The 57,671-nt window shown below is 44.7% G+C and carries 43 protein-coding genes, 2 pseudogenes and 2 riboswitches; of the genes and pseudogenes, 11 read left to right on the top strand and 34 right to left on the bottom strand.

Going from position 1 to position 57,671, the window contains the following annotated elements:
* Nucleotides 1-13 precede the first annotated feature (13 nt).
* Together ACBP55_RS02795 and ACBP55_RS02790 are read right to left on the bottom strand one after the other, a co-directional pair.
* Nucleotides 14-1,282, bottom strand: coding sequence for an IS110 family RNA-guided transposase (locus ACBP55_RS02795; protein ID WP_464649606.1), 1,269 nt, complete (start codon nucleotides 1,280-1,282; stop codon nucleotides 14-16).
* A 315-nt stretch (nucleotides 1,283-1,597) separates the two neighbouring features.
* Nucleotides 1,598-2,167: a helix-turn-helix transcriptional regulator gene (locus tag ACBP55_RS02790; protein ID WP_464649604.1), complete on the bottom strand. Its 570-nt coding sequence runs from the start codon at nucleotides 2,165-2,167 to the stop codon at nucleotides 1,598-1,600.
* A 154-nt stretch (nucleotides 2,168-2,321) separates the two neighbouring features.
* Between ACBP55_RS02790 and ACBP55_RS02785 the strand changes: the two genes are divergently transcribed.
* Nucleotides 2,322-3,296 (top strand): hypothetical protein, encoded by a 975-nt coding sequence (locus ACBP55_RS02785; protein WP_464649602.1) that lies wholly within the window; start codon nucleotides 2,322-2,324, stop codon nucleotides 3,294-3,296.
* Nucleotides 3,297-3,700: 404 nt separating this feature from the next.
* Here the strand turns inward: ACBP55_RS02785 and ACBP55_RS02780 are convergent, their stop codons facing one another.
* The 10 genes and pseudogenes from ACBP55_RS02780 to ACBP55_RS02735 all read right to left on the bottom strand — a co-directional run bounded on the left by ACBP55_RS02780 (nucleotide 3,701) and on the right by ACBP55_RS02735 (nucleotide 15,167).
* Complete coding sequence (locus tag ACBP55_RS02780) at nucleotides 3,701-4,243, bottom strand: site-specific integrase (RefSeq protein ID WP_464649600.1); 543 nt, start codon at nucleotides 4,241-4,243, stop codon at nucleotides 3,701-3,703.
* Nucleotides 4,244-4,867: 624 nt separating this feature from the next.
* Nucleotides 4,868-5,317 (bottom strand): hypothetical protein, encoded by a 450-nt coding sequence (locus ACBP55_RS02775; RefSeq protein ID WP_464649598.1) that lies wholly within the window; start codon nucleotides 5,315-5,317, stop codon nucleotides 4,868-4,870.
* A gap of 8 nt (nucleotides 5,318-5,325) precedes the next feature.
* Nucleotides 5,326-9,339 (bottom strand): RHS repeat-associated core domain-containing protein, encoded by a 4,014-nt coding sequence (locus ACBP55_RS02770; RefSeq protein ID WP_464649596.1) that lies wholly within the window; start codon nucleotides 9,337-9,339, stop codon nucleotides 5,326-5,328.
* A complete protein-coding gene (locus ACBP55_RS02765) occupies nucleotides 9,269-9,952 on the bottom strand; it encodes a hypothetical protein (RefSeq protein ID WP_464649594.1) in 684 nt (227 codons plus the stop codon). The genes ACBP55_RS02770 and ACBP55_RS02765 overlap by 71 nt, the downstream gene beginning before the upstream one ends.
* Nucleotides 9,953-10,240: 288 nt before the next feature.
* On the bottom strand, nucleotides 10,241-10,615 hold the full coding sequence (locus ACBP55_RS02760; protein ID WP_464649593.1) for a hypothetical protein: 375 nt from the start codon (nucleotides 10,613-10,615) through the stop codon (nucleotides 10,241-10,243).
* A 971-nt stretch (nucleotides 10,616-11,586) separates the two neighbouring features.
* Nucleotides 11,587-11,994: a barstar family protein gene (locus tag ACBP55_RS02755; protein ID WP_464649591.1), complete on the bottom strand. Its 408-nt coding sequence runs from the start codon at nucleotides 11,992-11,994 to the stop codon at nucleotides 11,587-11,589.
* Nucleotides 11,995-12,006: 12 nt separating this feature from the next.
* Nucleotides 12,007-12,702, bottom strand: a complete 696-nt coding sequence (locus ACBP55_RS02750) for a polymorphic toxin-type HINT domain-containing protein (protein ID WP_464653213.1) — start codon at nucleotides 12,700-12,702, stop codon at nucleotides 12,007-12,009.
* A 58-nt stretch (nucleotides 12,703-12,760) separates the two neighbouring features.
* A pseudogene (locus ACBP55_RS02745) lies at nucleotides 12,761-14,000 on the bottom strand (IS110 family RNA-guided transposase).
* A gap of 121 nt (nucleotides 14,001-14,121) precedes the next feature.
* A complete protein-coding gene (locus ACBP55_RS02740) occupies nucleotides 14,122-14,901 on the bottom strand; it encodes a recombinase family protein (protein WP_464653212.1) in 780 nt (259 codons plus the stop codon).
* The gene (locus ACBP55_RS02735; protein ID WP_464649589.1) at nucleotides 14,901-15,167 is read right to left on the bottom strand and encodes a hypothetical protein; all 267 of its coding nucleotides are present in this window, start codon (nucleotides 15,165-15,167) and stop codon (nucleotides 14,901-14,903) included. The genes ACBP55_RS02740 and ACBP55_RS02735 overlap by 1 nt, the downstream gene beginning before the upstream one ends.
* Before the next feature lie 169 nt (nucleotides 15,168-15,336).
* Here ACBP55_RS02735 and ACBP55_RS02730 point away from each other — a divergent pair, with 169 nt between their 5' ends.
* Nucleotides 15,337-15,537, top strand: a complete 201-nt coding sequence (locus tag ACBP55_RS02730; RefSeq protein ID WP_464649587.1) for a helix-turn-helix domain-containing protein — start codon at nucleotides 15,337-15,339, stop codon at nucleotides 15,535-15,537.
* A gap of 455 nt (nucleotides 15,538-15,992) precedes the next feature.
* On the opposite strand, the gene ACBP55_RS02725 is transcribed toward ACBP55_RS02730, so the two are convergent.
* The 7 genes from ACBP55_RS02725 to ACBP55_RS02695 all read right to left on the bottom strand — a co-directional run bounded on the left by ACBP55_RS02725 (nucleotide 15,993) and on the right by ACBP55_RS02695 (nucleotide 30,359).
* Nucleotides 15,993-16,226, bottom strand: coding sequence for a hypothetical protein (locus ACBP55_RS02725; RefSeq protein ID WP_464649585.1), 234 nt, complete (start codon nucleotides 16,224-16,226; stop codon nucleotides 15,993-15,995).
* Nucleotides 16,227-16,230: 4 nt separating this feature from the next.
* The gene (locus ACBP55_RS02720) at nucleotides 16,231-16,524 is read right to left on the bottom strand and encodes a helix-turn-helix domain-containing protein (protein WP_464649584.1); all 294 of its coding nucleotides are present in this window, start codon (nucleotides 16,522-16,524) and stop codon (nucleotides 16,231-16,233) included.
* 559 nt (nucleotides 16,525-17,083) lie between these two features.
* Nucleotides 17,084-17,623 (bottom strand): hypothetical protein, encoded by a 540-nt coding sequence (locus tag ACBP55_RS02715; RefSeq protein WP_464649582.1) that lies wholly within the window; start codon nucleotides 17,621-17,623, stop codon nucleotides 17,084-17,086.
* Complete coding sequence (locus ACBP55_RS02710) at nucleotides 17,616-24,356, bottom strand: polymorphic toxin-type HINT domain-containing protein (protein ID WP_464649580.1); 6,741 nt, start codon at nucleotides 24,354-24,356, stop codon at nucleotides 17,616-17,618. The genes ACBP55_RS02715 and ACBP55_RS02710 overlap by 8 nt, the downstream gene beginning before the upstream one ends.
* A gap of 32 nt (nucleotides 24,357-24,388) precedes the next feature.
* On the bottom strand, nucleotides 24,389-26,428 hold the full coding sequence (locus ACBP55_RS02705; RefSeq protein ID WP_464649579.1) for an S-layer homology domain-containing protein: 2,040 nt from the start codon (nucleotides 26,426-26,428) through the stop codon (nucleotides 24,389-24,391).
* 44 nt (nucleotides 26,429-26,472) lie between these two features.
* Nucleotides 26,473-26,567, bottom strand: a riboswitch (cyclic di-GMP riboswitch).
* 27 nt (nucleotides 26,568-26,594) lie between these two features.
* Nucleotides 26,595-29,318, bottom strand: coding sequence for a stalk domain-containing protein (locus tag ACBP55_RS02700; RefSeq protein ID WP_464649577.1), 2,724 nt, complete (start codon nucleotides 29,316-29,318; stop codon nucleotides 26,595-26,597).
* 56 nt (nucleotides 29,319-29,374) lie between these two features.
* A riboswitch (cyclic di-GMP riboswitch) is annotated at nucleotides 29,375-29,469 on the bottom strand.
* A gap of 200 nt (nucleotides 29,470-29,669) precedes the next feature.
* Complete coding sequence (locus ACBP55_RS02695; RefSeq protein ID WP_464649575.1) at nucleotides 29,670-30,359, bottom strand: 3D domain-containing protein; 690 nt, start codon at nucleotides 30,357-30,359, stop codon at nucleotides 29,670-29,672.
* 348 nt (nucleotides 30,360-30,707) lie between these two features.
* On the opposite strand from ACBP55_RS02695, the pseudogene ACBP55_RS02690 reads away from it, so the two are divergent.
* Nucleotides 30,708-30,788, top strand: a pseudogene (locus ACBP55_RS02690) (ArsR family transcriptional regulator); the annotation flags it as partial.
* Nucleotides 30,789-30,882: 94 nt separating this feature from the next.
* A complete protein-coding gene (locus tag ACBP55_RS02685; protein ID WP_464649573.1) occupies nucleotides 30,883-31,416 on the top strand; it encodes an SRPBCC family protein in 534 nt (177 codons plus the stop codon).
* 424 nt (nucleotides 31,417-31,840) lie between these two features.
* Here the strand turns inward: ACBP55_RS02685 and ACBP55_RS02680 are convergent, their stop codons facing one another.
* Genes ACBP55_RS02680 through ACBP55_RS02670 form a run of 3 tightly spaced genes read right to left on the bottom strand, consistent with a single transcriptional unit; the run spans nucleotide 31,841 to nucleotide 33,785 of the window.
* Nucleotides 31,841-32,524, bottom strand: coding sequence for a hypothetical protein (locus ACBP55_RS02680; protein ID WP_464649571.1), 684 nt, complete (start codon nucleotides 32,522-32,524; stop codon nucleotides 31,841-31,843).
* On the bottom strand, nucleotides 32,524-33,417 hold the full coding sequence (locus ACBP55_RS02675; RefSeq protein ID WP_464649569.1) for an ABC transporter ATP-binding protein: 894 nt from the start codon (nucleotides 33,415-33,417) through the stop codon (nucleotides 32,524-32,526). Before ACBP55_RS02675 ends, ACBP55_RS02680 begins: the two co-directional genes overlap by 1 nt.
* The gene (locus ACBP55_RS02670) at nucleotides 33,417-33,785 is read right to left on the bottom strand and encodes a GntR family transcriptional regulator (RefSeq protein ID WP_029194528.1); all 369 of its coding nucleotides are present in this window, start codon (nucleotides 33,783-33,785) and stop codon (nucleotides 33,417-33,419) included. The genes ACBP55_RS02675 and ACBP55_RS02670 overlap by 1 nt, the downstream gene beginning before the upstream one ends.
* Nucleotides 33,786-34,440: 655 nt before the next feature.
* Between ACBP55_RS02670 and ACBP55_RS02665 the strand changes: the two genes are divergently transcribed.
* Complete coding sequence (locus ACBP55_RS02665; RefSeq protein WP_464649566.1) at nucleotides 34,441-35,427, top strand: metallophosphoesterase family protein; 987 nt, start codon at nucleotides 34,441-34,443, stop codon at nucleotides 35,425-35,427.
* 191 nt (nucleotides 35,428-35,618) lie between these two features.
* On the opposite strand, the gene ACBP55_RS02660 is transcribed toward ACBP55_RS02665, so the two are convergent.
* From ACBP55_RS02660 to ACBP55_RS02645, 4 genes are read right to left on the bottom strand one after another with little or no spacing between them, the layout of a single operon-like run.
* Complete coding sequence (locus tag ACBP55_RS02660; RefSeq protein WP_464649564.1) at nucleotides 35,619-37,814, bottom strand: hypothetical protein; 2,196 nt, start codon at nucleotides 37,812-37,814, stop codon at nucleotides 35,619-35,621.
* Between the two features lie 21 nt (nucleotides 37,815-37,835).
* Nucleotides 37,836-39,014 carry an ABC transporter permease gene (locus ACBP55_RS02655; protein WP_464649562.1) on the bottom strand — a complete coding sequence of 393 codons (1,179 nt, stop codon included), beginning with the start codon at nucleotides 39,012-39,014 and terminating at the stop codon, nucleotides 37,836-37,838.
* On the bottom strand, nucleotides 39,011-39,736 hold the full coding sequence (locus ACBP55_RS02650) for an ABC transporter ATP-binding protein (RefSeq protein WP_029194531.1): 726 nt from the start codon (nucleotides 39,734-39,736) through the stop codon (nucleotides 39,011-39,013). The genes ACBP55_RS02655 and ACBP55_RS02650 overlap by 4 nt, the downstream gene beginning before the upstream one ends.
* Before the next feature lie 33 nt (nucleotides 39,737-39,769).
* A complete protein-coding gene (locus tag ACBP55_RS02645) occupies nucleotides 39,770-41,452 on the bottom strand; it encodes an efflux transporter periplasmic adaptor subunit (RefSeq protein WP_464649560.1) in 1,683 nt (560 codons plus the stop codon).
* A 221-nt stretch (nucleotides 41,453-41,673) separates the two neighbouring features.
* On the opposite strand from ACBP55_RS02645, the gene ACBP55_RS02640 reads away from it, so the two are divergent.
* The 4 genes from ACBP55_RS02640 (at nucleotide 41,674) to ACBP55_RS02625 (ending at nucleotide 43,174) form a co-directional block, all read left to right on the top strand.
* On the top strand, nucleotides 41,674-41,994 hold the full coding sequence (locus tag ACBP55_RS02640) for an ArsR/SmtB family transcription factor (protein ID WP_464649558.1): 321 nt from the start codon (nucleotides 41,674-41,676) through the stop codon (nucleotides 41,992-41,994).
* A complete protein-coding gene (locus ACBP55_RS02635; protein WP_464649556.1) occupies nucleotides 41,987-42,430 on the top strand; it encodes an SRPBCC family protein in 444 nt (147 codons plus the stop codon). Before ACBP55_RS02640 ends, ACBP55_RS02635 begins: the two co-directional genes overlap by 8 nt.
* A 44-nt stretch (nucleotides 42,431-42,474) precedes the next feature.
* Nucleotides 42,475-42,912, top strand: a complete 438-nt coding sequence (locus ACBP55_RS02630) for a cupin domain-containing protein (protein WP_464649554.1) — start codon at nucleotides 42,475-42,477, stop codon at nucleotides 42,910-42,912.
* A 100-nt stretch (nucleotides 42,913-43,012) separates the two neighbouring features.
* A complete protein-coding gene (locus ACBP55_RS02625) occupies nucleotides 43,013-43,174 on the top strand; it encodes a DUF6526 family protein (protein WP_464653211.1) in 162 nt (53 codons plus the stop codon).
* A 437-nt stretch (nucleotides 43,175-43,611) separates the two neighbouring features.
* Here ACBP55_RS02625 and ACBP55_RS02620 read toward each other — a convergent pair whose 3' ends face one another.
* From ACBP55_RS02620 to ACBP55_RS02595, 6 genes are all read right to left on the bottom strand, one after another.
* Nucleotides 43,612-44,706, bottom strand: a complete 1,095-nt coding sequence (locus ACBP55_RS02620) for a hypothetical protein (protein WP_464649552.1) — start codon at nucleotides 44,704-44,706, stop codon at nucleotides 43,612-43,614.
* Between the two features lie 589 nt (nucleotides 44,707-45,295).
* Nucleotides 45,296-46,798 (bottom strand): sensor histidine kinase, encoded by a 1,503-nt coding sequence (locus ACBP55_RS02615; RefSeq protein WP_464649551.1) that lies wholly within the window; start codon nucleotides 46,796-46,798, stop codon nucleotides 45,296-45,298.
* Nucleotides 46,795-47,478, bottom strand: a complete 684-nt coding sequence (locus ACBP55_RS02610) for a response regulator transcription factor (RefSeq protein WP_029198880.1) — start codon at nucleotides 47,476-47,478, stop codon at nucleotides 46,795-46,797. The genes ACBP55_RS02615 and ACBP55_RS02610 overlap by 4 nt, the downstream gene beginning before the upstream one ends.
* A gap of 164 nt (nucleotides 47,479-47,642) precedes the next feature.
* A complete protein-coding gene (gene galU, locus ACBP55_RS02605) occupies nucleotides 47,643-48,545 on the bottom strand; it encodes a UTP--glucose-1-phosphate uridylyltransferase GalU (RefSeq protein WP_464649549.1) in 903 nt (300 codons plus the stop codon).
* A 38-nt stretch (nucleotides 48,546-48,583) separates the two neighbouring features.
* Nucleotides 48,584-49,552, bottom strand: coding sequence for a glycosyltransferase family 2 protein (locus ACBP55_RS02600; protein WP_464649548.1), 969 nt, complete (start codon nucleotides 49,550-49,552; stop codon nucleotides 48,584-48,586).
* 29 nt (nucleotides 49,553-49,581) lie between these two features.
* Nucleotides 49,582-51,741, bottom strand: a complete 2,160-nt coding sequence (locus ACBP55_RS02595; RefSeq protein ID WP_464649546.1) for a glycosyltransferase family 39 protein — start codon at nucleotides 51,739-51,741, stop codon at nucleotides 49,582-49,584.
* A gap of 287 nt (nucleotides 51,742-52,028) precedes the next feature.
* On the opposite strand from ACBP55_RS02595, the gene ACBP55_RS02590 reads away from it, so the two are divergent.
* Nucleotides 52,029-52,940 (top strand): FAD:protein FMN transferase, encoded by a 912-nt coding sequence (locus tag ACBP55_RS02590; RefSeq protein WP_464649544.1) that lies wholly within the window; start codon nucleotides 52,029-52,031, stop codon nucleotides 52,938-52,940.
* Between the two features lie 255 nt (nucleotides 52,941-53,195).
* Nucleotides 53,196-54,455: a BaiN/RdsA family NAD(P)/FAD-dependent oxidoreductase gene (locus tag ACBP55_RS02585; protein WP_464649542.1), complete on the top strand. Its 1,260-nt coding sequence runs from the start codon at nucleotides 53,196-53,198 to the stop codon at nucleotides 54,453-54,455.
* A gap of 55 nt (nucleotides 54,456-54,510) precedes the next feature.
* Here the strand turns inward: ACBP55_RS02585 and ACBP55_RS02580 are convergent, their stop codons facing one another.
* Nucleotides 54,511-55,866, bottom strand: coding sequence for a dicarboxylate/amino acid:cation symporter (locus tag ACBP55_RS02580; protein WP_464649541.1), 1,356 nt, complete (start codon nucleotides 55,864-55,866; stop codon nucleotides 54,511-54,513).
* A 176-nt stretch (nucleotides 55,867-56,042) separates the two neighbouring features.
* A complete protein-coding gene (locus tag ACBP55_RS02575; protein ID WP_464649539.1) occupies nucleotides 56,043-56,831 on the bottom strand; it encodes a hypothetical protein in 789 nt (262 codons plus the stop codon).
* Between the last annotated feature and the right edge of the window lie 840 nt (nucleotides 56,832-57,671).

The raw sequence follows: 57,671 nt of genomic DNA, 5'->3' as shown, positions 1-57,671 counted from the left end.
TATCGCCATTATATCACCCTGCTAATTTACTCACTACCTCAGGTTTTACATATACTGATCTATTCTTCATCATAGCAAAAATCACATCAACCAATTTACGCATAATGCAGATAATGGCTTGTCTCTTTGTTTTGCCTACTGTAAGTTTCTGTTGATAATATTCATAGTAGTAGGGATTCTTCGGCTTGCTATCCTTACCTCTAGTCACATTGATCTGCCTACAAGCTAACCTATAAAACAATTCATGCAAGTTACGGTTGCCTTGTTTGCTTTTGTAGTGTTTATGGTTGTCACCTGAACCCACCAACAAAGGTGCTATACCTGCAAATCTTGCAAGTTTATCTGGAGTTGCAAATCGTCCAATATCTCCAATTTCTGCGATAAAGCCAGCAGCCGTTACCACATCAATTCCGTCCATCGTATCTAACTTGTAACCTGTCTCTTTAATTAAGCTTGCAAGTCGTTCTTCAATCTGGCTCAATTCATGCTTTGAATTTTGTATTCTCCGCACATGACTTTGAATAATAAAGTCCCTTTGTTCTTGATACACATTCTTCGTGTCACCATCAGACTCCACCAAGGAAAGAATTTGCTCTGCTTTTTTCAAAGAACAGCTATAGTTGCTTGGAACAATCAAAAAATCTCTAAGTTGATCTGCTGTCCAATCTTGCAAGTGGCAAGGAGCAGGGAATCGTTTGAAGAAAGCTAGTGATGTTTTCCCATCCAGTTCACTAAAGAACTTTCTGTAACTTGGATAATGATGCCCTAATTGTATATGGAGTTGGTTAATTAGAGCGTTTAAATCCCCAGCAATCGCTGTACGAGTGGTGACAAGTTGACTAATTATCCAGTACCTATCAATGGGATTAGCATTCGGCAGTCGTTCTAGTTGGTCAACTAGCACTTGTCCAACGCATTCAGCATCCCAAGCGTCATACTTTTGAACGTGCGGATTGGCTTTCCTAATACCGTTGGGAAGTGCAGCGTTCACTTCTTTTACGATCTGCTTGTTTTCCACCAAAAATACAGCTAATGCCCTGCCATAACCACCAGTATCTTCAAGACCAAAAATGGGCTTCATACCCTTTTTGAGATACTTCTTTGTTTCTTCAAACAGCTTCGGAAACTCACTAGGTTTGTTGTCAAACTTAAACTCACCTAGCTTCCTCTTGAAACCATTGAGAAAAACAGCAGTATGATGCCGTTTGTGTAAGTCTACGCCTACAAAGATATGCTTTAGACGTATTTCTTCCGCTTCATCATGCAAATCATCTTCTTCCATGCATTAAGCCCCTTCCTATCATCCTACTCCTGAACCTTGAATGCTTAATAAAAAGGGAACTTGCACCCTCACTTCGAGCGGTCGAGCCGCAAAGATACTTAAGCAATGTTTCCCTTTCAATAAGCATTCAAGGTCAGTGTATTGGGTAAAACGATTTCTATACGGTAAATGCCATTCATAATTGCTTTTTCATTTCCTTTGTTAGCCACCATCACATCTCACCTTTCTATATTGGATGTAAGGGCAGCCAGGCTGGCTGGTATCTTACATCCCATTTATATCATTGTCAATAATGGATATTACAGGTAATTCGTGTTACTCTGTCAGACTCTCTTTTCTATGTTTCTCATAAAGTGCTGCAAGTTCTGCATCATCATTTTTATCAACAAAGTAACGCACTATTCTCTGCAAGAATGAAATTTTATCAGAATCATTTTGCATGAATATAGAGATGTTTTTACCTAGTGTCATTTGTTCGTCTGGACTTAAATACTTAGCAAAATTATCGCTGACGAATGATTCAATGACAGGATACATGTTATGTCTCCAAGCAAATCTGTCGTTGATGGCTTCATAATCGTCTTCGCTCATATCCTCACCCTGAACAAAACTAAACATGATATTCCCAGTCTGTTCTAACTTTTTCAATTGTTCTTGCACTACCTTAAGTCTTATTTTCTCAATATCCAGATCATCAACTAATATGTCCTTCGCACATACCCCTAACACTTCCGATATTTCCTTAATACGTTTGTCAGGAATCTTAATATTGAAATTATTCTCCCACTTGTTGACTGCTGTAATCGTAACTCCTAGTGCATCGGCAATCACTTGTTGGCTGATGTTGCGTATTTTTCTTATTGCCTTTATGTTGTTCCTCATCATTTCAAACCTCCAATATTAACCTTGTGAGGATAGTATATCAATTAATTCTAATTTAGTCAAGTTTTATTGACTTGACCATTTTACTATGTTACAGTACGAAAACAGTTTAACCTATACGGATTAAAGAAACTGAGATGAAAGGGGCTAAAATGACATGAATGAGAAAGAAATTAAGAAAATTATTAGCTATGACAAGAAAGCGACAAAGCTTTATATGCCGAACGAAATAATTGAGGACTTGGTAGCGTGTAAGGAGTTCAAAAAAGATACAAGCAGCCACATTGCATTTGCGTACAGCTACACGTATCTATGTACGTGGTTGTATCGTTATTGTCACTATTTTGAAACGGAGCCAATTACGCAGGAGAGGTTGAAAGAAATACTGGGTTACACAGCCAAATATAAGAACTTGGATTACATTATCAAGAAAAATGGTACCCTGGAAAAGTTAGGCTATCTTGAAACGACTACGGACTATCCAGTGCGTTGGGAGATTGATGATAGTGTATTAGAGTTCCAGACAATAAAGGAATACGAACGGATTTATGGTGAAACCCCTTATAATAAAACTAGCAAAAATTTCAAAGTGAAGTTACCGATCAAAGCATTCCACAGGACAAATGAATCTGAGGAAGAACGACTTTTGGATGGTACATTCTACGAAGTTTCCAATACGCACATGGTTCCCATTGAAGCGTTCATATACTGTATGGCTCGAAGTGAGTTGGGGGTAATTGGCTTCTTTTTGTATGCGTACTTGAAGCAAAGGAACGATTTCTTTGCTAGTGGCGTTGACGCTTCCTTAGAAAAAATACAGCTAGATACTGGCATCAAGTCAACCACGCTTGATACTTACATGAACAGCCTAAAGAAGCATAATATGATACGTTGGGTGATTAAGGATTTTTATATTAACCTTCCACATCATTTACGTAGACCAAATACCTATTGGGCGAATGATTATAAGCTGTTTGGAAGAAAATCAGCTCCTATAGAAATACGAACCGTAAAAAGCCTCCGCTCCTACGAGAAAGAAAACGGAGCAATTACGGTGAATGAAGATGGTTCTTTCGAAGAGTTTTTACGATTAGCTGAAGACGATGTTGATGGAAGTATACTCCCATTCTAAACAGGTTAGTTCTTTGGGGTTTATAAATAGAGAACTGATACAGGGATAGACTGAGAACAGGACAGAGTAACAGTACTCTATTCTGTAAACCCCGAATATCATACCTGTTCAAAATGAGATGAATAAATAGTACGCCCGATGCGCTTCTATGGTGTGTTCAAGCGAACCAATCATGTTAATTCTACGATAAACAACGATGATTTTGCACAGCTGAAATAGTAGATAGAACTTACTATTATACGAAAGAAGCTGCGATAACGATGATTATCAACAGCAATTTGTCGTTTGCTTATAAATACAAGGCTAATTCTCCTGTAAAATAACGTAACTTTTTACATTTCTCCATATTAAACAAGGCAACAGCCACGATGGGTATTCAATTCCATTCGTGGCTGCTGTTCATTTTACAGGCTAAATTCGTCAATTGCCTTGTCCATTATGTCTTGGTTAATGCCAATGTATCTTAAAGTAACGCTAGGCGCTGAATGGTTAAACAACTCCTGTAAGAGCGCTACATCCTTCGTCTTCTGGTAGAAATGGAAACCAAAAGACTTCCGCATCGTATGGCAACCAATTTCGTCAAGTCCCACTTCTTTTGCAACGGTATTGAGAATCTTATACGCTTGTTCTCTTCGTATTGGCAACCCTGTCTTCCTAGAAGTGAACAGAAATTCTTCATCATCCATGCGCCTAATATAATCATCAATGAGAGTACGAAGGTTGCTGTTGATCTTGAAACGCTTGTCTTTGCCAGTTTTCTTTTCCTTTATGATAATGTGCGACTTATCCTTCACATCAACCACACGTAACGGTAGCAAATCGGAAATACGCAAACCGCTATTAATGCCCAACGTAAATAGAAATTCGTCCCGAACGGACTGATGACGTAGTAGGTCTTTGATTTCTTCTATCTTATTCTTTTGGCGAATCGGCTGGACTATATTCATTAGTGTCGGCACTCCTTATCCCATACAATATGTGTCATTAGCTGGGACTGTACCAAACGTTATGTTGCATTGTCCAGTGGGAATTTCGGAGGAATCGGCAAGATCGTTGACTGTACAAGCTTTCATGAGTTTTCATAATGCAACAAAATCTGGATTGTGTTGCTTGTGGCTATGATTCACATAGGTCGTGGCAAGTCGGACGAATCATTGATTGAGCATACAATTGACCAAGCACGTGTTGTTCAATTATCCGCATACCCAGGGGTAGATAAAATCAATAAGATATTCGCTATTTCCCCAGAACCCCTATGCACAGCAGCCCAGCGACGGTTTCCTATTTTTATTCTTACATGAAACATAGATTTCATCTAAATGACAGGGTAAGCCCCACATGAATCCAGACAAACAGAAACGTTCCTCTGTTCTCTCTTGATAGTTGTGTCGATGCTGTTTAACAGCTACGCACACAACGTCGCAGACGAGTTCTGAATCGGTCAGGTTCGTTAAGTGTATTACTATGTGCGCCGCAGATACTCACTGAGCGGTTATTTGCGCTGATGGCGCTCAGCGGCAGACAAAAAGAAAAACCACCCTACGATGGCTAGTCGCAAGGTGGTATTCAAATCATTTACAGTACCTAAATGCTTCGAGTAGTGTTTTCCCTAAATCTTCTACATCAGCTTTCAAAAGCAATTTCATTTCCTTATCGCCATGATTTCGTGTATAGCCTTTCGTTCCATATCTTCTCATTGGGGAAAATACATACACACTTCTTTCTTCCATAACATCAACCATAACTTGAAGATATTCCTTAACAAACTTACTTTGGGTCATGCCTAATTGTTCGTGAAGACTTCCTCTGATGGAATTATCTAAGAATGGTTTCTCTTTTGTCAGTTGTATTGCCACCTTTAATGCATTACCGACATCATTTTCTGAATAAGGATTCTCTAAGTTAGTCATTCTGTTTGTCGAAGTGCATAGACCAATATCGTCCATTGCCAAGGAATTAAATACCAGTTTACCACTCTTTGAGTTCAGTGATGCACTTACAGTAATATGAATTTTTTTCAAGAGACTATCTACTCCTTTACTTTGATGACGGTAGTGAACACCCGAATATTAAACTGTTTGGCGTACTCCATTGCATCAGTCAGTGCCTTAAGTTGAGAATTTGTAAGTGAACCTTCGGGGATGGCAATTTGGAAAGCTTTTGTATCAAAGTTCTTACCTTCTTTGACTTGTACCCAGTTTCCACTAGCATCTGTTCCCCAAGTTTCTGTGAATTTGCCTAGTTTATTAATGTCAGTTTTCAGTTGCTTAAACCATGCTCCTTCTTTCTTATAACTATTAAGTATATCATAACTTTTTAAACTGATAACTTCACTTCCCTCAAGCCGATCAACTACAGGGAATGTTCTACCAAGATTATTACCGAGAAGTTCATCAATTTTCAATCCTCTTGACGACCAGCCCATCTTCCATACGTTTTCTGTTGTCTCAACAACATTTATTGCAGCTCGAATCGACTTTGCAGCAAAATACCCTTCTATGAGACCTTTGGTTACAGTAACTGCATATCCTGCTCCCTTTAGTGCCATTTCAATTTCTGCACCTGCAGGACCAAAAGCATTTAGGTTATCTAATGCAGCATTGAACTGCTCAGGGTCTGTCACTGTAGTACCGACGGCTTGCCAAGTGTCAATGTATGCATTTGTAATATCTTTGAAAATTTGGGGTGTTGAGTTCTCTCCCATGTAGCCTGATCCATATATAGCACCTTGTCCATTGTTACACATACCACCATTTTCACACTGCACATGCCCACTTGGATCAATGAACCTTAAGGGATTGTTCGCTACATAAGCATACCCATTCTGACTCTGCGGATTACCTAGTGTCCCTTTATACGTATCCTCACTAATAAACCGCCCTAACTCCGGTTTATAGTATCTTGCTCTAGCATAAGACATCCCACTATAATAATCATACCCTAATCCCGTATATCCGAAAAGGTTATCCAGTCCCGGCCAGTTGACGTCAAATTTCTTCGCATCTGTTGGAATACCGAATTCATCGTAGTGGTAGCGTGATGATACGCGTCCATCCTTCTCGATCAAGCCTACCGCACTGCCTAAAGCATCGTTTAAATACCATAGCGTTCTCGGTGCTACGCCCTTTTCAGCTCCTGCTGTACCGTCATGAGGATCCCAGCCGTTATTGGCATCATAGGCGGGCAGATACGTCATGCTGATACGTTCTCCACCTGCTCCATAAGTATAGGATTCTTTCCAGCGGTAAAAGTCGTTAGCTCCGCTTAACTGATCTTTATCCGTTACTTGGAGCGGTTCAGGATTTGCCAAGCTTACATCATTGGTATAGTTGAACTCCCAATGTTTCTTCTTGAATTGCTTCTCCCAGCCTTCACACGGGCCTCCTGGGTGCATATCTGGGTATGGCTCTTCTACCTGTCCGCATTTTTTTGCTAGACCCGGAGGAATGAAACCAGGTGGTACTTCATGACATTTGTTTTTACCATTGCCATTACCGTTACCATTGCCATTGCCGTTTCCGTTGTTTCCATTACCATTACCATTACCATTTCCGTTTCCATTATTGCCATTGCCGTTATTACCATTACTGTTACCTTGTCCGTTTCCACCTACGCTGTGATCCGTCGGACCATGGTCAACATCAACGATCATCTTCGTGCGGTTGCCATCCCCATCATAGAAGAATTGAGAGATGTCTTTCTTCGCGCTGCGATGCTGCTTCAGGCGATTAGCCGAATCCCAGATGTATTCTTCGATTAGCTCCGGGGAAGCATTACTGCTTGCACTCCGTAAGGACGGGTTACTGCCATATACACCGTTCGTAACCGATCCTGATCCATACACTTGGCTGAGCACCGTTGGATTGATCAAGCTTGTTATTGACTCATCATCATCGTCATTTTCCAACCCCATTACGCGCAACAAATTGCCTCGTGGATCATACGTAAAATCCTTGTAGTTGCTTCCGCTTTGCCAATGGAGCAGTTTATCGGCAGAATCATACGTATAAGCTTCAGTATTTGACAACGAATCCCATACACTTTGTTTCGTTAGACGATTACCCACTGCATCATAGCCATAGTTCGTTAACGATGGCGTTGCTGCTGTCTGACTATTGTATTGCTTTACTTGCGTCAATTGGTTAAGCGCATCATAAGCGTACTCGGTAATCATCGATTCGGAATGTTCACCGCTATCCGTATCATCTTCATCGTTACCGTCTTCCACTCGTTCCAAACGTGAACGGTTCCCTACAGGGTCATACTCATATCGGAGGTGCTCTACGACTTTACCAAATTGGTTTGCGTGACGCAGATCCCGTACTTGACCAAGCGAGTCATACTGGTAAGTGCTAACACCTTGCGTCGGCAGCTTCTTCTCAGTCATTAAACCACGCTTATCGTACGTGTAGCTGGTAGTTAAACCACTTGCATCGGTGACGCCCGTCATGCGATCCATCAGGTCATACTGATACGTGACAGCTGTCTGATCCGGATAAACGACTTTGCTCCGCTGACCGGTAGGCGTCCACTCGTAGCCAATGGTTTGGTTTGCGCCATTCGTAACCTTAGTCAAACGATTCAATGCATCATACGCATATGAGGTCGTTCCGGTCGAATCGTTCATGGACGTTCGTCTACCGATGGTATCGTACGCATAGTTAACCTTTTTCCCATCGGAGTAGCCGATTTCTTTCAATCGGTTCATCGGATCATATTGATAGGCCGTTAGCTTGTTATCCGGATACTGGATATGATCCACATTGCCATTGCTATCATAGCTTAGCTGTGTAAGTTGATGAAGTGGATTTATCTCTTTAACAAGTTGGTTCCGGTTGTTGTACTCATATCCCGTTACCCGCATGAGCGCATCGGTTTTACTCGTTATATTCCCTACTGCGTCATAGGTGTAGCTTGTTGTTGCTTGTAAGGCATTCGTTACCGATGTTAACCTGCCAAGCGGATCATATGCATAGCTCGTTGTTTGCTGCTTGGCGTCTGTTATACTTTTCAAACGCCCCAGCGGATCATAGTTCATCGAAGTTGCCTGGTTCATCGCATCTACAATCGATGTAACAAAACCTAAAGCATTATAACCGTACTGGGTCGTTGCTCCCGACTCATCCGAAGATGTGCGGACACGTCCCAATTCATCTCGCTCTAGAGATGTCGTATTGCCGAGCGGATCCTTCGTGCTTGTCAATAATCCACGAGCATCGTAGAACATTTCCCACACAGCGCCACCCGGTTTGATCGTTTTGGTTAGACGTCCGGCTTTATCATATTCAAAAGATGTTGCGAAATTTAGCGCATCCGTTACTTTGATTAAACGGCCTACTGCGTCATAGCCATATTTTGTGCCATGTCCTAATGCATTCGTTTCATTAATTAAGCGGCCCACGTGATCATATGTATAGGTAGTTATAGCGCCTGAGGCATCCTTTACTTGATCAGGTAAATTCCGTTCATCATAATGTATCTCCGTAATGCCGCCATTTGGATCTTTGGTCCAAATGAGGTTGCCATTGCCGTCATACCTGAATTCCGTAACTAACGTAATGTCTTTACCTTGTTCGTTCTTATCCTTAACGATCATAGTCTCCATACGGTTGACGTTATTGTTTAGATACTCGGTCTCCGCTCCATTCGGAGCTACCTTCCGTTTCATATTTCCTACAGCATCATAAAAGAATTCCGTCGTTTTCGAGAGATCGTCCGTCACGGTTTTGATGCGATTAAATTCATAGGTGAAGTGCGTTTGTGCACCGGCAGCATCCTTATGGTATTTCAGATTGCTGTCTTTATCATATTGAAATTCTTCCCGATTATGAAGCGCATCGACCTTGGCTGTAATACGGTCGCGCGAGTCATATTCCATAGAACTGACTTGACCTAATGCGTCTACAATTTCCGTCACCCGATTGAGACTATCCCGTTGTAGGTGCGTCTTATAGCCAAATGGATCTGTGAATTCAACGTATCCAGTGGTGTAGTTGGAAAGTGCCACGGTCTCGCCTTTGGGATTCACGATGCTTGTTGTCAAATGAGCACACAGGTAATACCTGTTGAACAAGGGGGGATATTGAACCAAAAGATGAAGCGGTATCTTCTACTTTCGGAGCATACACAATTTCAAACCTCGTCAGTTCCCCGTTGATTATCTCCCCACGCTTTTCCCTTAGTTCCAACTTCTTATCATAAATTCGGCAGTATCCTGCTACCTGACACTGATGTCTTTTATTTGAGTAACGAGTTCCTTTCTCGTTGTGCATGTTCCGCCCCGTCAGTGATAAAGTAAATAATTCAGACAAGGGCAGAGGTATGTCAAATGCTACATCACAGCGAACAAGTAGAGTATCTTGACAAACTCTCTTCATTTGCATGAGCCATAACTTGAAATGGATCAAACTATCAGGATGACATTCGATTCGAAGCGTGTGCTTTCTAGACTTCTTTGCATACACAAGTTGATAGGAGATATGCAGATAATGTCCTTTATCCTTGACTTGGATGTGATACCTAAATCCTTTATCTAGGACGTAAAACGAAGCATCCAGGTTATGAAATAACCGTTGTCTAAATGGATTGAAGAAACTCCAATAGACATTGGTAAAATCAATGACAATACGGTCAATCGAAACTTTCACTCCTTCCACGTTCATCCCCCCGACCGAAATTTTTTTAACGAATTTCGGACTATATTAGAGGGCAAGGTCGTTAGCCTTTACGTTGCCTTACCTGTTTTATATAAACTGGCACGTTACCAGATTGGTATTACACGATAACCATCGCATATGTCCAGATAGTTGCGGAGTAAAATGATAATTTGTCGCCTTCTCCCTACACCATAGTAGTCGGACTACGTATTTTATAGTTGCGAAGTTTCCTTCTCGCCCTCCCTATCGACTTGGGTCGGAGGTTTGTTGCGATTATTACAAATTCATTTATTTCGAAAAAACTGTGAGAAAACGAAGATAATCCTCGATTTGCCTACGGTAATGCCCTGTGACTTGACGCTGTTCTAATTCACCGCTCATCAACCCAATAACTCTTTGATGCAGTTTCGATTTCAACTGTTCCGGTGAAGTCAGATGAGCACATAGGTAATACCTGTTGAACAAGGGTGGATATTGAACCAAAAGATGAAGCGGTATCTTCTCTTTCGGAGCATACACAATTTCGAACCTCGTCAGTTCCCCGTTGATTATCTCCCCACGCTTTTCCCTTAGTTCCAACTTCTTATCATAAATTCGGCAGTATCCTGCTACCTGACGCTGATGTCTTTCATTTGAGTAACGAGTTCCTTTCTCGTTATGCATGTTCCGCCCCGTCAGTGATAAAGTAAACAATTCAGACAAGGGCAAAGGAATGTCAAATGCTATATCACACCGAACAAAGAGAATATCTTGGCAAACTCTCTTCATTTGCATAAGCCATGACTTGAAATGAATCAAACTATCAGGATGACATTCGATTCGGAGTGTATGCTTTCTAGATTTCTTTGCATACACAAGCTGATATGAGATATGCAGGTAATGTTCTTCATCCTTGACTTGAATGTGATACCTAAATCCTTTATCTAGGACGTAAAACGAAGCATCCAAGTAATGACATAATCTTTGCCTAAAGGGATTAAAGAAACTCCAATAGACATTAGTAAAGTCAATGACAATACGGTCAATCGAAACCTTCACTCCTTCCACTTACATCCCCCCAACCGAAATTTTTTTACGAATTTCGGACTATATTAGAGGGCAAGGTGGCTAGCCTTCACATTACCTTACCTGTTTTATGTCAACTGGCACGTTACCAGATTGTTCTTACACCATAACCATCGCTACATATGTCCAGATAGTTGCGAAGTAAAATGATAATTTGTTTCCTCTCCCTACACCATAGTAGTCGGACTATGTATCTTCATAGTTGCGAAAAATTCCTTCTCGCCCTCCCTATCGGCTTGGGGCGGAGGTTTGTTGCGATTATTTGCAATTTCAATTTATTTCAGGAAAACCGTGAGAAAACGAAGATAAGGTATTTGGAGCAAAACATGGTGGTATCTGATGATTTTGAGGTTCTAATGAGGGTGGAGGATTGCTATAAAGGGGTATATTATTCAACACTTTATCGTGCGTACATTCATATTAGGGGGATATCATACGGGGGTGATGAGGGTTAAGTTTGGTTAGACTTAGCCGCCCCGATTCATTCGGCACTGGGTGGGGGTAAAAGAAAGACCTTGAAGGTGTTTACCCCTCAAGGTCTTCAGTATTTAACCTTTTCATAATAGTAGTTAATTAACTAGATAAACCATAAATGATTTAGCTTTTCCTTCAACCACCACTTCTATCACTTCATCCTGCCAAAAGGGCAAAATAACATCCTTCAAACCTGAAATTATTTGACTTTTAACCTTTGGTACGTCCTTAATAAACCAATTATAGTTATCTATAATTAGTATGATTTTTTCCTCTTCTATCCACTCTAAATCTCTCATCCAATCATTATATCTATCAATACTGTCAATGCAAGAAGTCGGAAATCTGAACTTACTTTGTATCTCGGTAATATAGTCCCCCCAAGATCGTTTATTAATTCCATCAATTTCAACAATAAACACATCATTAGAATTAAAGTTCTTTTTCAATACTGCAATTTCCTCTTTGTTAACATGCAACACCTCATTGATAATTTTACTCATAGATTCCGTCCCTTATTTTATTTTTGTAAAATTGACATAGTGATCACTTGTATAATAAATTGAACCATCACTACCTGATACAAACCTTTCTGCGTCACGGCTTTGATCTAAAATTTTATTATTAATATCAAACTCTTTATAAGTAATAGAATTTCCTGCACCGTCTACTGTAGGTAGCTTTAAATCATCATTTCCAAATGCTCCTCCGGCTTTTGTCCCTTTTGTTTGACCAGAAACGGGACCTTTCCAACCACCCTTATCATATTTATCAAAAGCATTCTTTGCATTTTGTGGTAAGTTATCATAGCTTCCAATGCCAAATGAACAATTTGAGTTATGTACCCAAATCCCAAGGTCACTTACAAAGTAAGTATGGAACTCATCAACCGTCATGTTGTAAACCGTTGCCTGTTTGTGTAACAGTTCTATGCTGTCTATCTTGAGTGTATGCCCATCGCTCTGAACAAGCAAGTCACCAACCTTGAGGTCTTTAACATACGTCCATCCCTTACCGTCTACCCAAAACGGATGGTTATAGGTCGATTCAATTACTTGGTCGCCAACATGGATTTGATAAATCTCATCCGTTTCATGATTAAACGTAGCCGTAACCTCTTTATAAGCTACCTCGCCAGTCTCTTCATTCTTGGAAAGAACCTTATCTCCGACTTCAATGTCTTCGATATTCTTCTCCCCTTCGTTAGTTATAAACTTAATTCAGGGAAGAAAGAAGGTGGCAACTATATTAGCTACCACCATTGTATCATTAACTTGCTACCTGTTCAGGTACAGAAGCAAGTCGGTATTCGGTTTTATATTTCATCATGCCATAGATGATGTTTATTAGCCTTCTCATAATACAAATGATTGCCTGTTTCTTCTTTTTGCCTTCATTCAATCGCTTCTCATAGTAAGCATGGAATAACGGATTGAGCGGCTTCTTGGACGTTCTAGCGGTCTGCACTTGTCTAACTGCTAGCCCCCACAAGATTTTGTTTAAGGCTCTGTTTCCCTGCCGCTGATTGCGGTCTTTACCTCTGCCGCCGCTACTCATTTGACTTGGAGTAAGCCCTGCATACTTAGCTAGCTTGTCAGCACTGCTAAAACGTGCAATATCTCCAATTTCAGCCACAATAGCAGAAGCTGTAACATTCTCAATTCCAGTGAAAGTGTTCAACTTGAAGTCTAGCTTCTGCATGATTTCACGGATGTTTTCCTCCACATCGTTCATTTCACGGTGAACATCACGAGTCTGATTCACATGGCTTCGGACAAGAAAATCACGGTATTCCTGACCGTTCCTTTTCGTATTTCCGTCCGCTTGAACGCCTTCGAGTATTAAGGTTGCTTTCTTGGTCGAACACACGTTATTACTATTTTCCCGTAGAAACTGTGTCAGGTCATCCAGTGTCACGCCTTCAAGCAAGTAGGGTGAAGGATACTCATGCCAAAAGGCTAAAGCTGTTCTTCCGTCCACTTCGGAGAAGAATTTGTTATAGCTTGGATAGTTGTAGCTTAACTGCGTGTGAAGTTGATTCTTGAGCATGACGAGAGTATCCCGTAAGCTGTACCGCCGCATGACTAGCTGTTTTAGAATCCAGTAATCATCTTGTGGGTGTGCGTTTGGCAATCTGTCCAGTTCATCAAGAAGTAGTTTCGCAATATTCTCCGCATCCCAACTATCATGCTTCTCCGTCATGGCATAACTTTTACGCTTCCAATTGGATAGAGCGGCATTTACTTCTTTGACAAGGAAATGTTTCTCGACCAAATAAACGGCTAATGACCTTCCGTAGCCGCCCCACGTCCTCTAGTCCAAATACAATCGTCATGCCTTCCTGTACATGCTTCTTAACTTTGTTGACTACTGCCGAGAAAGCCAAGGGTTTATTCTCGAACTCAATGACCTCTAGCTTCTCATTCCAACAATTAATAACCACAGCGGTATGCATCCGCTTATGTAAATCAACGCCAACATAGATGAATTGCTCTTTCCGATGTCTCATTTTGAGTATCCCCCTTAGCCCTTATAGCGTTTAGGGAAAAAGAATAGCCGCATCGTCTGTTTAGTATTCGCCCGAAGGCGTACATTGAAGGGTAAGCGTGTCCATTCTTCCTCTACAAACGCTATAAGATGGCTTGATGTAATCCTGTTGTAGTAATACCGCCATACTGATACTGACCTGCATAGAACTCCTTGCGGTCTAATATCCGTTTGACTTGTACTTTCGTGAACTGCTTGCCTTGCTGTGTCGTAAAACCTTCCTGATTCAGTTGAAATGCGATTTCAGATAATGTCCAATTCGGGTATTGTTCCCGTATGTCAAAGAGCCGTTTTACTGCTTGGGCTTGTTTGTCGTTTACTTCAATGACTTTGTTACCTTTACGGGCTTTGTAGCCGAACGCGGCTCTACCTCCTGCATAGCCGCCTTGCTGTGCCTTCTTGTTACGTCCTCGGCTTAATTTCATACTAATTTCAAGGCGTTGGTAAGCGTCTAGCAGTTCCATTAGCCCATTAATCAGGAAGTCAGAAGGGTCTTTCTTGTAGATAGAGTAAGTCGGCTGTTCGATGCTTCTTACGTCTACGCCATACTTCTTAAACTCCCTATGAACCAGTACCTTTACGATATCAGACCGCCATAAACGGCTTGTATTGAGAACGACGACTGCATCAATGGTTTGGGTAGAGAGGGCGGCTAACATGCTCTGGAAGCCAATTCTGTCCACCTCAAGGGTTTCTTCGTCAACTTTCGCCCCCGATATGCCCTCATCCGTGTAAATATGAATTAAGTTCCATCCTTGCTGTTGACAATAGGAACGGATTTCATCCTGTTGGTAGGTTAAACTGTAACCATCTTTGGCTTGTCCAGTTGTTGACACTCTGACGTAACCGATGACATTCCTCATCATTTCGCCACCCCCTCACCATGCTTGATGTCACAAGCTACAAATGCTTGGGCTAGCTTGAGATGGAAAAACTCCAAACGCAAGTTAATCTCCAAACGATGAAGGGGGAGCAATAGTTCTTCTACGGTCAGACGATGGAAATTTGCTCCTTCGCTTGCTGTGAAATCAAACAAGACGGATTGATACGCTTCACAAGTTTTAATTTGTTGCTCAAGCATGACTTGTTCCGAACGTAGCTGTTCCTGTTTCTTTATCAAGTGATTCATGTTGTTTCCTCCCCCACCGTTACGATAATCAAGGTTATCGTAACGTTTAACCGAATCAACAACCTCATTATATAACGCTTAACCGAAACGCGCAATGACTTTCTGCTATCACGGTGATATAATCGTTTCATAATTAGTACGGTTAAGCGTTACCGTTAGGAGGGTAAGCATGGCAATTCGAGTAAAGTTACGCCAGTTGTTAGAGCAGAAGGAAATATCTCAACGAGAACTGGCACGTTTGACAGGGTTACGGGCAAGCACAATTAATCACCTATGTTCTGACAATGTCGACAGGGTTTACTTAGAGACACTAGAACTCGTTTGTAAGACACTGAACATCGGCATTGAAGAACTAATAGATATTGATTAAACAGTTCTCACCGCCCACGGCGACAACAGCGGAATCTCTGAACATTCATGTAAAGAGAAGTTCGCCCTCTTTACCAACTATTAATCAGGAATCTCCCAAAACTTGCAGACCGCCAACGGCGTGTCTGCTGTTTCTTTTTCAAATGATTTTTCTCTTGATTCTTCTTTAATAGGTTATTGTTTATGATTCTTATTAGTGAGACAATCTGACGGTTTATCGCAGACTTTACGTCTCATACTCAGACTCTCTGTCATTGTTAACCGTATATCAGTCTAAATTGTAGACAGATTGTCTAGAGTATCAATTTCAAGGCTTTGACAGACTGTATGACGGTTATCTGGACATAGAGTCTGACACAATAACAGACACACCATTATTGACCGTTTACATCAAGTGGAAATCGCTTGGTAAACGCTGTTGTTAGGAATTGGGCATAACTGTCCAATGTTTCCTTCTCAGCAAATTTGTCTAGTGAAGAGCGTCATTTGAAGTCGGGTAGTATACGCTTTGTAATCATCGCTTTTAACTATCCCCTGAACCCATAACGTCAGTTCTCTTTCGTTTACCTGCTTCCTCACACCACCGATAAACTCATGCGTCTTTTCCGACATCAGCAAGTACGGGTGGGAATGAAGATAGTTTGGTAGGTAATACGTATTGTTCTTACGGAACTGACTTACCAGAATCATGCTCTTATCCGCTATCCCCGATATGGCGTTCCACCGACTTTGAACTGCACCCGATATTTCTTGCAATCATTTCAATGGTGGGGTAACACTGATTCTTGTCGCTCATATAAGCGATAAGATCAATCAATATCAGCTTTTCATACTGGCTCAAACTGTAACAGCGATGAATTTTATGCGGCAAGATAGTATATCCCTTGTGTTGTCCAGTAAAGCTACTTTCTTTGGCTACCTCGTCCATGTACGAATTAGCGGCTTTGTTACTTTTAGTCAACCAGAAGTCGTTTATCTTTGTCCTCATATTTAGTTCCTTCCTTCTGCAATCGTTGTCTGTACCACCCTGCGGCGGCATATGAGATTGGCAAGACGGCTAGCCTTCACGTTGCCTTACCCGTTATATGTCAACTGGCACGTTACCAGATTATCTTTTCAGGGTAATCATCGCTTCTTATGTCCTGATTGTTGCGGAACAAATTAAAAGTTTTTATCCGCCGCTCATACTGTAGTGGTAGGGCTATGTTATTGATAAGTTACAAATCTGATTCAACTTAAAAAGACCGCTCATGGCGGTCATCTACAGACTCTATTTATTTTGGAAAAACCGTGAGAAAACAAAGCTAATGTTTTTGAATCCCAATACGGTGGTATCTGATAATTTGGGGGATCATATGTAAGTAGTAACTTGTATAGTTAGGGTATAATCGTCAACACTTGAACGAGTACGTACATCCATATTTAGAGGAATTTCATATGGGGCTGATGAGGGTTAAGTTCGATTGAACTTAGCCGCCCGATTCATTCGGCACTGGGTGGGGGTTAAAAGAAAGACCTTGAGGATTACAGCCCCCAAGGTCTAATAATTAGGTAATATTTAATTCTGTTTTCATAACTTCAAGTGATTTAATAATGTCTTTTATTTGTTCAGACGATAGTTCAAGAACATTGGCACTATAATGTTCAAGAAATTCGCTAAAAGGCGTAATTTTTTCATCCTCAGTAGGTTCTACATAATGCCATCTATAGCTTGGACTAACTTCAATATATAATTTTTCATTTTTTCGATATATCCATGTTTGGAATTCTCTTGTTGACCACATCCAATAGTTGCTGAATATATCTTCCTCATCATCTTCTGCCGTATCTGCTAAGTTGTTTGTCCAGATATTCCAAGCCTCCCCTAGATTACCCACCTCCATATCAGAATATAGTTCAACTTGATTTTTCAAACTGTTGTATAAAGTAATTATCGCTTCTTGTATTACATCATCAAAAACACGTTGTTTCCCATGACTATCTTCAAAGAACACAGTTACATTATCAAATTTATTAGTTACTTGCCCTTCCGATAGAAATTGAAAACTAGCATTGTTAGTAAATTGAATAGAAAAATAATTACTCATTTATAATCTTTCCTTTCTTAGTAACCAATCCTGCTTTCCTAAGAATAGCTTGCATGTTTTGATCGAGTTCGCCCCATGACCTGACGTGACCATGATAAAGCCCGTCACTAGTCTTATCCAGTACAACAAATTCCCCGTCACTTATTCCTATTCTTCGGTCGGTATTTGGCCCAATAGATAGTGAATTGTCCAAAGCTGTTTGTCCATCATTAGGTGCTTTATTCTTCACTCCGTTATTGGTTTTTCCATGGTAATCGGCATTTTCAAACTTTCCAAATGGACAGTTTGAATTATGCACCCAAATTCCAAGGTCACTAACGAAATAGGTATGGAATCCATCGACCGTCATGTTGTAAACCGTGACATGCTTGTGTTCCAGTTCAATACTCTCAATCTTGAGTGTATTCCCGTCACTCTGAACAAGCAAGTCACCAACTTGAAGGTCTTTGACGAACGTCCATCCTTTGTCCTTCACATAGAACGGGTGATTAAAGGTCGATTCAATCGTCTGACCGCCCACATGGATGTTATAAATCTCATCAGTTTCGTGATTGAACGTTGCCGTAACCTCTTTATACGCTACCTCGCCAGTCTCTTCATCCTTGGAAAGAACCTTATCTCCGACTTGAATGTCTTCGATATTCTTCTCCCCTTCGTCTGTTTGAACCTTAGTTCCAGCAGTAAAGCAGTTACATGGATTTAAGGCTTTTTCGATTTTTAGTACTTTTGCTAATTTCGGCGCTTTAGCAATAATTTTTGCTGCAAGTGCACTACTACCTGCTCCTCCTGTCGCTACCGTCACAGCCAAGTCTGCTACTGCTAATATAGCTTTTCCAAAATACTCCCCGTACGTTTCATCTTCTTCTTGTGTCCCTTTATTGTTATATATGTGGTTGAAATTCTGATAAAGATGGACGAAAGGTGTGATGTACTCTTCTGCGAGTACACCCTTCAAATCATCAAATCCAATATCTCCGCCAACTAACGCTTTCGTAAATTCCCACATACCCTCATACGTATTCCAATCAGCTAAGGAACTAATATTATCGACAGCATTATTCCATAAATACGAACTTGCTCCTTTTGTGACATTCCATGACGTGGTCAAGCTTATATTTCCACTTGGATCAACATATAACAGTGGATTATTACTTACATAAGCATACCTATTCTGGCTCTGCGGATTCCCTAATGTGCCCTTATACGTATCCTCACTAATAAACCGCCCTAACTCCGGTTTATAGTATCTTGCTCTAGCATAAGACATCCCACTATAATAATCATACCCTAATCCCGTATATCCGAAAAGGTTATCCAGTCCCGGCCAGTTGACGTCAAATTTCTTCGCATCTGTTGGAATACCGAATTCATCGTAGTGGTAGCGTGATGATACGCGTCCATCCTTCTCGATCAAGCCTACCGCACTGCCTAAAGCATCGTTTAAATACCATAGCGTTCTCGGTGCTACGCCCTTTTCAGCTCCTGCTGTACCGTCATGAGGATCCCAGCCGTTATTGGCATCATAGGCGGGCAGATACGTCATGCTGATACGTTCTCCACCTGCTCCATAAGTATAGGATTCTTTCCAGCGGTAAAAGTCGTTAGCTCCGCTTAACTGATCTTTATCCGTTACTTGGAGCGGTTCAGGATTTGCCAAGCTTACATCATTGGTATAGTTGAACTCCCAATGTTTCTTCTTGAATTGCTTCTCCCAGCCTTCACGCGGGCCTCCTGGGTGCATATCTGGGTATGGCTCTTCTACCTGTCCGCATTTTTTTGCTAGACCCGGAGGAATGAAACCAGGTGGTACTTCATGACATTTGTTTTTACCATTGCCATTACCGTTACCATTGCCATTGCCGTTTCCGTTGTTTCCATTACCATTACCATTACCATTTCCGTTTCCATTATTGCCATTGCCGTTATTACCATTACTGTTACCTTGTCCGTTTCCACCTACGCTGTGATCCGTCGGACCATGGTCAACATCAACGATCATCTTCGTGCGGTTGCCATCCCCATCATAGAAGAATTGAGAGATGTCTTTCTTCGCGCTGCGATGCTGCTTCAGGCGATTAGCCGAATCCCAGATGTATTCTTCGATTAGCTCCGGGGAAGCATTACTGCTTGCACTCCGTAAGGACGGGTTACTGCCATATACACCGTTCGTAACCGATCCTGATCCATACACTTGGCTGAGCACCGTTGGATTGATCAAGCTTGTTATTGACTCATCATCATCGTCATTTTCCAACCCCATTACGCGCAACAAATTGCCTCGTGGATCATACGTAAAATCCTTGTAGTTGCTTCCGCTTTGCCAATGGAGCAGTTTATCGGCAGAATCATACGTATAAGCTTCAGTATTTGACAACGAATCCCATACACTTTGTTTCGTTAGACGATTACCCACTGCATCATAGCCATAGTTCGTTAACGATGGCGTTGCTGCTGTCTGACTATTGTATTGCTTTACTTGCGTCAATTGGTTAAGCGCATCATAAGCGTACTCGGTAATCATCGATTCGGAATGTTCACCGCTATCCGTATCATCTTCATCGTTACCGTCTTCCACTCGTTCCAAACGTGAACGGTTCCCTACAGGGTCATACTCATATCGGAGGTGCTCTACGACTTTACCAAATTGGTTTGCGTGACGCAGATCCCGTACTTGACCAAGCGAGTCATACTGGTAAGTGCTAACACCTTGCGTCGGCAGTTTCTTCTCAGTCATTAAACCACGCTTATCGTACGTGTAGCTGGTAGTTAAACCACTTGCATCGGTGACGCCCGTCATGCGATCCATCAGGTCATACTGATACGTGACAGCTGTCTGATCCGGATAAACGACTTTGCTCCGCTGACCGGTAGGCGTCCACTCGTAGCCAATGGTTTGGTTTGCGCCATTCGTAACCTTAGTCAAACGATTCAATGCATCATACGCATATGAGGTCGTTCCGGTCGAATCGTTCATGGACGTTCGTCTACCGATGGTATCGTACGCATAGTTAACCTTTTTCCCATCGGAGTAGCCGATTTCTTTCAATCGGTTCATCGGATCATATTGATAGGCCGTTAGCTTGTTATCCGGATACTGGATATGATCCACATTGCCATTGCTATCATAGCTTAGCTGTGTAAGTTGATTCAGCGGATTCATCTCTTTAACAAGTTGGTTCCGGTTGTTATACTCATATCCCGTTACCCGCATGAGAGCATCGGTTTTACTCGTTATATTCCCTACTGCGTCATAAGCATAGCTTGTTTTTGCTTGTAAGGCATTCGTTACCGATGTTAACCTGCCAAGTGGATCATATGCATAGCTCGTTGTTTGCTGCTTGGCGTCCGTTATACTTTTCAAACGACCCAGCGGATCATAGTTCATCGAAGTTGCCTGGTTCATCGCGTCTACTATCGACGTAACAAAACCTAAAGCATTATAACCGTACTGGGTCGTTGCTCCCGACTCATCCGAGGATGTGCGGACACGTCCCAATTCATCTCGCTCTAGAGATGTCGTATTGCCGAGCGGATCCTTCGTGCTTGTCAACAATCCACGAGCATCGTAGAACATTTCCCACACAGCGCCACCCGGTTTGATCGTTTTGGTTAAACGTCCGGCTTTATCATATTCAAAAGATGTTGAGAAATTCAGCGCATCCGTTACTTTAATTAAGCGGCCTATTGCGTCATAGCCATATTTTGTGCCATGTCCTAATGCATTCGTTTCATTAATTAAGCGGCCCACGTGATCATATGTATAGGTAGTTATAGCGCCTGAGGCATCCTTTACTTGATCAGGTAAATTCCGTTCATCATAATGAATCTCCGTAATGCCGCCCTTCGGATCCTTGGTCCAAGTGAGGTTGCCATTGCCGTCATATCTGAATTCCGTCACTAACGTAATGTCTTTACCTTGTTCGTTCTTATCCTTAACGATCATGGTCTCCATATGGTTAACGTTATTATATAGATACTCGGTCTCCGCTCCATTAGGAGCTAATTTCCGCTTCATATTTCCTACAGCATCATAAAAGAATTCTGTCGTATGCGATAGATCGTCCGTTACGGTTTTGATGCGATTAAATTCATAGGTGAAGTGCGTTTCTGCACCGGCAGCATCCTTATGGTATTTCAGATTGCTGTCTTTATCGTATTGAAACTCTTCCCGATTGTGAAGCGCATCGATCTTGGCTGTGACACGGTCGCGCGAGTCATATTCCATTGAACTGACTTGACCCAATGCGTCTACAATTTCCGTCACCCGATTAAGACTATCCCGTTGTAGGTGCTTCTTGTACCCAAGCGGATCGGTTACAAATTCTACAAATCCATTACTGTAGTTAGAAAGTACCACGGTCTCGCCCTTGGGATTGACGATGCTTGTTGGAACACCTCGTCCATCTCGTTGAATTCGGTTTACTTCACTCAGCGCATTGGTGATTGTGTCCATATTGCCTTTGCCGTCATAACCGATGAAGGTTTTGCTTCCAAGCGCATCCGTAATTTCATCCGGTTTGTTGAAGGCGTTGTAATGCATGGTCGTTGTATGATTTAGCGGATCAATGCTCTGCTGCAAATTCCCATTAGAATCATAAACGTATCTCCACGGCTTGCCTCTACGATCTATTTTAAGCGTCATATTATCGTTACTGTCATATTCAAAACGTTCTGATGTACCATCAGGATAACGAATAGCCGTTTGGCGGAACCTTTCGTCGTATTCGAACGTTTTTAATCTGCCTAAGGAGTCTTTAGTGACGGTTCGATGTTCCTCTGGGAAATACTGCACTTCTCCGTCTGCACCGTAAAAATCCGTTTGGAAAACGACACGTCCCTGATCGTCATACGTATTTTTCAACGTCGATGTTGCATTTGGATTCACGATCTCTTCCAGTTGATGCTTCTTATTGTATCTAAACTGGAGAACACCTTGATCCGGCAATTGGATCGTTTTCAGATCATGAGTCAGTTCGTCGTACTCATAAGTCACCTGTCGACCAGTGTGATCCGTTAACGATTTGATCTTTCCGCTTTTTTCGTAATTTATATCAATTGATGCCCCATCCGTTGCTACCTTGATTAATGAACTTCCTTTGTAAGTTAACTGCGTCTGGTTTCCGTTCGTATCTTGTATCCGGTATAGCATACCGTCCTGACGGAAAAGGTAGTTCCATCCTTGTGGAGTAATCATTTGGTACGTGCCATCCAAAAGCTTGGAAATCTGGTTATACGTTCCCGCCGGGGTTTGGTAAGTCCCATTTCCTTTAGGCGTATAGAAGTAAGCCGCTCCATCCGGCGTAATGAGGTAGAAATTACCTTGGTCGCGATGTTCGATTCGCCATTCGTAGGTGTGATGCCATCCGTAACCAACTGCTCCATCATACGTATCACGGCTATGGTAGGTAACTCCAAACTCAAGCGGCATTACTGCTTGCAAAGACATGTTCGTATGGTGGAAATCAAAGTCACCCGTGGCCAAGTTAATGGGATCCCACCAAGATGGCTTATGGAAGCCCCGATTATGAGTAATTTGTTCAAGTTTTAAGTCGTCATTAAATTCTTTATAAGAAATTTTTCCAGCGATCTTCGGTTCTTCAATAATTAAGTTCCAACCGAGAGGAATCGTTCCAGGACAGTTTTGATTGTCCAAACAGACACTTAGAGGCCGAGTGCCGCCATACGGTTTAGATAAGTTGTAGAATGCAATGCTACGTGATCCCTCAACTAACTTATCCAAGCTTTCCGTTTTGTAATAATAACCAGCTAGTGCATCCCACGTTATATTCCATTCCGGTGCTACATAACGAAGGTACTTCACAATCGGGGACACTCCCGATTTGTTTTTCTGCGCATTCTCCGTATTGTAATACGGATTGCTTGAAAGGCGTTCCACTTTACCCGAAATATTGGCGATTTCGTAAGGGTTTAACTCCAACTCATACGACCACTCCCGAATATACTTTTCCGGCTTGTTGTCATCCCGAAATGGGAATTCAGGAAAGAAATTAGAGAAATTCTTCCCTTTTGCCCATGTCAAATGACTGCCGTCATTCTGCCCTATTTCATCAAATGGAACGATAATCGGAACGGCATTCGTAATGCGTGTTCCCGGTACTTGTTGATCGTTCTCATCTCGAATGGTGTACTGGATATCTAAGAAAACCTCAGTCCCTCTCTCTGCAACCCCGCGGATCACATGTTTGGTTTTCGTCAGCTCCTGGTTAGGGGCAACCTCGATATACCCCGGCGCAGGAGGATTAGGATTCTCTACCGTCACATTGATTTGCCCGAAGTATTCACGGGACTTGTCTTGCGGAATATTACAAACCGTATGCGTTCCAAGATTTGCAGGAGTGTTACCGAAATGGCCGTCCCAGAAATACTTATACGTCAATGGTTCTGTCCCTTGGCTAGCTGTTGCGATATGCTCGATTGGGTATGGTTCAGGTATGACTTTTGGAACGGGTGGTCCTTCAGGTACCGGTAGGTAGATGGTTTTGAATCCTGGCTTGCACGTATCGATTGAAGTGTTGTGCTCTTCATCGGAATAACTCCAAGTTAAGGAGGTCCCCTGACGATAAACCGTATTAAATTTAACGGGATTTGCGTTCAAACCGACAGTATTTGCGTATGCTTTCTTTGCCCCTCCACCCGGAAATAGCGGGATTCCGGACAAAGCAATCGTAACAGCAAGCGCAGAAGCGAGCACACTTTTCCAATTTCGTTTCATTTATTTACAACCTCCTTGTGATTAAATTTTATTTACAGCTTTTGTTGCCGATCCAAGAATCTATAAATAATGGCCGCCGCTTCAGCTCGGGTCGAAGTCTGCCTCGGCTTTAACTTGCCATCGCTTCCTTCGATCAGTCCATCATGGGTCAATAGTGCAGCATAAGATCGGGCCCAATCGCTAAGTTCTCCAGCATCGCCGTAGCTTAGTCCCTTGGTTATCTCAGATTCACTCAAAGTTCGAGCTGCCTGCTCCTGCCCCATCGCTCGTGCAAGCATAACTATCATTTGTTCGCGAGTTAATGATCCATCGGGCTCAAACCGCCCGTCACTCCCTTCGACAAGACCGAACTTCGCCGCCCTCTCGATCCAGCCCGCCGCCCAATGAGTGGCATTCACATCGGCAAAAACTCGACCTTCCACCTTGCCTGGCTGTTCACCAAGTGCAGCAGTTAGAAGCTTAACGAACTGTGCCCGTGTAAGCACCTCATCTGGGGCGTATTCTGTCTCTGTCATGCCATTAACTATACCCCGCGCAGCCAATGGCTCAATCACTTCCCGAGCCCAATGTCTTTCGGCATCGCAAAAGGACACGTCGTTCAAAATTAATGCATAGACGCCGGAGCTCGGAATATCTGCTGTAACCATCGATCCCGATAGTTGCCCATTTAGTCGAATCCATGATTGGGCTGTATCATCAAAACGGTAAACTAACAGTTTCCGCTGCTCAAGTAGCGTTAATGCTACCGGATCATAGCCAAAAGCCAGCTTGAGATTACCGGGGTGCTCGCCTTCAATTCCAGATACGGACCAAATGCCAGAAACAAACTGTAAGTGATAGCTACCATTAGCAGCGAGCGCCCACGCATCTTGTTTCTCTTCGAGCTTGAGTCTCACAGAAGTATTGCCCGTCAGAACACCTTTTGTCACCGTTAGCTCAACGCGACCGTCCAAGGCATCAAGCTTTCCGCCCTCAGAGCCAATCATCTTCGATACGTCGGTCTTCGACGAAGCAACCTGAGCGTAATCACCCGAAACCGGCTGAGTCACAATCCGCGTCATTGTGCGGTACGAAATCATCCCATCCAGACGCTTCAGGACAAGCTGATTCTGAACAAAAGCGTACGCATCAAAGGCCGTATTCCCTCTTTCCATCGCATAAGTCTCATTCAAGAGCAGATTAACCCCGTTCAGTTGAGGCGTCCCACCTTGATCCTGGATCCAGGCTGCATACTGATCCCCGATATAGAGTCGCGGATATTCGCTGGTTTTTTTCGTTTGCGGTGTCAGATCCTTTAGTACCGGAACGTTTGGATTCGACACATCGAGCCGAATAATTTTCGTGCGGAATTCCGAATCAGACTGTTTAATGATCGCGTAGGTTCCATTGAATGCAGCATCCATTACGAATTGACCCGTGGGCAAAGGTAACACTGAAATCGTGTCTGCTGTAACCAAACGATGAAGACTTAGGCCCCCGTTCGCTACATTCGTAAACAGCACCTTGCCTTTGGAAACAATTGGATAACGCCCACTGCCGAACTGTGTTTCTTTATTGAGGCTAAGGTTGTAATGAAACATCTTAAAGTCCGTCGACTCGAACCAAACGATATCCTCCCCATCCATCGAGAGGCGGGGGATACTCCCCATATTGCTGCTGAGTTGCTTTTCCGTACCTTCAGAGATGTTAATCCCCCAAACCGCCCACCCTCCGGTATCTGTACCACTCGTACGACGATCTATCCAAGCAACATACACCGAGCTATTTACAGTTTCCGAAACAACCGGATCAGACTTCAAGGAATCAGCTGTAGTTAATTGCTTTGTTTCTCCTGATTGCAAGCTGCGGTAAAAGACTTGCGGGATTCCCTTGTCGTCGCCTTGCATCCAGACCATGTGTTGACCGGATACATAAGCTCGTTCATTTGGAGCCTTAACCGGACTTACTTGATCGGTTGACTCGTAGCGTACTTCGGCCCAAGCCGATGTCGGAAGCGCCACCAAGGTGAATATAAGCACAAGTGTCAGTAATGACCACTGATATGATTTACACAGAAATTGTTTGATCCACATTTAACTTTTCTTCCTCTCTTTTAGACAATAAAAACCAAGCCCCTTAAGGTAACCCGACTATCGTCCCATGAGGTGTGACTCATGGCTTAGACCCGTGGTTTTGCGTCTCTACCTTTTGATCGATTTTCCTTTGTTCAATGTTGCTAGAATTATAATATCGCTCGTTCTAAGCCTCAGGCTTACCCAGCTTAAATTTTCCCTGAAATTTCACTATGCCATCTTTATCATATAAAGCGCCTTGTCCATCAGGAAAACCATTGAGAAAATCTCCTTCGTAACGTTCCCCGTTCACGTAATAATACGTTCCTTTTACAAGATAGTGATGTTCGTACTGACCTTCGGCTTTCAGATTTCCGTTCTCATAATACTCTTTGCCTGCTCCACTCCGAGCGCCGTTCACGAACGGTCCTACATAAGACTTAGCTCCGGATGGATAATAATCAATCCCATTGCCATTCCGATTGCCTTTCTTATATTCCCCTTCTCGTTGAAGAAGGCCATTGGCGTCATATTCCTTACCGTTACCATCTTCCATGCTTTGTACAAAGCCACCCTCATATTTAAGCTTTCCACCCACATAATATTTTCCATGTCCGCTGAAGTAACCATCTTTCATCTCCCCCTCATATACCGGACGACCTTGGATGTACACCTTCCCTTTTCCGGTAAGACTTCCAAAAACCTCCTGACCCTCGTACTTCAAAAACCCGCTGTCATCGTACTTACGAATAACGCCGTTAGGCAATCCCCTTGTAAATTGCCCGGTAATAATCTCACCCGTACGATCTTCTCCGAACAAGAAGCCTTCGAAATACATAGTGCCCCAACCCGTAACCTCATCGTTTTTAAATTCAGCATCGTACCATAGCGATCCGTCATTACGGTAAAGCTTGCCTTTACCATTCATTTTGCCGTCTTTGAGTTGACCCTCGTACATTAACTTACCATCTTTGTAAAACAGCTTCCCTTCCGTACTCGCGTCATATAGGTATACCGCCTTCAAGTTGGCATCCCATAGTACTTTACGCCCAGTTGCTTCACCGACAAAACGCAGCGGAACTAACGTATAGCCTTTATTTGAATAGGGTGCAACCGGCATTTCGATGGGTTGCTCATTGATGGATGCTGACAAGCTCCCCAGCTGCAAGCTGAGCGATTGTCCTTCCTTTTGTCCCGTTACCCTCCGTGCGTTTTCGTCCCATTGAATGGTTAAGCCAAGCTTTTCAAAAATAGTACGAAACTCAACCGTCGTGTAATTGTCATGCAGAGCAGGCTGCTCGTTAAATTTCAGTTCTTCTCCGTCAAGAAATACGCGAATCGGATCCTCCGCAATAGTTTGCTTGATTCTCTTGTTCACCCAGTACTCACGCAGAGGAACATCGGCAACGTCGTGTAGAAAGATTGCATAGATTCCCGGTTTCTCAATTGCTGTATGAATCACATTGGAATTGTCCCCCAATAGCCCCCCCATATAAATCCATGAGTCAGACTCCAGTCGGTAAATACCAAGCTTATCCCGTAATTTATGCGGTACTCTGCTCTCCATATAAGACATATTAAGCTGGATTTCTAACACCGTTTGATCCGGAAAATCGATATTCCACGGCAAGCTGACCATCATCTGTCCGCTCTGCATCGCCTTTGTGAGTTCCAAATTCTTGTCTTCCGCTGGTGCCAGCTTAATTTTGCCTAAAGTATCCTCGAATGCATGTGGCGGTACGTCCAAGCTCACACTTTTATCAGAGGATGCAGGATGACCCTCTACTTGAGAATTACTTTGTCTAAGTTCTTTGTATGTAAGCCCTTCTTTATAAAACCGTGTATCAAATTCAACAGCTTGAGGCCTTTGCTTGACATCTGGTACAGCGGACGCAAGAGTTTCTTTCTTCGCCGTGGGTGTACCGCTTACTTGCAGCGCACGCAGCAAAATGTTCCCATCATTGCCCTGAAGCGCAACTTGATCCTTGTAAATTCCGAGCACCATAGACTCTGTGGTGTCGTTCGCGATAACGGTTGATTCCCCGTATGTAAGGTCTGCAGCTGCAATCATGCTAGTCTTTCCGTCCTCCGATGCTTGCCTCCAAACTACGAGATTACTACTAATGTCCAGTATCGTGGGCCAGGAAGTGATTTTATCCATTTTCTTCTGGGCTAGCACCGTAGGTACGGCATTCAACTCATCCACATTCATCATTCTGACTTGAACTTCGTGTTCGTTAACTTGCTGAGACCATACGACCACTTTTCCATTGAACTTAAAATTGACGATAAATCCATCTGCAGGTTCTTTGATCGTCCTCGTGGTGTCGGTAGCGCGGTCATATAACAGCAAACTCCCTTTCCCATCCTGCATGATGATTTTTCCGTCCGCGACCTGTGGATAACGCCCTTTAACCAACTGTTTCGTCTGTTTCGACTCTATATCGTAAACATATATGTAGCTGTCCGTCTTATTCATATAAGCTGCATATCGCCCGTCTGTCGTGAGGTTTTCAACCGTAGTATGGTTTATAATCGATTCCGACTCACCTGTACGGAGGTTAAGCAGTATCACTTCACTCCGACCGGCAGAATATACTGCATAATCGCCTCCTGCCCATAGATCGCTTTTGTTTGTTTTCGTGTCGGTCAGCTGTTTCGTTTCCCCCGTGTCCAAATTACGGTAAAATATTTGATACAAATTCGTTGCATCACTACCAATCCAAACCAGTTCATCGCCCGAAATAAAAGAATTATTATAAGATTTACGTACAGGAGCAGCATAGGAAGTTTGTATATCCGTAACTTTGACCGTCTGGTCAGCTAAAGCTGTATTCCCCTCTCCTAGACTTGAGAGCAACATGGCCATTAAGCATCCTAATACCATGTTTTTCAAATGTGCTTTGATCATTTCTCCAGCTCCTATCACATAGAAAGTTTTTTAAGACAATAAAAAACCAAGCCCCTAAAGGTAACCCGGCTATCATCCCATGAGGTGTGACTCATGGCTTAGACCCGTGGCTTTGCGTCTCCACCTTTCGATGGATTTGCCTTTGTTCATTATTGCTTGGTTATTAGGTATTTTTACTCATCTTAACTAGTCATTTAGAACTGACTGTTTTCCATATTAATCCACGTTATTTCAAAATTCAACACTTTTCTACAAAAAAGAGGAAATACATACACAAAGTGTGTGGTTTCACACAAAAAAAGGCCAACCGGATGTCCCGGTTGACCTTAAGCCTAGTAAATGCCTATCGATTTAAACATTCTCTCGATCTAGCAAATAGACTTTCACATTCTTCTTTACGCCGAATTCTTGAGCGTCATTTAGATCATTCATGAATACATCAATTCTCGAACCGCGAATAGCTGAACCAATGTCCTCGGCTTTGCGAATGCCAATACCGTCAATGAACACCGTAGATCCTAAAGGGATTACAGCCGGATCCACGGCGATCGTGCGTCCTTCTTTGGCTTTAAGACCACTAAATGTGATGCCGTACATGGGATGGGAAGCCTTTTTACCTGTTGATTCAAAGCCCGCCGTATAAGCTGTAAGGGTTGTGTTCAACACTTTTTTGATAATTTTCTTTTGACCATTTGGTAAACCAATCTCGGATTCACTCTTCGGAATCGTTAGACTTTGACCAATCGTTAGCTGGTTCGGATTTTGAATATTGTTAGTGTTGATAAGGTCATCTACGGTTACGCCAAAATCACGTGCAATTTTGAATAGCGTATCTCCTCGGTCCACTTGATACTGCGTCTTAGACTGAACTGACTCGGTTTGAGCCGCTGCTTCCACAGAACCTGCACTGCTTGCCATACTATACGTAGGAGGTAATTCCCCCCCATCTTCACTTTCAGGATACGAATAGGCTGGCTGCACCTGCCACAAACAAAGCAGCAAAGGAAGCGTCAAAGTTACATAAAGAATTTTACGAAACATAGTATTTCCTCCTCTTAAAAAATAATAGAGTTATAGCTACTAGATTCGTCCAATTCTATGATTTATATACGTCTCGTATTTATTTTTTTCAATTTAAAAGACAGGTGGACAGAGCGCCAAAAAAATAAGCAAGAAAAAATGGGTAAAGAAATAAGAAAACATAAAGTGAATATAAAACGAATCTTGGCTTAGACTAACAATTGAGAAAATAAGAAAAGACTGCTGATGCGGCAGTCTTTTTGCTTTTCAATCGGTTACGTCTATAAATATTCCTTGACAGGAATATTCCTTTTGGAGTATATTTAGTTTATGAATAAGACTTAATGTGCTCTCGCTGAACCAAACCGCTTGCACATCGTCGAGCTCTTATGTGACGGCCCCCTTACCGTCGGGGAAATAACGGATCGGCTTGAGCTTCAGCAACCACAAGTATGTGGGAAGAGAGATTCGATCGTTTGGACGATTATTTGCAGCAAATGTTAGAGAAGGAAAAGAAAAAACAATTTGATTTGGAGGATTCGACATGACACAAGAAAAAGCAGGGAACAACTTCAATGCCACCGTAGAAGGAGGCGAGTTGGTTCTTACACGCACCTTCCATGCACCACGTGAACTCGTTTTCAAAACATGGACGGAGGCTGAACATTTAGCTCGCTGGTGGGGACCAACAGGCTTCGAATTAAACGTAAACACCTTTGATCTACGCCAAGGCGGCATCTTTCACTACAGCATGAAATCGGCTGAAGGCTTTGAAATGTGGGGTAAGTTTGTGTACCATGAAATTAATTCCCCTGAGAAGCTCGTCTTCGTGAATTCTTTTTCCGATGCAGAGGCGAATACGATCAGAGCACCGTTTAGCGAATACTTCCCTCTGGAGATCATGAATAAACTATCGTTTACTGAAGATGAAGGAAAAACTACACTGATCATGCGTGGAGGTCCTATCAATGCTACTGAGGAAGAACTTAAATTCTTTGAGGGCATGCATGATTCCATGAAACAAGGCTTCGGCGGAACGTTCGATCAGCTCGATGCCTACTTAGCCAAAATCGTTTAAGAGGAGCGGCTTCCGCGCTTAAACCTGTAAAACGCAGTGAAGCATTCGCGGATAAGCTCAGAAAACGCGCTCTCTAGGATTGACTGGAGATAGACGCGGAAAACGCGCTTATCTCAAATCAGCGCTTTATGGATTAGCGCCGGCAAGCCAAAGCTGGTTTGGTCTTGGGAAGGTAACCCACATACGTAGCTCGATTCCGCCTCTTGCGGATCTCATTCAGGAGACTAACTAACAAAATAAGAGGCTGACTCAAAAGGTTAATAGCCTAGCGAGCAGCCTTTATTTTGTTTCAATAAGGAGCGAAATCTAACAGGGCTTCAGAGAAAACACCCAAACTAACGGTAGGTTTTCCATGTAGTGCAACAGTGAAAACGGAGGCAGCCTAAAGATGAACGCCTTATGGGACTGCCCCTTATTCTTAATTCTAAGCCGTCGCTCTACGAAGCAATCCATAAGCTGCCACTAAGTAAACGACAACCAAAGGCACCATCCACCAGAATATATCCATATAACTATGGATGAACCAATCCAAGAGACCGCCCCACAACCCAAAGTGCGTGAAGATATAGGAACCTACCGTACCAATCAAAAGCAGGGATGTAAAAAAGATATACATCGAAGCGCCGCCGAAACGACGGTGTAAACTGGATATCGCGAACCCGAGGAAATACATATGAAGAAGTACAATCAGATAAATACCCAGCGTGCCTATCAGCGAAAGATCGTTTAGAAATTGGATTTTAAAAAGGTGCAATCGAACTCCCCACCCATTGGTCGCCTCTTCAATCACAGACAAGATGACAAGTCCTAGGGCTGAACTAACATTTACAATAATAGCTGTCACAGCAGTTCCAAAGAAATAATCCTTCCTACGAATACTTAGTCCCAAGGCAAATGGAAAGGTTTCTTTAATAGTAACTGTACCTGCTACTAAGGTGTAGATGAAAATCGAAACAATCGCCCCAGTGTTAATAGATTCACCTTTGTCCAACGACATCGCTATAAGAAAATTGATCAAAAAGTTTGCCCCAATAATGATCCACGGGATAGCCCACGATGCCATTTTGTTCCTCATGTGGAGCTTTACTACCTGGTTAACTTGATTCATTATTCCTCAGTCCCCTTTCCCGCGATTGATGTGCGTGTCAGATGAACGATAAGCTGCTGCATAGATACCGGAGCAAATTCAAGCCCCATGGCCTCTGCTTCCTTCCGATCCCGGTCACTTAGAGCACCTAGAATCGTTGCCGTTGCAGCCGCACCTATCGCCGTGCGTTCAAGCAGCTCTTTGCCCCGCGTGAAGGAATCCACAGCTGTCGCTAGACCGGAAACCGTGCAAGCACGACCACGAAGAGCGTCCGCATCTTCATTCATAATCAATTTGCCGTTATCGATAACCAGCACATGCTCGAGCAAGCGGCTAACTTCGTCGATGAGATGCGTAGAGAGGATAACCGTCCGCGGAAACTCGGCATAGTCTTCAAGCAAGCGATCATAGAATAGGATTCTTGCCACAGCATCCAGACCCAAATAAGGCTCATCGAAAATGGTTAATGGAGCACGGCTAGCTAGACCAACCACAATACCAACGGAAGAAAGCATCCCTCTGGATAGCTTTTTTATTTTTCTTTTCAAAGGCAGACGGAAATCTTCAATTAAAGCATGCGCATAAGCATGATCCCAGTTCGGGAAAAGCGATCTCGCAACCTCGATTACATCAATGACACGGAAGCTATCTGGGTACTTCTGGCTCTCTTTAATGAAGCAAATTTGATTAAGCACCCGGCTATTCTCGTAAGGTTCTTCCCCAAATACCTTCAACTCGCCGCTTGTCGCGAACTGTTGAGACGAGATCATATGCATGATCGTTGTTTTGCCTGCGCCGTTTCTGCCTAGTAAGCCATAGATTTTATTCGCTTCAATCGTGAAACTAACATGATCCACTGCTGTCACTTGGCCATAGGACTTGGTTAATCCTTTCACTTCCACAATGTTGGTCATCACGCTTTCTCCCCTCTTCGCACCATTTCCGTCAATTGTTCAACAGTAATTCCGAGCTTCTCAGCTTCTTTCACCATCGTCACGACATATTGCTCATAAAATAGTTCTTTCCGCTTCTCCATCAGCTTCGCTCGCGCTCCCTCCGCTACAAACATGCCAATCCCTCGTTTCTTGTACAAAATCCCTTGGTCCACCAACAAATTAACACCTTTCGCTGCTGTCGCCGGATTAATTTGATAAAAGGATGCAAACTGATTCGTAGAAGGCACTTGCGATTCCTCCGGCATTCTTGACTCTATAATGTCGTCTTCAATACGCTCTGCAATTTGCACAAAAATCGGGCGGCTATCGTCCATCATTAGTCCCATTTCTCTCACCACCACATTGGTTAGTTACTCATGTAATTAACCATACAACCAATTGACTTAAAAGTCAACAGCAAAACTGATATTTAGGCTGGGCAGCAAAATAAATAAATTCCCATGGAACTGGGAATACCACTAGGGTATGTGGTTGCTTGTTTTTTGGGGAATAGGGGGTTTAAGGTAAATGCTACTCAAGGTACGCTGGGCATACTTGTCGATCAACCAGAGAAGATTACATTCTCTGAGCACCTCTGGCTTGCTCCCACTTCGTAAAGTTGTACTTTGTACAACATTAAGTGAGTAAATCCGCGAGTTCGCGGCGATTGTTGTAAAACATACAACTCTTTAGCCCAAAAACAGCTCAATATCGAGAAATAAAGCCTTTTTGTTGTACAAACTACAACAATTTCAGCTTTTTTAGAAAAAATGGGCAAAAATGTTGTACGCCGTACAACTTCCCCTCCTAAAGCCGGGAAAAGATAGCTACCCTGAGGTTGGATTCCATCCGTTCACTCCTAAACAGAAACCTAACCAGCAACTCATTACCTGATAAACAAATCACTCACTTGAATGTTTCCACAATCTCGATCAGCACACTTTATCACTATGCAAGCTAAATAAGGACAATCGATAAGTCTAATTGGAAGGTGTATGTAAGATGAAATCATTACAGCTGCGAATACTTATCCTTGGTTTTCTTCTATTTTTGACCCCGTTGCGAAGCACAATCGTAGCTAGCGACAAGGTCGAGCAGCCGTTGGCTGCACCTTTGTTTTCGTTTTCCGTGATGAGTGATGTTCACATCACTTCCTACGACCAAGTCGCTCAGTTGCGGCTGAGCCAAGCGCTGGCCGACCATCACGCGCTGCGCCCGGACAGCAAGCTGCTCGTCTTGAACGGCGACCTCACGAATGGGAGTGAGGCCGACTATCGCAGCTTGTTGGCGCTGCTCGGCCGCCAGCCCCATGCCCCTGTGCATGCGACCATGGGCAACCACGATTACTACGGCGTGTGGCGCACGACGGAGGGCGGGTTGGATACATCGAAGATGAATCCAACATGGTCGAGCAAGCAAGCGGTCGCGTTATTCGACCGCATGATGGGCTACGATAAGCCGTATCACGAGCTTATCGTGGACGGCTACCGCTTCCTTTTCCTTAGCGGGGAAGCGTACAGAGACGTGAACGCTTCCTACGGTGAGGATGCGTTCCTCTCGCCCGAGCAGCTGGGCTGGCTGCGCGAGCGGCTTACGGCCGCGGGCTCGGCGGACGCCGGCAAGCCCGTGTTCGTGTTCCTCCATCAGCCGCTGCCGCGGACGCTGGACGGCACCGATCTGGAGCTGGGCGTCGTCCAGCACGAAGAACTGCGGGCGCTGCTCGATGCGCACCCGAACGTCATTCTGTTCAGTGGTCACACCCACTGGAACCTAGAAACGACCAGACAAGTGAAGCAGCTGAAGTTTCTCGCCGCTTCCAGCGCTTCCATCCGGGAGGTATGGAACGCGCAAAACGTGCCCGAGACGCAGGCCATCAGCCAGAGTCTTGTCGTGGACGTCTACAAGGACCGCGTGGTGATCTTGCGCCGCGAACATTTCAAAAAACGATGGATAGAGCCATCCATCGCCAAAGGATACGACGTGAAATAGGCATTTTCCGACTCCGCGGCCGCCCTCCCCTAATCAAGAAGCCTTGCAGGTGAAAGGCTTCCTTTATATCGTTCCGCTCGGAGACAAACCAAAAAGACTACCCGACAAGGCTAGAAATAGCCCAATGTCTGGCAGTCTTTTTGCATGTTAACAATTTAATCTTCTTATACGAATTTCAGTCCTCATCCATACTAATGAAACTGCTTAATAAGTCTCTTTGCCGTCCCATTCGGTGTCTCAATGACCTCGTACATGTTGACGACCACGCCGGAATCAACCTGCTCATTTTTCAAGCCTGTGACAACAACTTTTTGCTTGCCGCTGGTAAGCTTACCTGTTCCCGTCAACGTTGCTGTTTGAGTGCCAACAATTCGGCCGAGGGAATCGACCATATCGAATTCAATTTTGGAGAAATTCGAATCGATAATGACCTGATCTTCATGGGTAATATCCAAATCCAGATTAAGCTGATAGGAATAAGTCCCGCTGTTATAAAGCCAGCTTATCGAGCTGTCATTCACTTTGAGGGAGAACGGATATAAATTAAGCGTATCGCTTTCCGTCTCTTTCTGCAGCGCTACCCGATAGGTACCGACAGATACATTGCCCTCAGATACAGACTTATTGTCATAAACGTTCAATGCGAATGTCTCGTCATCTACTTGTGTTTTATTCGGAAGCAGGTAGGAATAGCTCACCACATAAGAACTTCCTGGTGTAATTTGAGTCGCAGCTGCACTTTGGCGAGAGCCTGTGTAGGTATTGCCTTTGCTGTCGATCAGCTCATTTTGAAGCTCGGGAAGGGCAAGAGTACTCGTTCCGTTGTTTGTTATTTTGTATTTAGCTACGGCTGTTTTGTAGCCTAGATCGTCGTTTTCGTGAGCATGCAGCTCCATTAAGGAGACATCTAGATTTTTGTTTACAACAGCGTTGTTGTTGAAAATTAGCTTGCTGCCAAGCTCGTAGTTCACAGCTGTTGTAAAGCCGCTTTGCGCTTCACTTGCCCCCTTAAGCAAGAAAACGGCAACAGGCATTTGACCGGCCGCTGCAGCACCACTGCTGCCAGCTGTAGCTGTAGAGCTAGCAGAGGACCCCGCCCCTGAGCTGGTGGTTGCTGTTCCAGAAGCCGTCCCGCCGCTCGATGTACTTGCTGTCGAGCCAGTCCCTGAGCTACCCGTGCTAGCCTTCTGCCAAAGCACCAGCTGAGCCGTATTCGGATCAACACCCGTTGGCAGAGTAGCGTTGAAGTAATACGAAGCCGTTTCTTTTGGAGCCAAGTAACCGCTGCGGGCTGAGTTATCTGTCGATGTAACAGACGTGCCGGCGTCGCCGAATTGATAAGAAGCAGAGAAGGATGGCACAGAGGCGATCGCCTCGCCTTCATTACTGAGCGTGACAACGGTCTGCACATGCACACCGTCTGCTTGAATCGAATACGTCGACGTATTCGCCTTCACGGTGACCTGCTCGCCCTCCTGCTGCCCAGCATAAACTTGCTTCGTGCCAAGCGCTGCTGTTTGGAGCGAAGTGTTCAGACTAAGCGTACCCAGCGAGACTTCCTCGCTTTGATTCAAGTAATAATATTCCAGCGTGAGGCCACTGGTCGGCATTTGTCGGGAAACGAGTGTTTTGAGCGTCATCGTATCCGATTGATTCGGCAGGAACGTTGTATCGGAACCGCTAGCAACCGTAGAGGTATATTTCAGTCCATTTGCATCCACAAGTCTAACTTGTAGACCTGAAGGCAGCTTAACGCTGCTTGAGCCTAAGTTTTTTGCTGAAACTTGCGTGTACATGTACCATTTTCCATTCTCTGTTACGCGAACACTCTGGCCCAATTGAAAAGCAACGGAGGCATCATTGGATAGCGTACTGTCGAGTGCATGCAAATTAATAATTTGCTCAGGTACCTTTACCTGTCCCTCCTGCACAACCGAGGAAACCGGAAGATCGCCTAGATGATTCATGAAATCGGCTTTGCCGAAATCCCAGCGGAACACATCAACCTTTAGTTGATCTGCTGTTTCACCTGCTGGCAGGTTAGCGTAGAAGCGGAAGCTTTGATCCTGCCCAGGGAGGACACTCGCACTCTTTTTCTCGCTTAATTTCGCTGTGTAGCTATGTCCTGCTTGATCCGTAACCCGTACCCCATATTGGTTAAAATCGATCGATTGGCTTTCCCCATTATGTAAAAGCACGGAAAACTGAAGAGAAGAAGACGAAAGCGCCGCTTGGTTTAATGTAAAATAAGAGGAGTTCGAGATATAAACCGCTTCGGAAGCCGCATGAACAGCGGGAGCCATCCAAGATGCAGCAGCAAAACTGCCCGTCAATAGCAGAGCAAGACCTGTCTGTTTGAGTGAAATCGATGATAAATTGCGAATCATATTTTCAAACCTCCTGTGGACCTAATCAAAACGCAGTGCGTCGATAGGTTTTAATTTCGATGCTTTATTGGCTGGATATAATCCGAAAACAACACCAACCAAGGCCGAGAATAAGAATGCGTAAAGCCCTATATTTATGGACAAACTCGTTTGTTGACTGGGGTTAATGTAAGGCCACGCTAGAGATAGGCCGATCCCCAGAATCAAACCAATCAACCCACCCATGCCGCTAATCAGCGTAGCTTCAACCAGGAACTGCAGCAAAATGTTTCTCCGCTTCGCCCCAATTGATTTACGAATCCCAATTTCCCGAGTGCGCTCACTCACGGTTACGAGCATGATGTTCATAATGCCGATCCCACCTACCAGGAGGGATATCGCCGCTACAGCAACTAGCTGATTGGTCAGTGTGCTGGAAGCCGTCTGTCTGGCGCTAATTAATTCGGATGAATTCAAAATGTTATAGCCCGTTGTACTTTTAAATTTATTAAATAAATACAACTCTAACGTTCTTTGTGCACGGGTCACATCATTGCCAGAAGCTGCTTCGACGTAAGCCGTCCGAATGTTGCCCAGTTTAAAATCCCTGCTCATGGTAGGGAGAGGTACATAAACCGAGCTATCGAGCGACGTCCCGCTTGTATTGGAGCCTTTCGTTTTGAGCACACCGATGATCGTGTACATATAACCGTTCACATTAATTTCTTCGTCAATCGGGTCATCCGTACCGAAAAACTGCTTGGCAACATCACTCCCAATGACTGCAACGTGATTGCGGAAGTCCAGATCGGCTTGAGCCAAGAAGCGGCCACTGGCGACCGTCCCCTTTTGCAAACTGAGATATCGATCATTAGTTCCAATAACATTGTAGGTCTCTGTTGTCCGGTCGTATTTAATACTGGTACTATTTCTAGTCATCGTTGGCGCAATTGCACTGATTCCCGATGTATTTTCAAGCTGCATAACCTCATCATAGTTCAGCTGCGTGGCGCGTCCGTTGCCCATCAGATTAACCGTCAACAGGTTCGTTCCCAGCCCTTCGTACTGCTTTTCAATGGCTTTGGACGTGCCTTGACCTATCGAAACTAACGTAATAACTGAGCTAACGCCAATGATAACGCCAAGCATGGTCAACACCGTACGAAGGGGATTCGAACGCACCGTGGCCAGCGCCATTTGGAAAAGCTCCCAAATTCTCATGAAACCGCCCCCTCTAACTTACGTGCAGGTGTTGGCAGCATTTCGTTTCTTTGATCGCTTATGATTTCTCCGTCACGCAGCGTCACGACACGTTTGGCATTGTCTGCAATGTGATGATCGTGGGTGATCAAAACAATCGTGTTGCCTTGCTGATTCAGCTCCTTAATCAATTCCAGCACCTCAATGCCGGTCTTCGAATCCAGTGCGCCAGTCGGCTCATCGGCTAGAATTAAGGACGGGGATATGGCCAAAGCTCTGGCAATAGCTACCCGCTGCTGCTGTCCGCCAGACAGTTCACTGGGCTTGTGATGTCCTCGCTCCCCCATCCCCAGCTTCTCCAGCATCCGCTGAGCCTGTTCTCTCCGCTGTTTGGCGGGAATGCCTGCATAAATCATCGGCAGCTCTACGTTCTCCGTAGCAGTAAGTCTGGGCAGCAGATTGAACTGTTGAAAAATAAAGCCGATTTTTCGGTTGCGCAGCTCAGCAAGCCCATTGTCCGACATCTTCTCCGTCGCTACGCCGTCTAACGTATAGGAGCCAGAAGTCGGACTATCCAGAAGTCCGATTGTATTCATTAACGTTGACTTTCCCGATCCACTGGGACCAATAATGGCAACAAAATCTCCTACCGCAATATGCAGGGTAATGCCGCGCAAAATTTGCAATTCCTCTGCACCCCGAGCATAACTCTTCGTTACCTCGTTTAGTTCAATGATATTCATCGAATCGCTCCTCTCAGTAGGGCTGGCTCACGGTTAGCGGCCCGCGCCTCCACCGTTCTGCGTTCCGCCACCGCCTTGGCCGCCAGCTCCACCAAAGTTGCCTCCGCCACCGCCGCCTGGAAAACCACCCGCACCCCCAGGGAAACCTTGCTGCTGTTGATTCGTCGTTGTCGCTCTGCGCACCGGCATCACGACCTCATCGCCTGCGTTCAAACCGCTTACCACCTCAACCTGCGTCTTACTGCGAATACCCACTTTGATTTCGTGCTGCTCTTCGACGGTGCCATCCGCTTTCTTCAGCGAAACGGTAGACTTGCCTCTGGTTGTTGTAACCACTTGGATCGGAAGCACGAGTATATCTTTCTTATCTTGTATAGAAATTTCAGCTGTCGCCGTCATCGCATATTTCAAATCATTCTGATCGGTATTCGGAATCGCGACCACAGCATCATATGTTGTGACCCCATTCGTCGTTATTCCTACATTGGATACGGAAGTCACTTCACCTTGGAACGTCTTGCCGGAGATAGCATCAACCTTCACATTCACCTTCTGCCCCACTTTAACGCTTGTTAAATCCAGCTCATCTACGGCAATAGCCAGCTGCATCGTGCTTAGGCTCGCTACGGCTCCTAGCGTTGTATTGGCATTAATTTGCGCGCCTACTGGATAATTGCGAAGCACATTGTTTTTACTATTGGCAAAATCAGCCGAGAACACGCCATCGAACGGCGCTTTAATCGTCAATTGATTTACTTTCTGCTCCGCATCGTTGACACGGATTTTCTGGCTTTCGATAGCTGATTGCTTGCTTATGATATTATTCTGAAGGTCGTCATTGAACAGTGTGGCGATCAGATCGCCCTGTTTCACCGTTTCGCCATCTTTAAATTTCATGCTTTTTATCGTTCCGCTTGCCTCTGCGAAAATAGGAGAGGTGCGCACATACTCAAGCGCCACCTGCTCGGAGGAATCAATTTTACCATCACCGCTGCCTATGCTGCCTTTTACCTTAAGGCCCGCCGAAAGCGTTCCGTCATTGCTAACCAGAACCTCCACTGTAACCACTTTGTTCCCGTTAGCATCCGCTTTAATTTCACGGTCTATCGTATCCACGGCTCCGACTTTGGATAGTAAATAGCCATCGACGCTAAGCTCTACGGGGTCACCTTTTTTCAGCTGTACAGCTTCTTGCAAGGAGAATGGCAGCTTCACTTTAAACTGTGTTGTATCTGAAATCGTGCCGATCTTCGTTGTTTTGTTGACTTGACTGCCTACATCCAGATTGGCTGGTAAAGTAATTTTGCCAGACATACTGGCTGCAACACTCATATGATTTTGTTGGTCCTGTAGATCTGCAAGCTCTTTCTCAAGCTGCTGCAAGCTGACCTGAGCTTCCTTGAGAGTCGTTTCCGTTGAAGGCACAGACAACTCGACGAGCACATCGCCTTTCTTGACCGCCTGATTTTGCGTCAAATTCATCGTTTTGATGATACCATCTATGGGGATCACAATATTTTGCTTGTCCTTGGCATCCAGCTGAGAAGTTCCTGATACCGCCATGGATATTGAGCCTTTAGTCACTTTCATCGTTGTTTGCTGTGTTGCTGCAGACGCTGGCTGCGCCTTGTTATGTACGTAATAGTATGTTCCCGCTCCACATAGAATGGCAGCTAGGGCCACAATGACCCATCTCTTCTTCCGACCTAATTTCATCCGTTATGCCCCTCTCCCAGTTACCCAGACTTTCCACCGCCCAGGCCATCACAATTCCTACTAGCCATAGTGTAAATGGGATCGCTGAAACCTGTCTGAGCGTAGGCTGAATATAAGTTGAACACAAGCTGAGTGTTTGCTGAAAACTAGTTCCAGTGGCATATGCTACAGCTTTTTTACAATGATTGACATGCAACTAAATTGTTGCATATAATAGAGACATGGACAAACTTTTTAAAGCACTTGCAGATGGAACACGCAGAGAATTACTCGACCTCTTATTCGAGAATAACGGACAATCCTTGGGAGAACTCTGTAAACAAATGACCATGACCCGTCAAGCTGTTACGAAGCACCTTTTGCTGCTAGAAGAGGCAAATCTAATTACTGTGGTTTGGCAAGGCCGTGAAAAGCTGCATTATCTTAACCCCGTACCTATCGGGGAAATTTATCAACGCTGGATCGGCAAGTTTGAGCTTCACCGGATTGAGGCATTAAACACACTAAAACAAGCCTTAGAGGAGGGTACTAATCATGAATAAAACTTCATTCGTTTATACGACTTACATCGCAACTACACCTGAGAAGCTTTGGGCAGCACTAACTAATAGTGAATTCACCAAGCAGTATTTTTTTGGTCGTGAAATCGTTTCAGACTGGCAAGTCGGATCCAGCTTTAAGTTGATGAATAAAGATAAGGTTGATCATTATGGTGAAGTTCTTGTATATGAGCCGCATCGTTTACTCACAGTTAGCTGGAGCGTCAAAGACATTGAAGGCGATCGAATTTCGAGAGTTACTTATGAATTAACACCTTTGAACGATACTATAAAGCTGACGCTCCAACACGAGGATTTATTAGAACAGGATATTCGCAAAGATGAAGGTAAGATAGAAGGATTTAATAATGGATGGCCTGTCATTCTCAGTAATTTGAAGAGCCTGCTCGAAACAGGTAAAACCCTGCCAGCCTTTTAATTTAACGTTACTGATACAATTAGATCTAAGGAGAGGTGAATAAATTGGAGCCGAATCAAGCGAATTACTCCATTAACCATGCAGGTGCATTTTCGAATTTTGGAAACGTTACGGAAGGAATGCTAAAAGGAAAAATTTTTCTGAAAGAATCCTTAAATCTTACGAGCATGGAAGTATCACTGAATAATCTGCCCCCAAAGGGGGAGGTCCCCTTCTATCACAAACACCAAGAAAATGAGGAACTCTACATCTTTCTTAAAGGACAAGGTCAGTTCCAAGTGGACGGAAACGAATTTGAAGTGATCGAAGGAACTTCAGTTCGAATCGCTCCTGACGGAGTGAGAGTGCTAAAGAATACGTCCGCTTCGGAAGACCTGCATTTTATCGTTATTCAAGCCAAAGAGAACAGCCTTACCCAATGGGTGATGACAGACGGGATAATCCTGGAACAACCTGTCGTATGGGGGAAGAGCGTTAAGTAATTCTAGGGAACGAAACTATCTTAATCACGTTAAATACTGAGCGCGCTCGTGGCCTCAAGCGTACATATGATCCGCGACAGCTTCACATTCTCCTCCATTCATCAGGTCAGACTTTCCCCTAAGTGCATTCCTTTTAGTTCCCATTTCAAGAAAATTCACGGCGGGTCTTCAAGACCGTATCCTTCAGCAAGAGGAGAACTTTCGTCACTTCAGACTAACGGGGCAGCCGCTGGATTCCAGGCGTGCTTTTTGGGCCAAATAGTGCCCCGTCGGTTCCAGAGAACGTTAGCATAATAGAAGCAGCAGCAGTCTAAGACTTTATTTTCAGTCCTAGTCCGCCGCTGTTTCTTTTATTGGGGGCATTCTAAAAACTTATTTTACGCAGACTACCAATCTACGGAGCGGAATCGGACTACTCAGCCAGTTTCCTCGTCATTTAAGCATGTTTTATATCGCTAACGAGTCATCCTCCCGCCACTCGCTCACTTTAGCGATGAAAATCATCATTACAACTCATAAATCGGACTACTCGGCCAGCCAACTCATCATGTAAGAGTGTTTTATATCGTTAACAAGTCAATCTCCCGCCTCCCGCACACTTTAGCGATGAAAATCATCGCTAAAGCCCGGAATCCGACCTATCTCACTGGGACGGCAAAAAAGCCGCCCGCATAGCGAGCAGCTTCATCCAAATCAATTCTAGTTCGTTGTAGCAGGAGTTGTAGTTGGTGCTGTTGTATTAGCAGACGGTGCGCTTTCTGGGCGCTTACGATCTGTGCCTTTTTGCTCTACATGCTTCTTGATGGAATCCGTCATTCCGTCTTTGATTTTGCTAATGAGATCATCTTCACTGATGCCTTTAGCTGTAGCAATATCAACGATCGATTTGCCTGCTTTCAGTTCTGTTTTTAGCTCATCTTGCGTGATGCCCAGAATTTGTGTCAACACCTCAGGGTTCCCGAATTGTCCACCGCCAGGGCCGCCATGACGGCCGCCTTTACCTTCCCACTCACCTTCAGGACGCGTGCTTTGCACTTGTTTCGTCAAACGGTCGGATAGGCCGGACAACATTTTGTCCGCTTGGACTTGCGTTAGTTTACCAGCTGTAACTTCAGCGTTGATAGCAGTGGTTTCTGCTGCAACTAGCTTAGCTACATAGTCTGCTTCCGTTAAACCTTTTTCCACTGCAAAAGCCGATAATGTTTTGCCAGCTTTCAAAGCATCCTGAACAACACTTTTATCCACGCTAAGAATTGTTGCTGTTTGCTCTACAAGATTGCTTTCATGACCTCTGCCCATGCCATCGCGATCGCCACCTGGGAAGCCGCCTTTGAACCCTTTGCTGTCAATACGCTTCGTTAATTGATCAGTTAGACCTTTGAGAATCTTATCTGCTTGCGCTTGTGTCAATTTGCCCGCTGTTACATCAGCTGTAATGGAAGCCGTCTCTGCATCAACTAGCTTTTGCAAAAAGTCTGCTTTCGCAAGTCCTTTTTCCTCTGCAAATGCAGCCAATGTTTTGTCCGCTTTCAATGCGTCTTGTACGACGCTTTCGTCAACGCCCAGGATTGTCGCTGTTTCTTTTACCACGTTCGCACCCTTGAAGCCACCGCGGTCTCCGAAATCTCCACGACCTTTGAAACCCGTTCCTGCTTTTTGAGTCGATGTGCTCGTTGACGTGCCTGTTACCGTATCTGCAAATGCTTGATTATGTAAAGCTCCAACAAAACCAACTCCGAGTACAAAAGAAGCTACCAATGAACCTGTAAGAATTTTTCTGCCCATGTTTTTCATAATTTGTTTCCACCTTTTTCTTTATTTTTTTGTTTCTTCCTTACAAAACCAAGTATAGACGCCTAACCTGAATCTCATCTTAATATAAACTGAATGTTAGTTGAGAGGTTTCTGAGTGTTTGCTGAAGATAGTAGATGCGTATACGACGGCTGGCAAATGTAGCTTGGCTTGTTATCATCGATCGGCTAACCCTCGCTTACCCCGAAACCAAATAGGAGTCTCTAGAGACTCTTATCCCCCACCATTAGCCTCCTTTTGTAGAAATAAAAGCCTCTAGGGGCTCTTATTCGCGCAGAATTATCCGCACACGCTATGTTCGGCAACAAATAAGAGTCTCTGGAGACTCTTATCTCCCACCACTAGCCTCCTTTTGTAGAAATAGAAGCTTCTGGGGGCTCTTATTTATAATTGTGTAAGCATTACTCCAGCTAAAAACATGCTATAAAGAACAAAATCACCCTTCGGGTGAAGAAGATACTTACCTACAGATTTATCAACACTTTATCCTCAATCGGTGAAAATCATAATTTCCTATACAATTAAAAAAAGCCCCACCCCGACATCAGTCGAGATAGAGCTCCTCTCATTCTATGGAAGCAGCAGCACTTTAAATGTACTGCCTTCACCTACAGTGCTATGAACCTCAATCGTTCCCCCATGCAGCTCCACAATGGAACGAGTGATGGATAATCCCAATCCTGCGCCGCCGCTCCTGCGCGCCCTCGAGGAATCGATTCGGTAGAAACGATCAAACAAATGAGGGAGATGTTCAGGTGCAATCCCTGGCCCATTGTCATGAACAGCAATTTCGACACCTGCATCCGTCTTTGCTAACGAAAGCGCTAGCTGTCCAGTCAAAGGATGCGTATGCTGAACGGCGTTGTGAAACAAATTGAGGACGACCTGTTTGATTTTATCCGGATCATACAGACAACGGATCTGGGGTTCCAATGTAAACGTAACGGTTCTGTCTCCTGCCAGTAGACGAAGCTGGGGCTCCATCTCATGCAGCATCTCATCAAGCAGTCCTTCCGACTTTTGAAAAGATGGCGTTCGATCCAACCGAGCAAGCAGCAGCAGATCTTCAACTAGCTTATTAATCCGCACGGATTCACCGTGCATGCTCTTCAGCGCTTTCAGCAGTTGCTCCGGTTGTTGATACGCTCCGCGAAGCAGTACTTCCAAAAAGCCATGAATGGAGGTAAGCGGTGTACGAAGCTCGTGCGAAGCATCCGCAGCGAAGCGGCGCATTTGCTCTTTGGCCTCCTTTTCCGCCTCAAAAGAAAACTCCAGCCGCTCAAGCATACTATTGAAGGAAGTCGATAATCGGTCAATCTCCACCTGCCCCTGATGCGCAGGGAACCGCTCGCCCAGATTACCTGAATCAATCTGTTTCACCGTATCCACCATATTCGAAAGCGGCACCAACGTCCGCCTTAACACGGGCAAGAAGCCAAGCAACCCTACAATTAATGCTGTCATGGACAATAGTAGAAAGGTGAACAACTGACGGAGCAGCAAAGCTTTAATCGGTGCTGTGCTCGTACTCGCCTGAATAAGTCCTTGTACGCCTTGGGATCTCTCTCGAATTTGATGAAAGACAATCATCTGTTCATTGCCATCTTTATCCTTCATGATTTGGTACGGGGGCTTGTCTTTCGATTTCAATAATTCCTGATATTCTTCCTTCGTAAGCTGCAAAGGAGCCGTTACATTTTCTGAAGACAACTGCTTGTAATTCCCTTCACTATCGATCAAAGCAATGGATAAATCAGGAACGAAAATTCGGGGAAACTCCCCTCCCGTATTGTCCGAACGGTTACTCCCATTAGAGTCTCGTCTAGGCATAAAAGGATTCTGGCCTCTATCCGGAAAATCCCCTGCTCGCTGCCACGTATTAGGAGGTAACGTCGCAAGCTGGTTGCGAATCGTCTCCGCCTTGTTCTTATACAGAAATTGCTGCATGAAAATATATTGGAACACCCCAATCAGCAGCAATAACACAGACATCACCAACAAAGACCGCGAGAGTAACTGGAATTTCAGCGAACCGGTAACAAAATGCTCGGCAAACCGGCCCCGCCTTTTCATGTTAAATCCATCCGATAGCCGGCGCCGCGAATCGTGCGGATCAGCTTATGTTCTTTATCGCCAAGCTTATCGCGTAAGGAGCGAATGTACACCTCAACGATATTCTCTTCGCCACCGAAGTCATAGCCCCATACTTTATCGAGAATCATCGATTTGCTCAATACAAGTCCATGGTTAATTGACATAAATTTGAGCAGCTCATATTCCGTAGGAGATAGCTCCAGCACGTTGTCATGCAGGCTAATTTCCTTGCGCCGATCATCCATGCGTAGTGGTCCAATAATCACTTCACCGAACAAGTTCGGGAAGTGGTTGCGAATCCGTGCATAGATACGAGCAAGCAGCTCCTCAAAACTAAATGGCTTAATCATATAATCATCGGCCCCAAGCGTAAGTCCCTTGACCCGGTCATCGACTTCATCCTTAGCCGTGAGCATGATAACCGCGACATTTTCCGTCTTCTTAATCATTCGACAAACTTCGAACCCGTCCATCCCCGGCATCATCACATCCAGAATAGCGATATGCGGCTGAAACTTATTGCAAGCTGTGATCGCACTAATCCCGTCCTGAGCCGTCATAACCTCAAACCCTTCATTCGCTAAACCCAACTCCAGAAACTCTAAAATATGAGGCTCGTCATCAACGAGCAGAATTTTAATACCTTTTAATTGGCGCATAGTTTAATCCCCCCGAAGTTCATTGTACACGTTTTCTACAGTCAGTATCCCATATCCTCCCTAAAAGCAATCTGAGCGGTTGCTGAAAGGTTGCTGAATGTTCGACTTCCAATCGAATAAGCCGGACCCTGAGCGGATCCGACTTTTTATCCCTGCCTATTCAGTCACACGACTCGCTTTCGCAGCTTCTCCTTCCCCAATTCTTTCTGCAAAAGAATATCCAGATACGCCAGCAACTGCGGGCGAAGCTCCTCTCTCTGAAGACCCAGCTCCACAATCGCCTTCATATAACCGAATTTATCTCCGATATCGTAGCGATCTCCTTTGAGTTCAAGCGCCATCACCCCTTCCTGCAGGCACATCTTGCGCAGAGCGTCCGTCAGTTGATACTCGTTCCCCGCTCCTCGCTCAATCGTTTGCAGCACTTCGAATATGGATGGTTTCAAAATGTACCGGCCCATAATCGCCATGTTCGATGGCGCTTTATTCGGTGAAGGCTTTTCCACCAAGTCGCTGACTTGGTAAGTACGATTATGCTGCGCGCCTGCCGCGATAATCCCGTATTTGCTCACATCAGCTTGCGGAACCTGCTGCACACCGACAACCTGCTTGTTCGTCGCTTCAAAAACCTGCATCATCTCCAGCAAAGATGAAGTCTCGGAATGCATAATGTCATCCCCAAGCAATACAGCAAAAGGTTCGTCTCCGATAAATGGCTCGGCACAAAGAATGGCATGACCCAGTCCAAGCGGCTCCTTTTGACGAATATAATGGATATTAGCCATGTTCGAAATGCTTTGAATTTCTCTTAGCAGGTCCAACTTCTCCTTCTCGAATAGCATCTGCTCCAATTCAACGGACTTGTCAAAATGGTCCTCAATAGACTTTTTATTGCGACCAGTGACGATCAAGATGCTTTCAATACCGGCTTGTACAGCCTCCTCGACAATATATTGGATGGCCGGCTTATCGACAATGGGCAGCATTTCTTTTGGCTGTGCTTTCGTCGCTGGCAATATGCGAGTACCCAGTCCCGCTGCGGGTATGACGGCTTTTTTAATTTTCATCTTATACCACTCCTTTTTCCATTGTTTTCGAAGTCTGTTCATACGATTCTCTTGATTCTTCGTTCTTTTTTCTTCATACCGTGACAATCGCGAACGATATATAAAGGGCGGCCTTTGGATTCATCATAAATGCGTCCAATGTATTCACCGACTAGGCCAAGAATGATCAGGATAAAGCCGCTCAAGAAGAGCTGCATAATGGCAATTCCATTCCAGCCTGCCACAGCTGTCTCTGTGAATAGTTTGAGATAAATGATGACTACTAAGTAAGCCAGGCCCGAAATAGAAAGCATACCTCCCAGATAGGTAGCCAACTTCAATGGTTTGATCGAAAAAGAAGTGATTCCGTCCATCGACAGCTTGAGCATTTTCTTAAGTGGATACTTGGTTTCCCCAGCGGCACGCTCATCTCGCACATATTCGACGGCTGTTTGGCGGAAGCCGACCCAAGATACAAGGCCGCGGACGAAGCGGTTCTTCTCCGTTAACCTGCTCATTTCATCGCAAACTTTGCGGTCCATGAGGCGGAAATCGCCTGTATCCACAGGGATGGCAATATCCGTAGAGGCCTGCAAGATGCGGTAGAACAAATGCGCCGTCTGCTTCTTGAAGAAGGTCTCACCCTTGCGCTGCGTACGCTTGGCGTAGACGACGTCATACCCTTCTTTCCACTTCGCAATCATCTCCAGGATGAGCTCTGGCGGATCTTGGAGATCGGCGTCAATGACGACGACCGCATCTCCACTTGCATAATCCATGCCTGCTGTAATCGCGATCTGATGACCGAAGTTACGGGAGAAATTAATGAGTTTTACGCGTTCGTCTTTTGCACTAAAGCCTTGGATGATCGCGGCTGAATTGTCGCGACTTCCGTCGTTGACGAACAACAGCTCATATGGAGCGTCGGTTCGGTTCATCACTTGCTTCAACCGCTCGTATGTTTCTTGAATAACAGCTTCTTCATTGAATACAGGAATGACAACAGAATATCGCACATACTCAGTCATAGGGTTTCCTCCTTCGTTTTTGCTTTGAATTATAGGGAATCAACATTGATTTCGTAGAGCGTTCCGGAGCCATTCATGCCTCCGCCAATAGGTCTGTCTTGTCCGTCCCGACCATCTCGGCCATCACTCGTGCCATCATCTATTTGCTGATTTTGGGATTGCCCAGCTTGCATTGAGGCTTGGCCTTGCTCACCTTGCTGCGTTTGTGTAGTCCCCGACTGGTACTCACTCTTCGGAACTTCGGTACTATGCGCTTTGATCCAAGTCGTTAATTCCGAGCTGGAACCGCCGCCGCCACCAAATCCGCCAGAAGAGATCAGGAAATATTTAATTTCTTTGTTCTGAACCATTTCTTTCAACTTATCTACCGTGAGAATGGGGTCAGAGCCTGAGAATCCGCCCATCGCCATCACCGCTTTGCCGGTTTTTATAATATATGAAGAAGCTTCCGTCGCTCTAGAGACAGCGAACAAGTACGTCTCTCCTGTGTTGTTTTTGGTCACGTAATCTAACAGTTTCGTGTTCACTTCGCTCGATCCCCCCATGCGGGAGCCGCCCATTCCTGAGCCTTGCTTCAAATTCGGTCCAGCTTCAGGAAGCATGCTGTTTCCGCCATAAAGGAGCGGTGTGGCAGCCCAATAGAGAGGCGCTGCAAGCAAAGCCAACAATCCGAGAATAGCTGTCGTATGAGCAAGTTTCTTTTTCTTAGAAGCGAGCACAAGAATCAGGACTGCAGCCGCTCCGGCCGCGCCTACACCAATTGCCCATCCGGCGCCAATTTGACCCTTATAAGGTGTAATAATGTACAATTCGAAAGCTGTCGTCACCGCGATTGCTGCGGGTAACAGCCACATTTTCCAAGAAGCTCTCTCACGGTAAAGGTTCCAAAGCTCGGTCCAACCAGCTCCCACCAAAGCCGAGATCGGCGCGGCCAACATGATCAAATAGTACTGATGGAAAAAGCCTGCAACACTAAAGAACGCTGCTGCTGGGAGCAGCCATGCTAACCAGAATAAAGTTTCAAACTGTTTGGCAGTCATCGGTTTTTTTCTGCGAATCCCTACTAATAGCGCGAGAACGCCGAAAGCTGCGAAAGGAATGAGCCAGCTGATTTGACCGGAAAGTGCCGATTGGAACAATCGCAGAGGTCCTGCCGTTCCGGTATTGAATGCACCACCGCCACCGTTTCTACCACCTGGAGCTCCGCCGGGTCCACCGCCATCCGGAAATCCTCCGGGACCGCCTTGACCGTCCTGCATCGCACCGGAACCATCCGTTCTGCTGCCGTTTTGGGTCAAACCATCGCCACTTGTCGCATTCGTTCCGTCTTGGGCGCCGCCATCTCCTTGCGGCATTTGACCGCCGTCCGGTCTCGCGCCGCCTCCACCACCCGGTCCTTGATTACCCGTCAAACGGGATACACCGTTATAACCAAAAGCCAGCTCCAGCACAGAGTTCGTCTGACTGCTTCCCATATAAGGACGTTTATCCGCCGGGATCGAATCTACGATGACTGCCCATGATAACGAAAGTGCGATAAGCACAGCCGAAGCGCCTGTAAGCACCTTCAGCTTGCTTTTCCAATTCACTTTACTAGCAAATAAGTAGAACAAATAAAAAGCCGGAATGACCATGTAGGCTTGAAGCATTTTCATATTAAAAGCCACACCGATCATGCCAAATGCCCCTACAACCCAGCCCCACTTGTTGCCGCGAATACCGCGAAACAGCATCCATGTTGCAAGTACAAGCGTGAAAACCAGCATACTGTCGACATTATTCGTACGGCTAACCGCCGCGGCGATCGGGATACAAGCAAAGGCAAGAGCGGCTAATCGGGCTGACATTTTGCCAAACGTAGGTTTAATAAGGATGTACATCAACAGAACGGAACCAACACCCGCCAACGCTTGAGGCAAAATCACACTCCAACCATGCACCCCGAATACATACGCGCTTATCGTCTGAATCCAAAATGTAACCGGCGGCTTATCTACTGTCACATATCCGGCCGGATCGAAGGAAGCAAAGAAAAAGTTATGAAAGCTCTGCAGCATACTCGTTACAGCCGCGGTGTAATACCCATTCACTGTTTGGTCCTGCCAAACGTTAAACATGTTCAGAAAAGCCGCTAATAAGGCTATCGCTATGAGAATATAATCGATTTTTCTGCTTTTTGATGTATTCATCTTCTCTTGCACTCCCCATTAAATATTTCATCGCATAAGATCGTCTTCCGTGTTTCTCGTTTACAGGTACAACTTTACCCACCCCTGCTGAATTCCAGCTGAACGCACACTGAGCGTTTCTTGAAAGCATTCTGAGACATAGCTGAATAAGCCAGATCGCTGCGTTCTTGGTCAGCGTCCAACTTGATTTTTCAGTAATCTTTCAGCCAATTATCAATTGAATCTCAGATAACGCTTCTATAATAGGACCATAATCTTCAGGACACGAAAGAAAAGAGGAAAACCTTATGGAGCGTATCACACAGTCCTTGCATCCGTTTCATTTCCAAACTATGGAGTCAACTATCGAGATGCTGCTCCACTGTGAAGAGAAAGCTAGTCCTCTAATAAATCAACAAGCCATGGATTGGTTTCGAAGCGTGGAACAGCGTTTCAGCCCTAATCTCGCTGACAGTGAAATCAGTCTTCTGAATACATTAGCCGGCGAAAATTGCCTGGTTTCTTCTACGATGTTAGAGGTGCTTTTTCTAGCTGAGGCTTATCAAGCGATAACGGATGGGAACTATATTCCTCTCCTGCAAAAAGGTGCGCCCGTGGGCCTCGAGAAAGCTCCTGCGACATTAGAGTGGGAAGTAGATCCGGCAATGAAATCAATTAAGCTTCCCGATCATACAACCATCGATTTAAGAGGGATAGAACAGAGCTGGTCTATTAAACGGTTAGCTGGATATTTGCAAAAGAACATGTCGCTTGATCAAGGCCTAATTCTAGCCGGAGGGGATATCACGGTATGGGGACGCGGCTCTCAGAATCTGGACCCTTGGGTCATTGGCATTCAAAATCCTTGGAACGCGAACGCCAAACTGGGCGCCATCGCCATGCCGGAGGGCTCCCTGTCCACTTACAGTCCATATGAGGATAAAACGTCTGCCCCTGGCAGCGATATCGTCCAGTGCACGGTTGTTGGTCAAGATATAGTTGAGTGCCAAGTTTGGGCAAAAATAATGTGTACTCTTGGTGTCGAAGAAGGGCTTGCGCTGCTTGCCAAACGCACCTCTGTTTGCGAAGCTGTTATGCTCTCCACTAATCAGGAACTGCATTACTTTGGAAAAGAATCATCTCTGAATAGAAGATGGCTGGATATGCACATTGACCATTATCACTTTCAGGATGTATTGTCTTGGGATATTTACGATTAAACACAGGTCTTAGCCAATACTTTTCCAATTCGGCCGTTTATCCACATTCTATCGATTTTTATCCACAGAACCCTTACAATTTATTCACAAAATAATCTATTTTATCAACATGTTATCCACAGCCTGTGTGCATCTTTATTGTTTTCCTCATTAAAAACCGATATAATCCGATCGCTAGCACCCTCCTACTTTGAACTAGACACGTCTTGCATGCTATGATGGTGTCAAAATATGCGATGTAGGGGCTTTATTCGAATGATATATGATGTAATTGTAATTGGCGGCGGTTCCGCTGGACTCATGGCCAGCATTTCGGCGAGTATGGATGGCGCGAAGGTGCTTTTGGTGGATAAAGGGGACAAGCTGGGGCGAAAGCTCGGGATATCCGGCGGTGGCCGATGCAACGTAACGAACAACAAAGACATGGATGAATTGATCAAGCATATTCCAGGCAACGGGCGCTTCTTATATAGTGCTTTAACCCATTTCAGCAACAAGGACATCATTGATTTCTTTGAAAATCTTGGCATCCGCTTAAAAGAAGAGGACAACGGTCGCATGTTTCCTGTCAGCGACAAGGCCAAAACCGTCGTAGACGCGTTGATCGGCCAAGTTCGCAGGCAAGGTGTCGAGATCCGGACGAACAGTCCGGTCAAGATGGTCTTGTACAAGGACGGCAGCGTCCAAGGCGTCCGTCTACAGTCCGGCGAAACGATGAACAGCAAAGCTGTCATCATTGCTTCCGGCGGATGCTCTGTCCCGCATACCGGCTCGACAGGAGACGGTTATGCTTGGGCTGAAGCTGGTGGCCACACCATCACGCAGCTCTTTCCGACCGAGGTTCCGTTAACCTCGAAGGAGGCTTTTATCCGCAGCCGTGAGCTGCAAGGGCTTTCCTTGCGAGACGTGACACTTAGCGTGTGGAACGCCAAAGGGAAGTCGATCATATCCCACCGCGGCGATATGTTATTTACGCATTTTGGTTTGTCGGGACCGATTGCGCTGCGCTGCAGTCAATTCGTTGTGAAAGAGCTCAACAAATCGGAGCGCAAAGAAGTACTGCTCACGGTAGATCTTTTCCCCGATCTAAGCACGGACGAAGTTTATAACCAAAGCATGGCTCTCGCCAAAGCTGAAGCTAAAAAAGCGATCAAAAACGTGCTTAAGCCTCTTTTATCCGATCGATTAATCCCGATTATGCTCGAAAAGTCTGGCTTAGACGATCAGCTTACGTACGACAACATCCCGAAGCAAAAATGGCTCGAGCTGTGCAAACTGATGAAAGCCTTCCCCGTTACCGTCAAAGGAACCCTCTCAATAGAGGAAGCCTTCGTTACAGGCGGCGGCGTTCAGCTTAAAGAAATCGATCCGAGTACCATGCAATCGAAGCTAGTGAACGGGCTTTATTTCTGCGGTGAGATTATCGATATTCACGGGTATACAGGCGGTTATAACATTACCGCGGCATTTTCAACTGGGTATATGGCTGGTAAAAGCGCCGCTCAGCAGGTATAAAAAGAAGGACCCGCATCCTAAGATGAAGGTCCTTCTATCTTTTTAGAGATATAGATTAAGCAGTAGCCAATTCGAGGTCCTCTTCTTCATCGCGATCAAATGCTGCACGATCGAATTCACCCTCAGACTCAGCCACGAGCAATGCTGTAACGGTTGTTCCTGTAGCATTAACCGCTGTACGACCCATGTCGATCAGTGCTTCAACACCAAGCACCAGACCCATACCTTCCAAAGGTAAGCCTAAAGCTGTAAGTACAACTGTTGTCGAAATCGCAGCTGGACCTGGAACGCCGGCCACACCAATGGAGGAAACCACGCTAACCAAGATAAGAATCAGGTACTCGGAAATGCCAAGCGGAAGATTGTATACCTTCGCTACGAAAATCGCCACAACCGCCGGCCAGACCCCGCCGCAGCCGTTGAAGTTCATAGTTGCCCCAAGCGGTGCCACAAAGCTGGCAATACGCGGTGATACACGAAGACGCTTCGTGATCACTTCCAAATTAACAGGCAGCGTTGCATAACTGCTGCGTGTTGTGAATGCGACAGCAATCGTCGGATACGCCTTTTTGAAGAATTTGATTGGGTTTACTTTTGCCACGAAAAGAACCAAACCACCGAAAATCAACACAAAGTGAATGATCAAAGCTACATAAGAAGTTAGAATGATTTTAGCCAATGGAGCTAATGTGTCCAAACCATATTTTGCAGCCATAGCTGCGATCAACGCGTACACCCCATAAGGTGTCAAACGAATAACATACTTAACTACTTGGTGGATCACAGTTGTTGCTGACGTAATAAACGATTTAACGGCTGCTACACTTTCCGGCTTTTTCGAGCCGACGTGTACAATCGCTACAGCAACAAAAATCGCGAAGATCAGAACCGGTACAACTTTCCCCGTCGCCATATCGTTAATTGGATTGGAAGGTACCAAGTCGAGAATAACCTGTGAAAACGTAGGGATTTCTCTTGCTTTGAAATCTTTCGGCACAGCCTGTGCAATTCCGTTACCTGGATCAATCGCCAAAGCGACAACCAATCCGATCAGCGCCGCGATTCCTGTTGTTAGCAAGAACCAACCGATCGTTTTCAAACCCAGTTTACGCAGCTGACCTAGACTGGATAACGATGAAATACTGTTGATAACTAGAATAAGTACTAAAGGCATAACGAGCATTTTGATCAAATTGACATAGATCGTTCCGATCGTGCTCACACTTTTATATTGGAGCCCCAGTTGATTAAAGACGACCCCTGCTACTAAACCAAGTCCTAAACCAATGAAAACGCGGCTACCAAAGCTAACCCTTTTTTTCGCCAAAAAGACGAGGACCCCGATAATGATAATGGATACGACTAAGCTGACCCAGTTGGTTTGAAATGCGGTCACTAGGTTGTTGTTCATTAGAATCATCTCCTTAATTCCTACGATGTTACTCGGTTTTATGGGATAAGAATATGACAATAAACGGAAGCTGTCAATCACTAATTTTCAAAAAAAACGAAAAAGCCGAACTATCCCCTAGAAAAATTGAGATTTAATACGGCTTTTAGACGATTAATTAAAATTTGGAAATGAAATTACATCGTATGTTGGTCATGCACAATGGCAACTAGATACCACTGAGTGCCTGAGCTTTCGTAAACAAGCCGCAGACTGGTCCAATCCATCCCCTGAAACTGCGGGTCTAGGCCGGGATAATGATATTCTACCGTAATCGCTGATGTCGTGGGATAAACACTAAACACATTATTAATCATATTCCCTTTGCCGAGAATAATGTTATAACTGATTTGCGGAGCGGCTGCAAAATCTTCGTTATAAACGAATTTATCCCAATAGTTGGTGAAAGTCAGATCAATGGGGTCACCGGAACCATCGTAGTCACCCCAGTGTGTAGTGCTGGTATTTGCCCATAGGGCTGCAAGCCCGCTGCCTAGAACCTGGACATCATTCGACACATGAATATAGGAATATGGTGAGAATTGAACACCTTTCTTCGGATGGATCAGCTCTGCGAGCTTTTTCAGATCCTTCTCTTTTAGCGCTTGGATCGTTTCTTTCGTTCGGTTTTCGATTGCTTTTTTCGCGTCCGCTTCTTTGGCGTACGAAGTTGGACTTGGTTTGACACTAGGAGCAGGAGTAGTCGTTGTGCTTGGTACCTGTGCGGTAGAACTCGGTGTAATTGTTGGTGTCGGAGAGATTGGCGTCGATGTTGCAGAAGGAGAAATTGTCGAAGGGACCGCTGATGTCGGTTGCGGGCTACTACTGTTGCTTATGCCCGTGGCACCTTTTGTTTGCTCACCTACACAACCCGTCATCATACCCATTATTGCTGCCACCAAAACCAGCTCCACCATGCGCCTCATCCCACTCACTCCTCCACAAATTTACTTCCTTATCTCACCAGACGCTGTATCCACAAATTCACTTCCTTATCTCACCAGACGGTATAATAAGGGAAAAGGTTACTTATTCTGTCGTATCTACAATAAAAAGGCGCATGCCTAGATCGTATTGAAAAGTGAAATTGTAAGCTGAATAATCGGCTTACCCAGTCCTTTGGCGAGAGTTGTTGCGAAGGTTGAGTTGATGATTCGCTAAGTCATCGAATGTTTAAACACTCGATGACTTAGCTCCGTGTGTTGTTGTACTTTATACAACAATAAGCAAGCTAAATCCACTTTATACATGCGAATGTTGCAGAAAATACAACAGTTTCAGCCAAAAGTGGCTCTATCGCCAATAAAAAGGATAAATTATTGTACAACATACAACATTCTGAGCTTTCCGGGGAGAAATTAAGAAATTGTTGTACGCCGTACAACTTACCTTCCTTAAATTCCCCAATTTCCCCAAAAATCCAGATAGGAGAATGCAAAAAAACACTAACCTCGTTCGGTTAGTGCTTGGGAGCATCCACTGGATGAGTGGACATATGAGATTGTGAGGGTTGGCGGGGCTGCTCGGCCGCGGGCGTGAGTTAGCGATGTTTTTCATCGCTATGACTCTGTTTTCGCGCGCCACGCGCGGTTTTCACCCCTCATAAGGATGATTTTCATCCTTATGGTCGGGGTTGCTCGGCCGCGGGCGTGAGTTAGCGATGTTTTTCATCGCTATGACTCTGCTTTCGCGCGCCTCGCGCGGGGTTTACCCCTCATAAGGATGATTTTCATCCTTATGGCCGGGCTGCTCGGCTGCGGGCGCGA

The organism is Paenibacillus sp. WG02 (assembly GCF_055396115.1).
The sequence above is the reverse complement of the archived record's forward strand: the minus strand, read 5'-3'. Positions and strand labels throughout refer to the sequence as shown.

Coding starts and splice junctions, on each gene's coding strand:
- ACBP55_RS02620 (WP_464649552.1), bottom strand. CDS start 44,706: ATGAAAAACATGGGCAGAAAAATTCTTACAGGTTCATTGGTAGCTTCT.
- ACBP55_RS02600 (WP_464649548.1), bottom strand. CDS start 49,552: ATGACTGAGTATGTGCGATATTCTGTTGTCATTCCTGTATTCAATGAA.
- ACBP55_RS02585 (WP_464649542.1), top strand. CDS start 53,196: ATGATATATGATGTAATTGTAATTGGCGGCGGTTCCGCTGGACTCATG.
- ACBP55_RS02780 (WP_464649600.1), bottom strand. CDS start 4,243: ATGAATATAGTCCAGCCGATTCGCCAAAAGAATAAGATAGAAGAAATC.
- ACBP55_RS02595 (WP_464649546.1), bottom strand. CDS start 51,741: ATGAATACATCAAAAAGCAGAAAAATCGATTATATTCTCATAGCGATA.
- ACBP55_RS02615 (WP_464649551.1), bottom strand. CDS start 46,798: ATGAAAAGGCGGGGCCGGTTTGCCGAGCATTTTGTTACCGGTTCGCTG.
- ACBP55_RS02575 (WP_464649539.1), bottom strand. CDS start 56,831: ATGAGGCGCATGGTGGAGCTGGTTTTGGTGGCAGCAATAATGGGTATG.
- ACBP55_RS02665 (WP_464649566.1), top strand. CDS start 34,441: ATGAAATCATTACAGCTGCGAATACTTATCCTTGGTTTTCTTCTATTT.
- ACBP55_RS02680 (WP_464649571.1), bottom strand. CDS start 32,524: ATGAATCAAGTTAACCAGGTAGTAAAGCTCCACATGAGGAACAAAATG.
- ACBP55_RS02650 (WP_029194531.1), bottom strand. CDS start 39,736: ATGAATATCATTGAACTAAACGAGGTAACGAAGAGTTATGCTCGGGGT.
- ACBP55_RS02705 (WP_464649579.1), bottom strand. CDS start 26,428: ATGTGGATCAAACAATTTCTGTGTAAATCATATCAGTGGTCATTACTG.
- ACBP55_RS02685 (WP_464649573.1), top strand. CDS start 30,883: ATGACACAAGAAAAAGCAGGGAACAACTTCAATGCCACCGTAGAAGGA.
- ACBP55_RS02735 (WP_464649589.1), bottom strand. CDS start 15,167: ATGAATCACTTGATAAAGAAACAGGAACAGCTACGTTCGGAACAAGTC.
- ACBP55_RS02730 (WP_464649587.1), top strand. CDS start 15,337: ATGGCAATTCGAGTAAAGTTACGCCAGTTGTTAGAGCAGAAGGAAATA.
- ACBP55_RS02670 (WP_029194528.1), bottom strand. CDS start 33,785: ATGGGACTAATGATGGACGATAGCCGCCCGATTTTTGTGCAAATTGCA.
- ACBP55_RS02790 (WP_464649604.1), bottom strand. CDS start 2,167: ATGATGAGGAACAACATAAAGGCAATAAGAAAAATACGCAACATCAGC.
- ACBP55_RS02590 (WP_464649544.1), top strand. CDS start 52,029: ATGGAGCGTATCACACAGTCCTTGCATCCGTTTCATTTCCAAACTATG.
- galU (WP_464649549.1), bottom strand. CDS start 48,545: ATGAAAATTAAAAAAGCCGTCATACCCGCAGCGGGACTGGGTACTCGC.
- ACBP55_RS02740 (WP_464653212.1), bottom strand. CDS start 14,901: ATGAGGAATGTCATCGGTTACGTCAGAGTGTCAACAACTGGACAAGCC.
- ACBP55_RS02710 (WP_464649580.1), bottom strand. CDS start 24,356: ATGAAACGAAATTGGAAAAGTGTGCTCGCTTCTGCGCTTGCTGTTACG.
- ACBP55_RS02700 (WP_464649577.1), bottom strand. CDS start 29,318: ATGATCAAAGCACATTTGAAAAACATGGTATTAGGATGCTTAATGGCC.
- ACBP55_RS02725 (WP_464649585.1), bottom strand. CDS start 16,226: ATGATTCTGGTAAGTCAGTTCCGTAAGAACAATACGTATTACCTACCA.
- ACBP55_RS02760 (WP_464649593.1), bottom strand. CDS start 10,615: ATGCATAACGAGAAAGGAACTCGTTACTCAAATGAAAGACATCAGCGT.
- ACBP55_RS02640 (WP_464649558.1), top strand. CDS start 41,674: ATGGACAAACTTTTTAAAGCACTTGCAGATGGAACACGCAGAGAATTA.
- ACBP55_RS02715 (WP_464649582.1), bottom strand. CDS start 17,623: ATGAGTAATTATTTTTCTATTCAATTTACTAACAATGCTAGTTTTCAA.
- ACBP55_RS02660 (WP_464649564.1), bottom strand. CDS start 37,814: ATGATTCGCAATTTATCATCGATTTCACTCAAACAGACAGGTCTTGCT.
- ACBP55_RS02655 (WP_464649562.1), bottom strand. CDS start 39,014: ATGAGAATTTGGGAGCTTTTCCAAATGGCGCTGGCCACGGTGCGTTCG.
- ACBP55_RS02645 (WP_464649560.1), bottom strand. CDS start 41,452: ATGAAATTAGGTCGGAAGAAGAGATGGGTCATTGTGGCCCTAGCTGCC.
- ACBP55_RS02795 (WP_464649606.1), bottom strand. CDS start 1,282: ATGGAAGAAGATGATTTGCATGATGAAGCGGAAGAAATACGTCTAAAG.
- ACBP55_RS02610 (WP_029198880.1), bottom strand. CDS start 47,478: ATGCGCCAATTAAAAGGTATTAAAATTCTGCTCGTTGATGACGAGCCT.
- ACBP55_RS02635 (WP_464649556.1), top strand. CDS start 41,987: ATGAATAAAACTTCATTCGTTTATACGACTTACATCGCAACTACACCT.
- ACBP55_RS02785 (WP_464649602.1), top strand. CDS start 2,322: ATGAATGAGAAAGAAATTAAGAAAATTATTAGCTATGACAAGAAAGCG.
- ACBP55_RS02755 (WP_464649591.1), bottom strand. CDS start 11,994: ATGAGTAAAATTATCAATGAGGTGTTGCATGTTAACAAAGAGGAAATT.
- ACBP55_RS02695 (WP_464649575.1), bottom strand. CDS start 30,359: ATGTTTCGTAAAATTCTTTATGTAACTTTGACGCTTCCTTTGCTGCTT.
- ACBP55_RS02675 (WP_464649569.1), bottom strand. CDS start 33,417: ATGACCAACATTGTGGAAGTGAAAGGATTAACCAAGTCCTATGGCCAA.
- ACBP55_RS02580 (WP_464649541.1), bottom strand. CDS start 55,866: ATGAACAACAACCTAGTGACCGCATTTCAAACCAACTGGGTCAGCTTA.
- ACBP55_RS02720 (WP_464649584.1), bottom strand. CDS start 16,524: ATGAGGACAAAGATAAACGACTTCTGGTTGACTAAAAGTAACAAAGCC.